This window comes from Flavobacterium crassostreae (genome assembly GCF_001831475.1).
Taxonomy (GTDB): domain Bacteria; phylum Bacteroidota; class Bacteroidia; order Flavobacteriales; family Flavobacteriaceae; genus Flavobacterium; species Flavobacterium crassostreae.
Window position 1 is genome coordinate 1,441,785 of sequence record NZ_CP017688.1, and the last position, 57,671, is coordinate 1,499,455.

The 57,671-nt window shown below is 37.5% G+C and carries 40 protein-coding genes, 2 tRNA genes and 3 rRNA genes (2 of these 45 cut by a window edge); 28 read left to right on the plus strand and 17 right to left on the minus strand.

Annotated elements, in window-relative coordinates:
• Positions 1–434 carry the 3' portion of a lipocalin family protein gene (locus tag LB076_RS06475; protein WP_070786733.1) on the plus strand. 7 nt of this gene lie to the left of the window's left edge, so only the last 434 of its 441 coding nucleotides appear in the window; its start codon lies off the left edge, out of view; the stop codon is at positions 432–434.
• A complete protein-coding gene (locus LB076_RS06480) occupies positions 415–711 on the plus strand; it encodes a DciA family protein (RefSeq protein WP_070786815.1) in 297 nt (98 codons plus the stop codon). The genes LB076_RS06475 and LB076_RS06480 overlap by 20 nt, the downstream gene beginning before the upstream one ends.
• Positions 712–833: 122 nt before the next feature.
• Here LB076_RS06480 and LB076_RS06485 read toward each other — a convergent pair whose 3' ends face one another.
• Positions 834–1,271: a DUF4268 domain-containing protein gene (locus LB076_RS06485; RefSeq protein ID WP_070786734.1), complete on the minus strand. Its 438-nt coding sequence runs from the start codon at positions 1,269–1,271 to the stop codon at positions 834–836.
• A gap of 93 nt (positions 1,272–1,364) precedes the next feature.
• On the opposite strand from LB076_RS06485, the gene LB076_RS06490 reads away from it, so the two are divergent.
• Complete coding sequence (locus LB076_RS06490) at positions 1,365–2,012, plus strand: NUDIX hydrolase (RefSeq protein WP_070786735.1); 648 nt, start codon at positions 1,365–1,367, stop codon at positions 2,010–2,012.
• 100 nt (positions 2,013–2,112) lie between these two features.
• Positions 2,113–2,922 (plus strand): lysophospholipid acyltransferase family protein, encoded by an 810-nt coding sequence (locus LB076_RS06495; RefSeq protein ID WP_070786736.1) that lies wholly within the window; start codon positions 2,113–2,115, stop codon positions 2,920–2,922.
• Positions 2,923–3,012: 90 nt separating this feature from the next.
• Here the strand turns inward: LB076_RS06495 and LB076_RS06500 are convergent, their stop codons facing one another.
• Positions 3,013–3,645 carry a hypothetical protein gene (locus tag LB076_RS06500; protein WP_070786737.1) on the minus strand — a complete coding sequence of 211 codons (633 nt, stop codon included), beginning with the start codon at positions 3,643–3,645 and terminating at the stop codon, positions 3,013–3,015.
• 5 nt (positions 3,646–3,650) lie between these two features.
• The gene (locus tag LB076_RS06505) at positions 3,651–4,145 is read right to left on the minus strand and encodes an RNA polymerase sigma factor (protein ID WP_070786738.1); all 495 of its coding nucleotides are present in this window, start codon (positions 4,143–4,145) and stop codon (positions 3,651–3,653) included.
• 276 nt (positions 4,146–4,421) lie between these two features.
• Between LB076_RS06505 and LB076_RS06510 the strand changes: the two genes are divergently transcribed.
• Positions 4,422–5,726 carry an NAD(P)/FAD-dependent oxidoreductase gene (locus tag LB076_RS06510; RefSeq protein WP_070786739.1) on the plus strand — a complete coding sequence of 435 codons (1,305 nt, stop codon included), beginning with the start codon at positions 4,422–4,424 and terminating at the stop codon, positions 5,724–5,726.
• 96 nt (positions 5,727–5,822) lie between these two features.
• On the opposite strand, the gene LB076_RS06515 is transcribed toward LB076_RS06510, so the two are convergent.
• A complete protein-coding gene (locus LB076_RS06515; protein WP_232505675.1) occupies positions 5,823–6,887 on the minus strand; it encodes a DUF3810 domain-containing protein in 1,065 nt (354 codons plus the stop codon).
• Between the two features lie 110 nt (positions 6,888–6,997).
• On the opposite strand from LB076_RS06515, the gene LB076_RS06520 reads away from it, so the two are divergent.
• Positions 6,998–8,470 carry an aminoacyl-histidine dipeptidase gene (locus tag LB076_RS06520; RefSeq protein WP_070786741.1) on the plus strand — a complete coding sequence of 491 codons (1,473 nt, stop codon included), beginning with the start codon at positions 6,998–7,000 and terminating at the stop codon, positions 8,468–8,470.
• A gap of 324 nt (positions 8,471–8,794) precedes the next feature.
• Here the strand turns inward: LB076_RS06520 and LB076_RS06525 are convergent, their stop codons facing one another.
• From LB076_RS06525 to LB076_RS06540, 4 genes are all read right to left on the minus strand, one after another.
• The gene (locus tag LB076_RS06525) at positions 8,795–9,559 is read right to left on the minus strand and encodes a carboxypeptidase-like regulatory domain-containing protein (RefSeq protein ID WP_070786742.1); all 765 of its coding nucleotides are present in this window, start codon (positions 9,557–9,559) and stop codon (positions 8,795–8,797) included.
• Positions 9,560–9,647: 88 nt separating this feature from the next.
• The gene (locus LB076_RS06530) at positions 9,648–11,573 is read right to left on the minus strand and encodes a DEAD/DEAH box helicase (protein WP_070786743.1); all 1,926 of its coding nucleotides are present in this window, start codon (positions 11,571–11,573) and stop codon (positions 9,648–9,650) included.
• Between the two features lie 204 nt (positions 11,574–11,777).
• Positions 11,778–12,356 carry a non-canonical purine NTP diphosphatase gene (locus tag LB076_RS06535; RefSeq protein WP_070786744.1) on the minus strand — a complete coding sequence of 193 codons (579 nt, stop codon included), beginning with the start codon at positions 12,354–12,356 and terminating at the stop codon, positions 11,778–11,780.
• 36 nt (positions 12,357–12,392) lie between these two features.
• On the minus strand, positions 12,393–13,238 hold the full coding sequence (locus LB076_RS06540) for an AraC family transcriptional regulator (RefSeq protein WP_070786745.1): 846 nt from the start codon (positions 13,236–13,238) through the stop codon (positions 12,393–12,395).
• Positions 13,239–13,793: 555 nt separating this feature from the next.
• Here LB076_RS06540 and LB076_RS06545 point away from each other — a divergent pair.
• From LB076_RS06545 to LB076_RS06585, 9 genes are all read left to right on the plus strand, one after another.
• Positions 13,794–15,380, plus strand: coding sequence for an aldehyde dehydrogenase (NADP(+)) (locus LB076_RS06545; protein ID WP_070786746.1), 1,587 nt, complete (start codon positions 13,794–13,796; stop codon positions 15,378–15,380).
• Positions 15,380–16,387, plus strand: a complete 1,008-nt coding sequence (locus LB076_RS06550; RefSeq protein ID WP_070786747.1) for a 4-hydroxyproline epimerase — start codon at positions 15,380–15,382, stop codon at positions 16,385–16,387. The genes LB076_RS06545 and LB076_RS06550 overlap by 1 nt, the downstream gene beginning before the upstream one ends.
• Positions 16,388–16,470: 83 nt before the next feature.
• On the plus strand, positions 16,471–17,706 hold the full coding sequence (locus tag LB076_RS06555) for an NAD(P)/FAD-dependent oxidoreductase (protein WP_070786748.1): 1,236 nt from the start codon (positions 16,471–16,473) through the stop codon (positions 17,704–17,706).
• 5 nt (positions 17,707–17,711) lie between these two features.
• Positions 17,712–19,007 carry an aminopeptidase P family protein gene (locus tag LB076_RS06560; protein WP_070786749.1) on the plus strand — a complete coding sequence of 432 codons (1,296 nt, stop codon included), beginning with the start codon at positions 17,712–17,714 and terminating at the stop codon, positions 19,005–19,007.
• A gap of 297 nt (positions 19,008–19,304) precedes the next feature.
• A complete protein-coding gene (locus tag LB076_RS06565; protein WP_070786750.1) occupies positions 19,305–22,979 on the plus strand; it encodes a PKD domain-containing protein in 3,675 nt (1,224 codons plus the stop codon).
• Between the two features lie 178 nt (positions 22,980–23,157).
• Entirely contained in the window at positions 23,158–25,320 is a 2,163-nt protein-coding gene (locus tag LB076_RS06570; protein WP_070786751.1) for a S9 family peptidase, read from the plus strand.
• A 239-nt stretch (positions 25,321–25,559) separates the two neighbouring features.
• The gene (locus LB076_RS06575) at positions 25,560–28,787 is read left to right on the plus strand and encodes a SusC/RagA family TonB-linked outer membrane protein (RefSeq protein WP_070786752.1); all 3,228 of its coding nucleotides are present in this window, start codon (positions 25,560–25,562) and stop codon (positions 28,785–28,787) included.
• An 11-nt stretch (positions 28,788–28,798) separates the two neighbouring features.
• Positions 28,799–30,256, plus strand: a complete 1,458-nt coding sequence (locus LB076_RS06580) for a SusD/RagB family nutrient-binding outer membrane lipoprotein (protein ID WP_070786753.1) — start codon at positions 28,799–28,801, stop codon at positions 30,254–30,256.
• Positions 30,257–30,925: 669 nt separating this feature from the next.
• Positions 30,926–34,348 (plus strand): M43 family zinc metalloprotease, encoded by a 3,423-nt coding sequence (locus LB076_RS06585; protein ID WP_070786754.1) that lies wholly within the window; start codon positions 30,926–30,928, stop codon positions 34,346–34,348.
• A 239-nt stretch (positions 34,349–34,587) separates the two neighbouring features.
• Here the strand turns inward: LB076_RS06585 and LB076_RS06590 are convergent, their stop codons facing one another.
• From LB076_RS06590 to lhpI, 3 genes are read right to left on the minus strand one after another with little or no spacing between them, the layout of a single operon-like run.
• Entirely contained in the window at positions 34,588–35,805 is a 1,218-nt protein-coding gene (locus LB076_RS06590; RefSeq protein WP_070786755.1) for a M24 family metallopeptidase, read from the minus strand.
• Between the two features lie 36 nt (positions 35,806–35,841).
• The gene (locus tag LB076_RS06595; RefSeq protein ID WP_070786756.1) at positions 35,842–36,906 is read right to left on the minus strand and encodes a proline racemase family protein; all 1,065 of its coding nucleotides are present in this window, start codon (positions 36,904–36,906) and stop codon (positions 35,842–35,844) included.
• Positions 36,907–36,909: 3 nt separating this feature from the next.
• Positions 36,910–37,878, minus strand: coding sequence for a bifunctional Delta(1)-pyrroline-2-carboxylate/Delta(1)-piperideine-2-carboxylate reductase (gene lhpI / locus LB076_RS06600; protein WP_070786757.1), 969 nt, complete (start codon positions 37,876–37,878; stop codon positions 36,910–36,912).
• A gap of 152 nt (positions 37,879–38,030) precedes the next feature.
• Here lhpI and LB076_RS06605 point away from each other — a divergent pair, with 152 nt between their 5' ends.
• The 6 genes from LB076_RS06605 to rrf all read left to right on the plus strand — a co-directional run bounded on the left by LB076_RS06605 (position 38,031) and on the right by rrf (position 45,330).
• Entirely contained in the window at positions 38,031–39,320 is a 1,290-nt protein-coding gene (locus LB076_RS06605) for a S28 family serine protease (protein ID WP_070786758.1), read from the plus strand.
• 882 nt (positions 39,321–40,202) lie between these two features.
• Positions 40,203–41,716 (plus strand): 16S ribosomal RNA (locus LB076_RS06610).
• 129 nt (positions 41,717–41,845) lie between these two features.
• Positions 41,846–41,919, plus strand: a tRNA-Ile gene (locus tag LB076_RS06615).
• 94 nt (positions 41,920–42,013) lie between these two features.
• A tRNA-Ala gene (locus LB076_RS06620) sits at positions 42,014–42,087 on the plus strand.
• 124 nt (positions 42,088–42,211) lie between these two features.
• A 23S ribosomal RNA gene (locus LB076_RS06625) occupies positions 42,212–45,094 on the plus strand.
• A gap of 126 nt (positions 45,095–45,220) precedes the next feature.
• Positions 45,221–45,330 (plus strand): 5S ribosomal RNA (gene rrf / locus LB076_RS06630).
• Together the 16S, 23S and 5S rRNA genes with 2 tRNA genes alongside form the textbook arrangement of a ribosomal RNA operon.
• Positions 45,331–45,432: 102 nt before the next feature.
• Here the strand turns inward: rrf and LB076_RS14170 are convergent.
• The 3 genes from LB076_RS14170 to LB076_RS06645 are packed head-to-tail and all read right to left on the minus strand — an operon-like array spanning position 45,433 to position 46,968.
• A complete protein-coding gene (locus LB076_RS14170; RefSeq protein ID WP_157776672.1) occupies positions 45,433–45,591 on the minus strand; it encodes a hypothetical protein in 159 nt (52 codons plus the stop codon).
• A 47-nt stretch (positions 45,592–45,638) separates the two neighbouring features.
• Complete coding sequence (locus LB076_RS06640) at positions 45,639–46,622, minus strand: ISAon1 family transposase (RefSeq protein ID WP_070786760.1); 984 nt, start codon at positions 46,620–46,622, stop codon at positions 45,639–45,641.
• Positions 46,606–46,968, minus strand: coding sequence for an ISAon1 family transposase N-terminal region protein (locus tag LB076_RS06645; RefSeq protein WP_070786662.1), 363 nt, complete (start codon positions 46,966–46,968; stop codon positions 46,606–46,608). Before LB076_RS06645 ends, LB076_RS06640 begins: the two co-directional genes overlap by 17 nt.
• Before the next feature lie 750 nt (positions 46,969–47,718).
• Here LB076_RS06645 and LB076_RS06650 point away from each other — a divergent pair.
• On the plus strand, positions 47,719–50,931 hold the full coding sequence (locus tag LB076_RS06650; protein ID WP_066336661.1) for a cytochrome c biogenesis protein: 3,213 nt from the start codon (positions 47,719–47,721) through the stop codon (positions 50,929–50,931).
• A 209-nt stretch (positions 50,932–51,140) separates the two neighbouring features.
• Here LB076_RS06650 and LB076_RS06655 read toward each other — a convergent pair whose 3' ends face one another.
• On the minus strand, positions 51,141–52,085 hold the full coding sequence (locus tag LB076_RS06655; RefSeq protein ID WP_066336659.1) for a tRNA dihydrouridine synthase: 945 nt from the start codon (positions 52,083–52,085) through the stop codon (positions 51,141–51,143).
• A gap of 243 nt (positions 52,086–52,328) precedes the next feature.
• Between LB076_RS06655 and LB076_RS06660 the strand changes: the two genes are divergently transcribed.
• The gene (locus tag LB076_RS06660) at positions 52,329–52,925 is read left to right on the plus strand and encodes a glutathione peroxidase (protein WP_066336657.1); all 597 of its coding nucleotides are present in this window, start codon (positions 52,329–52,331) and stop codon (positions 52,923–52,925) included.
• Positions 52,926–53,009: 84 nt separating this feature from the next.
• Here LB076_RS06660 and LB076_RS06665 read toward each other — a convergent pair whose 3' ends face one another.
• Positions 53,010–53,507, minus strand: coding sequence for a GNAT family N-acetyltransferase (locus LB076_RS06665; RefSeq protein ID WP_066336655.1), 498 nt, complete (start codon positions 53,505–53,507; stop codon positions 53,010–53,012).
• A gap of 140 nt (positions 53,508–53,647) precedes the next feature.
• Here LB076_RS06665 and menD point away from each other — a divergent pair, with 140 nt between their 5' ends.
• The 5 genes from menD (at position 53,648) to LB076_RS06685 (ending at position 56,878) form a co-directional block, all read left to right on the plus strand.
• A complete protein-coding gene (gene menD / locus LB076_RS06670; RefSeq protein ID WP_066336663.1) occupies positions 53,648–55,312 on the plus strand; it encodes a 2-succinyl-5-enolpyruvyl-6-hydroxy-3-cyclohexene-1-carboxylic-acid synthase in 1,665 nt (554 codons plus the stop codon).
• A gap of 211 nt (positions 55,313–55,523) precedes the next feature.
• Positions 55,524–55,868 carry a DUF2853 family protein gene (locus LB076_RS06675; protein WP_066336650.1) on the plus strand — a complete coding sequence of 115 codons (345 nt, stop codon included), beginning with the start codon at positions 55,524–55,526 and terminating at the stop codon, positions 55,866–55,868.
• A gap of 232 nt (positions 55,869–56,100) precedes the next feature.
• Positions 56,101–56,253: a hypothetical protein gene (locus LB076_RS13955; protein WP_099092425.1), complete on the plus strand. Its 153-nt coding sequence runs from the start codon at positions 56,101–56,103 to the stop codon at positions 56,251–56,253.
• Between the two features lie 10 nt (positions 56,254–56,263).
• The gene (locus LB076_RS06680) at positions 56,264–56,494 is read left to right on the plus strand and encodes a hypothetical protein (protein ID WP_066336649.1); all 231 of its coding nucleotides are present in this window, start codon (positions 56,264–56,266) and stop codon (positions 56,492–56,494) included.
• A 9-nt stretch (positions 56,495–56,503) separates the two neighbouring features.
• Positions 56,504–56,878: a YchJ family protein gene (locus tag LB076_RS06685; RefSeq protein ID WP_066336647.1), complete on the plus strand. Its 375-nt coding sequence runs from the start codon at positions 56,504–56,506 to the stop codon at positions 56,876–56,878.
• Positions 56,879–57,007: 129 nt separating this feature from the next.
• On the opposite strand, the gene LB076_RS06690 is transcribed toward LB076_RS06685, so the two are convergent.
• A protein-coding gene (locus LB076_RS06690; protein ID WP_066336644.1) for an ATP-binding cassette domain-containing protein crosses the window boundary here: on the minus strand, positions 57,008–57,671 show its 3' portion. Its footprint extends 572 nt past the window's final position; the window shows 664 of its 1,236 coding nt (coding positions 573–1,236); the start codon falls outside the window, past its right edge; its stop codon occupies positions 57,008–57,010.

Genomic DNA, 57,671 nt, shown 5'->3' on the forward strand with positions numbered 1-57,671 from the left:
ATAGTTTAAAAATAATGTTGCTCTGTGTTTTGTTTGCAGCTTGTCAGCAAAAGATACAACCGGAGGATCTTCATAAAATAAATGGATATTGGGAAATTGAAAAAGTTGTTTTTGAAACTGGAGAAGACAAGGGTTATCAAGGCAATACGAGCTATGATTATTTTAAAATCACCAAAAATAAAGGCATCCGAAAAAAGGTAATGCCGCAATTGGATGGCAGTTTTGTGGTGAACAACACCTTTGAAACCGTAGCCGTACGGTACCAAAAAAACAAGGTTTATTTGGATTATGCCACACAGTATGCCAAATGGACCGAAGAATTAGTGGCTCTTTCTGACACAGAATTAGTTTGCAAAAATGCAGACCAAAAAGAGTACCATTACAAAAAATCAGGACCAATAAACCTAACACAAAATGGCAAAGAGACTAAATAATCAAAGCACAGTAGGGGCAGTTTTGCAACAGATTATTAAAGTAAATAAACTGCAGCCAGGCATGGATCAAATAGATGTAAAAGAGGCGTGGAGCAACTTAATGGGCAATGGGGTAAATAGCTATACCCGAAATGTAGTTCTAAAAGGGACCACGTTGTATGTAGAGCTTACTTCGTCTGTTTTGAGAGAAGAATTAAGCCACGGAAAGGCCAAAATTGTAAAAATGATTAATGAGGAATTAAGAAGAGAAGTGGTCTTGTCGGTGGTTTTAAGGTAGTTTTTGCCTGAGATTGCAACCCCCAGAGCGTTGCATAAATAATCCAAACGCTCCCTAAATCTTTGCTGTTTGCGTAAGCTTTAGGGAGCGTTTTGTAGGTTGTTTAAAAAAAAACAATTATTTTAAAGCGTTGGGATGTTTTTTATTATGGCATCGTACTCAAGATAAAAGCGCTCTAGGGCATCCATTTTTTGGTTAAAAAAATCAAATATAGTATCCCAATATTTTCTATTGCTAACACTTACCTCTTGTTTTTCTACCCATATTCTACTGATTGTTTTGCCGCTTTCTAAGGTGTAGTTTTGTTCAAAAACTAAATCTGGGATGTGGTCATTCAGAATGCTTTTTAGGGCAACTAATTGGTCAAAATAGGCGGCACGCAGGGCGTCATTACGGGGTTCGATGTCAATGAGTACTTGGGCTTTTTTGTTATCTACATAAAACTTAAAAGAAAAATCTTTAATTTTAGTGTCATATAGCAGCCATTTTCTGGGATATTTCTCTGCGAATGCTACCCAGAATTCTCTTTTTAATTTTTGAGTTTCTTCTTTGCTGTACATTTTTTAATTTTAATTAGAGTTCAGAGGATGGGGTGCCATGGTTCCTCAAACGATATTTATAAGCGGTTATAATTGCAAAAATAGACTTTGCCTATGGATTTTCAATGTTTTTTAAAATATGTTCCAGATTTGGTTCAAGCCAGGCTTCCTGCTGCCACGGCACATGCTATCATGGCGCCAGCACTACGCCTTGAGCATGTGCAAGAGCACATACCCCATACGCAGCCCAAAAAAGCAGCGGTAATGCTGTTGCTTTATCCAAAGGAGCAAGTAACTCATTTGGTTTTAATTGTCCGAAATACCTATCCAGGAGTGCACTCAGCACAGGTGGCTTTTCCGGGAGGGAAATACGAGTTGGCAGACAAAATTCTGGCCAACACGGCTTTGAGAGAAACACAAGAAGAGGTGGGTGTGCCGCTCGAAAAGATGCAAATCCTACGGCCATTTACGCCCCTGTATATTCCGGCAAGTAATTTTATGGTGCATCCTTATTTGGGTATTTGTACAGAACAAATTGGTTTTGTTCCAGATCCTACAGAAGTAGCCTCCATATTAGAGTTGCCGTTGTCTGTTTTTATGAGTGATGCCCTCTTGACTCAAACCACCCGAGTCACCTCGTATGCCAATGAGGTGGTGGTTCCTGCTTTTGCCATTAAGGATCAGCTGGTTTGGGGTGCAACGGCAATGATGTGGAGCGAACTAAAAGAGGTTTTAAAATCTGTTTTGAACAAACCGCTTTAAACCAGCGGCTTTAAGCTTGTTTTATCCGTTTTTTGGGATTTGTCTTAACAATAAATTGCGTAAGTTTGTAGTTCAAACGAAGCAATTAACACCTAATTTTATGGGATTATTTCAAAGAAATCCTTTTGGCCACATTCTGTTTTTAAAACGTATTTTAATTAGAATTTTTGGTGCTGCCACACACAGACGCTATAGAGGTTTTAATGAATTGCAAATTGAAGGATCTGAAATTTTGCGCAATCTGCCAGATACCAACGTACTCTTTATATCCAACCACCAAACGTATTTTGCAGATGTAGTGGCTATGTTTCATGTTTTTAATGCCAGTTTAAAAGGCAGAGAAAACTCCATAAAAAACATTGGTTACTTGTGGCGCCCCAAGATGAATTTGTATTACGTTGCCGCAAAAGAAACCATGCAGGCAGGCATCCTAACTCGGATTATGGCCTATGCAGGAGCTATTTCGGTGGAGCGTACCTGGAGAGAAAAAGGAGTAGATGTTGCAACCAAAAAAGAAGTAAATCCCCAGGACACCCAGAGCATCAAAATAGCCCTGAATGACGGTTGGGTAATTACCTTTCCGCAAGGCACCACCAAATCTTTCAAACCAGTACGCAAAGGCACCGCACACATCATCAAAGAGCATAAACCAATTGTAGTGCCTATCGTTATAGACGGTTTCCGTCGGTCTTTTGACAAAAAAGGATTGCGCATCAAAAAGAAAGGAATCTTACAATCTTTTATCATCAAAGAACCCTTAGCAATAGATTATCAAAACGATAGCATTGACGCCATTGTCGAAAAAGTAGAATTTGCCATAGAGCAGCACCCATCCTTTTTAAAAGTAATTCCGAAAGAAGAGCTACAAGAGCAAGAAAAACTAAACAAACTCCGTAAGTGGAGTTATTAAACCCCATTATGGCTACCTTAGTTATACCACACAACCCCAGCAGCATATTTTCAACTGCTGGGGTTTTTGCTAAAAAAAAGAACAACACCACTACAAGTCTATCTTTTTTAATTCATGATAATTTTGGAGCAACCCCTTTAGCAAACTACCGTACAGAATTTTGTAAAACAGCCAGAAAAATCCCAAAAACACCGCCATTGTGCCTATAGCAACCCCAAGCATAAGCAGCAGAAAACCCCTGTTGTTGGCCATTTTGTAACTCAAACTAGCTACCTCCGAGTTATAAAAAACACCAATCCCAAAGCCTATAAGCAAACTAACAAGCACCCAAGCCAAATTGTAATAGACATAATACTGCACCGTTTTTCGGGTTTTTAAAATAGCGCCCAGCAACTCCTTGGTGGCTAGGGTGGTATTTATTTGCGTATAGTTGGTATACAATACATACACAAAAACCAAAATAACCCCATAATTAAAATACGTTAACGCTTCTAAAACAAGGGACCAATTGGATAGATTAACAGATTCAAAATACGTATCGGTATTAAAACCAAAACCCACCAAAGTCCAAAAAACAACCTCCAAAATACTGATAATCAAAATACGCCGCACAATAGAAGCAGATTTTTTATGCAGCATTTGGTAAATCTCCAATTCGGTAAGTTGCGCAAAAGAATCTTCGCGTTGCTTCCAATTTTTTTTCAATAAATCCAGCTCTTTCATATTCCCTACGGATTTAATACATTTTTTAATTTCCTCTTTATGCGGTTCATCTTCACCCTCGCATTTCCTTCATTAATGCCTAAAGTTGCAGCAATCTCTCGGTAATCTTTATCTTCTAGATACATAAATACCAAAGCCTTTTCAATATCATTGAGTTGGTACACCGCCTTATACAGCAGTTTTATTTGTTCCTCCTCCTCATAATTGTATTCTATTTCTTTCGTAAAATGGATCCTACTCTCATACGCAACCGTAGCAACAGTGCGTTTGTTTTTTCGGTACAAAGTAATTGCCGTATTCAAAGCCACCCGATAGGCCCAGGTAGAAAACTTGCTCTCCCCTCTAAACTTTGGGAAAGCCCTCCATAACTGGATGGTGATTTCTTGAAACAAATCCTGATGCGCATCTTGCCCATCGGTATACAATCTACATATTTTATGGATTATATTCTGATTGGCCTGAAGCTGTTGCACAAACAAATGTTCCTGATTTTTACTCATATATACATTAGTGGACTAAAACCCAAATTTGTTACAAAGTAGCGCACTTTTTTAAATTTGGAGCATAAAGTTCGGCTTTTTAAACCAAGAGTCGTCCCGCTGTACACTACAATCTCCCGCAAAAAAACGGGAGGATTTCCGTTGCCATCGGGGCTATTTTTGTAAGTTCGTAGTTCTAAAACCTAGACTCGCCCAAGATATTTTATATCCCATAGCCTTTGATTAAAACCAGAAGATTGTATATTTGAAAAAACAACCCAAGCCAAGAATAGCACCATGAACATACCCCATTCCCCACTCCCAAGAATTGTAATCCTAGGCGGTGGTTTTGCCGGAATTGCTTTGGCAAAACAACTCAAAAACCAACAAGTACAACTAGTACTTTTAGACAAGCACAACTACCACACTTTTCAGCCCTTATTATACCAAGTAGCCACCGGAGGTCTAGAGGCAGGCTCCATAGCATATCCCATACGCAAAGTAATTCAAGAATACGAAGACTGCTATTTCCGGCTAACCTCTGTTCAAGAAATAGACACTGCCAACAACAGAATAATTACCGAAATAGGAGACCTAAGCTATGATTATCTGGTGCTAGCCACCGGGTCCAAAACCAATTTTTTTGGGAACAAAGACATCGAAAGACACAGTATGGCCATGAAAACCATACCCCAATCGTTAAACATCCGAAGTCTCATCCTCGAAAATTTTGAACAAGCAGTACTCACACAAGACCAAGCCGAAAAAAACAGTCTCATCAACTTTGTGTTAGTAGGAGGAGGCCCAACAGGAGTAGAACTAGCAGGCGCATTAGCCGAGATGAAAAAAGCCATCCTACAGAAAGACTATCCAGATTTGGATATTGCCAAAATGGAAATCAACCTCATTCAAAGCGGAGACCGCATCTTGAACGGCATGAGCGAACAATCCTCACTAGCAGCAGAGAAATTTTTGGAAAGCCTAGGTGTGAAAATTTGGAAAAACCTTCGGGTCACCAATTACGATGGCCGCACCATTACTACAAACACCAACCAGATTTTTGAAACAGCCACCCTAATTTGGGCAGCAGGAGTAGAGGGAGCATTAGTTGCTGGTATAGATGCAGCATCCTTAGTGCAAAGAGCCGCCCGTATCCGAGTGAACTCCTACAATCAAGTAAAAGGATACAACAACCTATTTGCCATAGGGGATATTGCAGTAATGGAAAGCCCAGAATACCCACAAGGACACCCCATGATGGCCCAGCCAGCCATACAACAAGGAGAATTATTGGGGCAGAATTTAATCAAATTAATAGCCCAAAAACCCCTAAAACCATTTATATATCATGACAAAGGATCCATGGCAACCATAGGCCGTAACAAAGCAGTTGTAGATTTGCCAAATTACCATTTTAGTGGTGTATTTGCTTGGTTTGTTTGGATGTTTGTACATTTATTCTCGCTAATTGGTTTCAAGAACAAAGCAGTAGTTTTTTTAAACTGGGTGTACAACTACATTCGTTTTGATAGAGAAGGAAGGCTCATAATCCGTCCGTATAAAAAAAGAAGTTTTACCAGTTTTACTAGTGACGAAATATAATTAAAAACAAGGCACCAATGCCGCCATCAATCCTTGATTTGTACTCGTTGGTTGGTGGTAGTGTTTGGTCTGAGATAACGGCAGTTGTCTAGATGGTTAGCTAAGTGGTTTTGTTTTGTAATAATTGACCAGCAAACCCACAAACTTGCTATAACTATCGATTCCTTCCTTTTGTTGGTTAGCCTTTAAATACTGGTCATAAAAAACTTCAAATGCAGTCTGGATATAGCTCTGGTATTGCTTTTGGAACTGCTGGTTTTCTTCAAAATTTTTCAAAATCCCAGGAGTAATAGTTTTTAATAATGCGCTATGGGCTACAGGATCTTGTGCTCGGATTTGGCTCAAACAATATTTTAAAGCAAGCGTATAGCCAGAATATTTAAAATACAAGTCCTCATTTTGTATCGCAGCCATAAACCCAATAAAATTACATTCGCTCTCACTAGCATATCCTATTTGGTGCGCCATTTCATGGGTTACAGTAGCTGGTAATCCATATTTTGGAATCAAATAATTTAGCTGTGCCTCATTAGTAAATGGATTTAAATAACCGCTAAACCCCATATAGCTCAACGGCAGACTTACTAAGGATTTTTTGGTGCTCAATGTCAAGAACTCAAAACCAGTATAGACCACTGCTGCCTTTTGGTAGCCATTTAACGCCTTTGCAAAAGTTTGCTCCTCAGAATATGGGTAAACCACCTTTAGGTTTGGATTGCTGTTCAGCAACTTGTGGAGGTTATTGGTTTTTAAAATTATTTTGTTGGTAAAAACAAGCAATTCCGTAGGGGTATATTCTTTGTTGATATTCATTTTTTCAAACAAAGGCTCCCGATAATAATTTAAAGCCCACAAGGCATGAAACCAAAAGTAGCCCACGGACCAAAAACCAAGTATTTTTAAACCATTTTCTTGCCATCTAGTGTGCCATTGCTTGCGTTGTGTCCAAAACCAATAAAGTACAAAGCAAAACAGGCCAATATACAGGCAATCTCCCACCGAAAAACCCAATAGACCATAACACTTTCGCAAAAATAGCGCAACATGCGGGTAGATGCCAATGCTATAATATTGCTCCACAAATTTAGGATAGTACGAAAGCAGCTGCAAGGCTGCAATTTGTATTAGTAAAAAAACAGAAAAAAAGTATTTGGATTTCAAAGCTAACATTTAAGTGCTGTAAATATAATTACAATATCAATTAGTACCGAAAAAGAATTTAAACTTTGTAACTTTGAACTTTAAAAATGTTAAACTTCAAATAACAATAAATGAGTCAAGAGATAAGAAATTTAGAACCAAAAGTACTTTGGAACAAGTTTGCTGATTTGAATGCCGTGCCACGCCCTTCCAAAAAAGAAGACCGCGTTATTGCCTTCATGAAAAACTTTGGCGAAAGCCTTGGTTTAGAAACCTTTGAAGATGACATTCGGAATGTAATCATTCGTAAACCAGCCACTCCAGGCATGGAAAACCGCAAAGCAATTGTAATGCAAGGGCATTTGGATATGGTACACCAAAAAAATGGGGATACCGTTTTTGATTTTGATACCCAAGGGATAGCAATGTATGTAGATCAAGATTGGGTACGCGCCCAAGGGACTACATTAGGGGCGGATAATGGGCTAGGAGTTGCGGCTATTATGGCAGTTTTAGAAAGTACCACTATTGCGCATCCAGCTATTGAAGCCTTATTTACCATAGATGAAGAAACTGGAATGACTGGTGCTTTAAACCTAAAAGGAGGAATCCTTCAGGGAGAAATTTTATTGAACCTAGATACCGAAGAAGACGATGAAATTGATATTGGATGTGCAGGTGGTATTGATGTTACAGCAACTGCAGAATACAACCAAGAGCCAACTCCTGAGGGGTCTGTAGGGTATACAATAACCGTAAAAGGACTAAAAGGAGGGCACTCCGGAATGGATATCCACAAAGGACTCGGAAACGCCAACAAGATCATGAACCGCTTATTGTTTGATGGTTTTGATAATTTTGGTTTGCAAATTGCAGCAATAAAAGGAGGCAGTTTGCGCAACGCTATTCCTAGAGAAAGTGTAGCCACAGTAATTATAGCACAGGTGTATGACGAAGCTTTTGTTTTTGACATGCAACAAATTGTAAACGAAATCAAAGCCGAATTAAAAACTACAGAGCCTAATCTTGAAGTTGTTTTTGAAAAGTTAGACAGCACACCAGAGTTGGTAATGCCTTCTATTGCTCAATTTTATTTCGTTAGAGCCATGTATGCTGCGCATAACGGCGTGTATAGCATGAGCACGGATTTTGATAATTTAGTAGAAACTTCGAACAACATTGCTAAGGTAGTGCTAGGGGAAGGTAATTTGTCTGTAGAGTGTTTGACACGATCCTCTGTAGAGACTTCAAAATATGATTTAGCAAACAGCTTGCGTTCTGCTTTTGAATTGATGGGCTGTGAGGTAGCATTATCTGGAGCTTATCCAGGTTGGACTCCTAATTCAGAATCAGAAATAATGGATGTTTTGGCATCTATTTATGAAAAACAAATAGGAGAGAAGCCTAGAGTAGTGGCTTGTCACGCTGGTTTAGAGTGTGGAATTTTAGGAAGTAATTATCCGGATATGGATATGATTTCTTTTGGACCAACCATTCATGGTGCACATTCACCAGATGAAAGAGCGAGTATTTCGTCTTCTCAAAAATTTTGGAAGTTTTTAGTAGAAGTTTTAGCAAATATTCCGTTAAAACAACAAAAATAGAACAATTATTACCACTATAAAGAACCCTCGTTTAGCAATAAACGAGGGTTTGTTATTTAAAGGATTTAATCTCTTTTGGGAGCGTTTTTCTTTTCTCTTTTTTCTTCTTTCTTTTCTTTGGCTGTTTTAAGAGGTTCTTTCTTTGCCGTTTTTTTTGCGTCTTGACTTTTTGCCATGATAATTAAGGTTTGGTTACTTTTTTATGCGGGAGTAAATGTAGCTAATATTCTGTAGCTCTATCGATTTATTATTTTAAAAAGCGCTACAATACGTTGCTTTGGATATAAAATAAGATCGAATTTTAAAAATAAAGACAGTATTTTTTTATTTCTTAAGTATTTTATACTCTTCATAACAGCCGCTAATGGCGTCCATAATTTGCAAGTCATTTGCAGTTTGTATAAAAGATTCCGAATAATTACAGCGTTGTAGTATCTCGGCAATTTCTTTTTTGTCAATACCCAAAAGAACAGCAATGGTTTCTCTGTCAAATTTAGATTCTAGTAGGTTTCGTACTGTATCGTCTTTCTTCATTTCTTTGAGTTTTTTGAGCTCTTTAGGATTTTTGCCAAAAAAATTATAAAGCATATCTGCAGGGTTAAATATAGAGCCCAATACACGTCCGAAAGCATCTGGAGAGTAGCCTCCTGCTTCGTAGCCATGGGTTAACCCAGAAATACTGTATCTATAATTTTCGTTTATTGGTATGGTTTTGGAATCTACCTCTAGGTAGCCAGTCAGATTGAAGGGTCGGATTACAACCTCTTCTAAAGCAATGGCTTTTTCGGTAAGGTATATCTTAGCGATTTTATTTTTTATCCAGTCATTAGTAACCTTGACTCTCAAGGATTGGAAGCCTAATAAGGATAAATGGAGGGTATCCGTGGGTTGAATATCAATTTCAAAATAGCCCGAAACATCTGTTCTGGCTCCTCTTACTTTGTTGATATTTAGAACGTTTACGTTGGCTAAAGGAAGCTTGGTGTTGTCGTTATATATGTAGCCAGACACTTTTTCAGAAGAACTTACAATCTGGGCGTTACTAATTACCGATAAGGTTAAAAAAAAGAAAACTACAAAATATTTCATAAACTGATTTAAGACTTTAAAAGTAATAAATCAGGATTAAATATTTTGTAGTTTCTTAGTATTATTATAAGAAAATTAACAATAGATGTTAGTCTCTTCTTGGTCTTCTTGGTCTAGGTGAGTCCCCAAAACTTTCGGAACGTCTAGGAGATCTATCCGAAGCACCTTCTCCTCTTGGAGCAGAACTTCTTCCTCCAAAACCACCTTCTCTTGGTCCGGAGTTTCTATCGGATCTAAAACCGCCTTCTCTAGGTGCAGAATTTCTGTCGGATCTAAATCCACCTCCAGAACCTTCACGTCTTGGAGCAAAACTACCTTCTCTTCTTCCTCCAGAGCTTCTTCCGCCAAATCCACCACCAGAATTTCTTCCGTTGTGGTCGCGTCTTCCGCCACCGTCATTTTTAGAGATTTCTACATTGATACGACGGCCTTCTAGCTGTACGTTGTTCAATATTTCCATTACTTTATCAGTATGTTCTGGCTCTGTGTTAAAGAATGAAAAACCTTCTTTTACGTCTACTTTAAAAACGTCATCACGTCCTAAATCTAGGGTTTCTTTTAGATAATCCTTTAAAGACATCCAGTCAAAGTTATCTCTAGAACCAATGTTTACAAAGTATCTAGTAGCACCATCGCTGCTGTTGCCTCTTGAGGCGCCATCTCTGTCGTCGCGTTCGCGTCTTTCTCCCGATTGGCTCGAAATATCTCTGTTTTTTTTGTAGTATGCAATAAAACGGTTAAATTCTACAGATACCATTTTCTTGATTAACTCTTCTTTGGATAAATCCTCTAAAACGCTGTTAATAGCAGGCAAGTAGTTGTCAATTTCGTGGTCTATTTCTGTATCCTTGATTTTATTAGCTAAGTGTAATAATTGGATTTCGCAGATTTCAATTCCTGAAGGAATTGTTTTTTCTTCAAATTTTTGTTTGATAATTCTTTCAATTGAAGAAATCTTACGCAATTCACTTTTAGTAACAATTACGATAGAAGTTCCTAGTTTTCCAGCGCGTCCTGTACGTCCAGAACGGTGGTTGTAGGTTTCTATTTCGTCTGGAAGTTGGTAGTTTACTACGTGTGTAATATTATCTACATCAATACCACGAGCAGCTACATCTGTAGCAACAAGCATTTGTATTTGTCTTCCTCTAAAAGATTTCATAACGCCATCTCGTTGTGCTTGAGATAAATCTCCGTGCAATGCAGCAGCGCTATACCCATCTTCTACTAATTTTTCGGCAACAGCTTGTGTGTCTCTTTTGGTACGACAAAAAACTACCGAAAAGATATCCGGATTAGAGTCTGCTAAACGTTTTAAGGCTTCGTAACGATCCCGAGCGTTTACAAGATAAAATTCATGCGAAACGGTAGACGAACCAGAGTTTTTTGTTCCTACGGTTACTTCTACAGGGTCGGTCATGAATTGTTTTCCAATACGTGCTACTTCAGCAGGCATTGTTGCAGAGAATAACCAGGTGTTTTTTTCATCTGGTGTTGTAGATAGTATGTTAACAATGTCATCATAGAATCCCATGTTTAACATTTCATCCGCTTCATCCAAAATACAATAGTTAATTTGGGTAATGTTTACCAAACCTCTATTGATCATGTCTTGCATTCTTCCTGGAGTTGCTACAATAATTTGTGCTCCTCTCTTGATGTCTCTTGCTTGTTCTGTAATGCTAGCCCCGCCGTAAACTGCTACCACATTAATACCTTTCTCGTATTTAGAGTAGTTTTTAAGTTCGTTAGTAATCTGCAAACATAACTCACGCGTTGGAGATAAAATTAATGCCTGAGTGTTTCTGTTGTTGGCATCAATTTTTTGGATAACTGGAAAACCAAAAGCTGCCGTTTTCCCTGTCCCTGTTTGAGCCAACGCAACCATATCTGTATCTTTTTCCAATAATAGGGGAATCGCTTTCTCCTGTACTTCGCTCGGATTTTCAAATCCTAGATCTAAAATCGCTTTCAGTAACGATTCACTCAATCCTAATTGTTCAAATTTATTCATATGTATTTTTAAATAGGGTGCAAAATTACTCTAAATAATTGATATAAACTAATGCTATTTTAAGATTTAAATATTTAATAGTATTTGATAATCAGAAAGTTATGCTTCGGTAGTTTTGTGCCAGAAGCGTTGGTTTTAAAATTAGTCTCTTATTTTAGGTGTTTATTTTAAAATTTTGCAATAAAACAGATCTCTTCGCGGGGATTATTTTTGGTCTTTCAAAAAAGAAATTAATTTTTGTACTGCGATGCTGCGGTGGCTTATTTTATTTTTGACAGCAATGTCTAAACTTGCAAAGGTTTCAGAATATCCTTCTGGTTGAAAAATAGGGTCATACCCAAATCCATTATTGCCAGATTTTTCGGTTGTGATATTTCCTTTGGCAATGCCACTAAAGAGGGTTTGTGTGCCGTTAAGGTTTAAGGCAATTATGGTTTTAAATTGGGCTTTTCGGTTGTTTTGAGTAGCTAGGGCTAGCAGCAGTTTGTCCATGTTATCTTGGGTGTTTTTTTGTTCGCCGGCATATCTGGCAGAAAACACCCCTGGAGCACCGTTTAAGGCTTCTACTTCAAGGCCTGTATCGTCGGCAAAACAAGTATAGCCGTAATTTTGGGTCACATAATTAGCCTTTAGTATGGCGTTACCTTCTATGGTTGTTGCGGTTTCTGGAATTTCTTCGTTACAGCCAATATCTTTAAGGCTCAATAGCTGGATGTATTCTGGCAGTAACCATTGTATTTCGGCTATTTTGTTGGTATTATTAGATGCAAAAACAATTTTCATGGTAGTGATGGTGCGTGTTTAGAGACGGGTTGGGGGTTATAAATTAATTTTTTTGTATTGTAGTGGGGTGAGTTGTTTTAATTCTTTGAATTTTCGGTTAAAATTAGAAATATTGTTAAATCCACATAATTCGGCTACTTCTAATACAGATAATTCGGCATTGGTAGAGAGTAGTTTTGCGGCTCTTTCAATACGAACTTCTATTAAAAACTGAAAAAAAGATTTGTTGGTACGTACTTTAAAGTACCTGCAAAAGGCATTTTTGGTCATGCTGGCTATCGAGGCAATTTCGTCTAGGGTAATGTTTTTATGAAAATTGTTCATTACGTATTCAAAAACGTTTTGCATTCTCTTGCCTTCATTGTCGGTTATTTTTTTGTTGTACAAATAATTGGATAGCGGTTCGTTATCTGAAGTGGCAAGCCATTGGACGATTTCCAGAAATAAAATAAATCGGGTGTATTCATCTGATGTGGATAATTTTTTAAAATTTTTGACCACTCTTTTTGGAGTATTATGAATGATAAACCCGTTTTTACTGTCTTCCAAAAAAGGATGAATGGTTTTAAAAATAGGTAAATCAAAAAAATCTTTCCCAAAGGAGTTAAATGTAAAAAAAAGACTACGCATTATAGAAGTTTCATTTTCTTTAACATCGCTTCTAAAAACATGCGGTAAGTTGCTGCCAATCACTAAAACATCTCCTTCGTGGTATTCGGAGATAGTATCTGCTGCAAAAATAGATCCAGCTCCTTTTTCTATAAAGCTAATCTGGATTTCTTCGTGCTGGTGTAGCTTGTCGTAAAAACTTTTTTCAATATCTTCTTGATAAATCAGTGGATCTTCTCCAGATTTAGGAATTTTAAACGGAAAAATCTTCATGGTTGGTTAGGTTAGTTAGTATTAGATTTGTTGGGTTTTGGTATAAAAATGATGTTATATTCTTATATTTTTGTATCTTTGTCTTTATATTTGGTAATATAGTATTGCTTTATGGTAATTTTTTAAAGCAATACGTCGTGGTTTCTTAATAATTTTGGACTAATATAAAAAAATAATATTTATTACTGTTTTATGCCTAGGTGTAGTGCAAGCAGTTACAACTAAATTTACTGCGGATCAGAGTTGTACAAAAAAGAAAATTGGTAACACAAACGGTAAAAATGGAAGGTGTCTCTAACTTTTTTTAAAAATTAATGCGCCTTAAGTTCAAAAGATCCAATTTGCAGTGGTTGCAACAGTATTTGATACGGAAATTCATAGTATCATATCAGGGAGTTGAGAGAGAAAGCGTTTTGGTAATCTTTGCAAAAAGCAATGCATACAAAACCAACCTTGCCAGACGATAAAAATTTAGAATAGCGCAGGTGTCCGATTGGGTTTCTAACATTCTTTTTCGGATATTGCAAAAATAATAATAACTAAAAATAAACATACATGATTACAGGGAAAAATTATATAGGAAGCCAACTTAAGGCAAGTGGAAGCAAAACATTCAAAACGTTTAATCCACAGCTAAATAAGGAAAATCCTTGGGTTTTTACAGAAGCAACTCAAGACGAAATAGAAGAAACGGTTACTTTAGCCAATCAGGCGTTTGCTACTTATAAAAAATGTTCTGGCTCAGAAAAAGCTACTTTTTTAAATGCAATAGCAGATGAAATTTTAGCCTTAGGAGATGATTTGCTTACGCAATATTCTAGCGAGTCTGGTTTTCCAAGAGGAAGAGCAGAAGGGGAGCGTGGCAGAATGATTGGACAATTGCGTTCTTTTGCAGACATGCTTACCGAAGGAAGTTGGGTTAAAGCAACTATTGATACTGCAATTGCAGACAGACAACCGGCACCAAAAGAAGATTTAAGAAAAATATTTGCTCCCCTAGGGCCTGTTGTGGTTTTCGGATCAAGTAATTTTCCGTTTGCATTCTCTACAGCAGGAGGAGATACTGCTTCAGCTCTAGCGGCAGGTTGCCCAGTTATTGTAAAGAGCCACTCTATGCACATCGGTACCGGTGAGATGGTTGCTTCTGCAATTATTAAAGCGGCTCAAAAAACCAACATGCCAGAAGGTGTTTTTTCTAACCTTATTGGAGGTGGAACAACATTAGGAGCTAGTTTGGTGAAGCATCCTTTAGTGAAAGCAGTAGGATTTACCGGAAGTATCCGTGGTGGAAGAGCGTTATTTGATTTAGCGGCACAACGTCCGGAGCCTATTCCTGTTTTTGCAGAGATGGGTAGTGTAAATCCAGTGGTACTTTTGCCAAATGCTTTAACAGAAAACAGTGAAAAATGGGCCAATGCTTATGCTGGTTCTATTACACTAGGAGCAGGTCAATTTTGTACCAATCCAGGGTTGTTAATTGGTATTAAAGGAGCTGCATTAACCAAGTTTTCAGAAGAATTGGCAACTGCTATCGAAAAAATTGCGCCAAGTTGTATGTTGCACCCATCGATGCAATCTGGTTTTGAAGACGGAGCTCAAAAAATGAGTGCCCAACCAGGAGTTTCTAAAGTAGCACAATACCAAGGAGATGTTGCGCCTAACTACGGAGCACAAACGGTATTGACTGTAGATGGAAGAACATTTTTGGAAAACAAAACGTTGAGTCACGAAGTTTTTGGACCGTTTTCTATAATTGTACAATGTGAAAACCAAGCAGAATTGGTTGCCGTTATTGCGCAATTAGACGGGCAATTAACCGGAACTATTATTGGCGAAGCAAAGGAGTTAGAACAACACCAAGACGTAGTTGCTGCTATGCAAAATAGAGTAGGACGTTTGATTTTTAATGGTGTTCCAACCGGAGTAGAAGTGTGTCCATCCATGATACACGGAGGACCATACCCTGCATCATCAGACTCTAGATTTACTGCAGTAGGAATTGATGCTGTATACCGTTGGGTAAGACCATTTAGCTACCAAAACTGGCCAAATGAATTATTGCCATTAGAATTACAAAATGAAAACCCATTACAAATATTGCGTATGGTAAATAATAGTGCAACAAAATCTCCAATAAAATAATGCTTAGAAAAACTTTTTTTTGTGTAGATGCACACACTTGCGGAAACCCTGTAAGAGTAGTGGCTGGTGGTGGTCCTAATTTGGTAGGAGCTAATATGAGCGAAAAACGCCAGCATTTTTTGAAAGAATTTGACTGGATTAGAAAAGGATTGATGTTTGAACCACGCGGTCATGACATGATGAGTGGAAGCATCTTGTATCCGCCAAGCAATCCAGAGAATGATTTTGGGATTTTATTTATTGAAACCTCCGGTTGTTTGCCAATGTGCGGACACGGAACTATAGGGACCATTACAATTGCCATAGAGGAAGGACTAGTAAATCCAAAAATCCCTGGAAAAATTAAAATGGAAGCGCCTGCAGGATTGGTAAATATAGAATACCAACAAACCGGACGCAAAGTAGATTGGGTACGATTAGTAAATGTAAAATCCTATCTTGCTGCCGAAGGATTGACTATAGAATGTCCGGAATTAGGAGAGATTGTTTTTGACGTGGCCTATGGAGGAAACTACTACGCAATTGTAGATCCACAAACCAATTTTTCAGGAATTCAAGATTTTACGGCAAGTAAAATTATTCAATTCAGTCAAGAGGTACGCAAGTTGATCAACCAAAAATACCCGGATTATTTTATTCATCCTGAAAACGACACCATCCGAGATGTAACCCATATGTTATGGACAGGGACTCCTTTGGATCCAACATCATCAGGCCGAAATGCTGTTTTTTATGGAGACAAAGCAATCGATCGTTCGCCATGCGGAACAGGAACTTCGGCAAGAATTGCACAATTGCATGCCAAAGGGAAATTAAAAATGGGCGAAGATTTTATTCACGAAAGTTATATTGGTAGTAAATTTGTTGGTAGAGTGGTAGAGGAAACCAGTATTGGAGACATTCCAGCCATTGTTCCAAGCATCCAAGGATGGGCCAAAGTTTACGGATACAATAACATAATTATTGATGAAGACGATCCTTACGCACATGGTTTTCAAGTTATTTAAATAAAAAATAAAATAAAATAAAAAATAAATTTATTGGTGAGGCATCTGTCTTGCCAATAAATTTTTAATTAATTCAAAATCTAATGAAAAAAGTAGGTATTGTTGGGGGTGGAATCATTGGTTTGTGTACTGCTTATTATCTTGCAAAAGAAGGATATGAGGTTAGTGTATATGATGAGTCCAGTATGGATGATGGATGTTCATACGGAAATGCAGGAATGATTGTTCCATCGCACATAATTCCATTGGCACAGCCAGGAATGATTGCACAGGGTATGAAATGGATGTTTGATAGTCAAAGTCCTTTTTATGTAAAACCACGCTTAAGTACAGATTTAATAAAATGGGGTTTGCAGTTTTATAAACATGCAAATTTAAATCATGTGCAAAAAGCCATGCCCGCTTTGCGAGATTTGTCGTTATTGAGTAAGGAGTTGTATCAAGATTTTGCAAAAATAAATGATTCTTTTTTTTACGAAGAAAAAGGGCTTTTGATGCTTTACAAAACCGATAAGGTAGCCGAAGAAATGCATCACGAAGGTAAAGAAGCGGAGCGTTTGGGGCTTGAGGTAGATTTTCTTTCTAAGGCAGAAGTAGCTGTTTTAGAAACCGGAACCAAAACCAATGCCATAGGAGCAGTGCATTATAAAAGTGATGCCCATTTATACCCACAAAAATTTCTTCAATTTATAAAAGAAGAATTGGTTAGAATGCAAGTTAGTATTCACAAAAATACCTCCGTAAAAGATTTTACTTTTCAGGGAGATAAAATTGCAAAAATTGTTACAGACAAAGGAGACTTTTTGGCCGATGAAGTAGTGTTAGCTACTGGGGCATGGAGTCCTGTTCTTGCCAAGAAATTAGATATTTCGATCTCCATATTGCCCGGAAAAGGATATAGCTTTACCTTGAAGGATGAAAAACAAAAACCAGCTATTCCGGCTATTTTATGCGAAGGAAAAGTTGCGGTAACTCCAATGGACAAAGACATCCGTTTTGGAGGAACCATGGAAATCACCCATACCGGAGATACTAAGATTAATGCCAGTAGATTGCAAGGAATAATAACCAGCATCAATGATTTTTATCCAGATATGCACGTAAAAATGCCTAAGGTTGCAGATACTTGGTTTGGATTTAGACCATGTACTCCTTCTGGAATGCCAATAATTACAAGAGATAAAAAAATAAAAAACCTAACCATAGCAACTGGTCATGCAATGATGGGCTTAAGTTTGGCGCCAGCTACAGCTAAACTGGTTACGGAGATTATTTCAGGAAAATCCTTATCAGTAGATACTAAAATGTTTCAAATTTAAAATACATGAGATACGAGTCTATACCCAATTCTTTATTCATAAATAATAGACAACGATTTGCAGACAAAATGCAAAGCAACAGTTTAGCCATTCTTGCATCCAATGACACCATGCCAAACAATGCGGATGATGTTATGGCATTTGCGCAAAATAATGACTTGTTTTATCTATCCGGAATAGATCAAGATGAGACCATATTGGTTCTTTATCCAGACGCTTACAAACCCGAGAATCAAGCTATTTTATTTGTAAAAGAAGTTAATGAAAACACCTTGCTTTGGGATGGCGATTTTTTGACCAAAGAACAAGTGACTCTTATATCGGGTGTTAAAAACGTAAAGTGGACGCATGAATTTGAAAAAACAATACAGCTTTTTGCATTTGAAGCAGATACAATTTACCTAGGCCATAATGAGCATCTTAAAAGAGTAACCTCACAAATGGAAACCAGACAAGATAGAATGATAAAGTGGTGTAAACAAAAGTACCCATTACATCAGTACGATCGTGTTGCAAAAATAACCCGAGAGCTAAGACCAATTAAATCTACAGAAGAAGTAGAATGCATAAAAAAAGCAATCGCAATCAGTGTTAAAGGATTTGAACGCGTACTGCAAACCATGAAACCCAACCTTTACGAATATGAGCTAGAGGCAGAACTTGCTTATAATTATATCCAAAATGGTGCAACCAGACATGCCTTTAAGCCTATTGTAGCATCTGGAAAAAACGCCTGTGTGTTGCATTACAATACCAACCATACTGTATGTAAGGATAATGAAATGGTTTTGATTGATTTTGGAGTCTGTTATGGCAATTACAATTCGGATACCACCCGTTGCGTGCCTGTAAACGGTGTTTTCAGTCCACGTCAAAGAGCGGTTTACCAATCTGTGCTGTATTGCTTAAAGGAAGGTTCTAAATTGTTAAAACCAGGAGTTTTGCCTAAAGAATATGAGTTGCAAATGGCGCAACTTGTAGAAAAAGAATTAGTAAAATTAGGGTTAATCACTCCAGAAGAAATAGCAAATCAGGATCCAGATAACCCAGCGTATAAAAAATATTTTATGCACGGTACTGCACACTATTTAGGTTTGGATGTGCACGATGTTGGTTTGTATTCCAAGCCTTTTCAAAAAGGAATGGTATTGACCTGCGAGCCAGGAATATATATCCCAGAAGAAGGGATTGGATGCCGTTTGGAAGATGATTATTTAGTAACCGAGAACGGAAGTATTAATTTATCGGCCGCACTTCCAATTGAAATTGATGCTATTGAACAGCTAATGCAATTAGAATAAAATTATTTTTATCCCAAAAAAAGCAGAATAGAAAACCTCTATTCTGCTTTTTTTTACGTCTAATTTAGCTAAAAAAGTATTGTTGTGTTAAATAATTACAGAAATGCTTTAAATTGGTTAATATATTATTAGTAATGGGTAATATGAAGTAATAATCATGTGTTAATTTTTTGTTATTTTATCAAATTAGTAATTAATGTTAACTATTTAAATGAATTTTAAAAAAAATCAGTGTATTTTCTTTTGAATAAATTTATTTTTTGATGTTTTTTTAAAATAAACTAACCCCAAATTTTTATGAAAAAAAAATACTGCTTACTGATTGTTTTCTTAACAGTCTTTACTTTTAATCTTTCTGCCCAAAAAACTATTGGTTGCGGAACGAAACTTTCTGCTAAAGAGCAAGAGTCTTTTAGACGGGCTTTGCCTAAAATTGACGTTGCTAAAAAGGCAAAACTTGCTAACAAGACTGCTGCTACTACGTATGTAATACCAGTAGTATTTCATATTTTGAATGATGGTTCAAACATTCAAAAAACATTTACTAAGGCGCAAATGAAAAGTAGGATCGACGATGCGCTGGATGTGTGTAACAAAGATTTTAATGGTTTGTATCCAGGATACAATACTACAGACCCTCGATTTAATGCTGTAAAAAGCAAAATGGATATTCAGTTTGTTGCGGCAACAATTGATCCAGATGGTAATTTATTAGAAACACCAGGTATGAACTGGCATCCTGAAGCACATATAGTAGATGGATATGATTCCAGAATATATGACTATATGTATTACGGAAAAAAGGGTAAGTTTTATTTAGACATTGTTGTTGTTGATGAACCAAACCCAGGTCAAGGTGCTTTTGCATCTGGTCATGCTTTTTTGCCGGTTCAAGATGTGGTTCCTCACGTTACTTTTAATCATAGGTATATAGGTACAACTGGTGGGTCTGATGCCAGTTTTCAATTTGCAAAAGAAATGTCTCATGAGTTTGGTCATTATTTTGGTTTGCAGCATACTTTTCAAGATGATTGTGATCCTATTAATGATGGTATGGCAGATACCCCTCCAACAACATCTGGTTTTGGTTGTAATTTATCCGCAGTGAATACCTGTGGTGTAATCGCAAATTATGAAAACTTAATGGACTACAATGTAGATTGTCAGGCTATGTTTACTAAAGACCAAACCAACGCAATGACTTTTTGGTTAGATGATAGCTCTGTAGCTAAATATTCTAGACGTGCGCTATGGCAAACAAGTAACTTAGTTGCTGTAGGAGTTTTGGCTTCTAAGCCGGTTGCTAGTTTTAAAACAAGCACTACAGCTATTTGTGCAAACAAAACCGTAACATTTAAGGATGTTTCTACGGGTTTACCAGTATCTAGATCATGGACATTTGCAGGAGGTACTCCAGCTACTTCAACAGCTATCAACCCAACAGTTACTTATGCAACTGCAGGGAACTATGCTGTTACACTAACGGTTACTAATGCTGTTGGAAACGACACCAAAACCATAGCCGGTCATATAAAAGTAGGTCAAAAATCTAATGTAAATTTAGTGGAAACTTTCTCTGGAATTTTCCCACCTGATGGCTGGTTAATAACCAATCCAGATGCAGGAATTGAATGGGCTAAACGAAGCGATGTTGGTAATGGCGATACATCTTGTATGGTTATGAATAATAGCGATAATGCTGTAGCTGGTGAGTTAGATTACATACAATTGCCGTATTATAACTTGACCAATGGTGTTAATAGCCAGTTATTTTTTGATGTTGCCTACACTAAATTTGATGACGCAAGTCCAGATATTTTAGGCGTAGAAATTTCTACTAATTGTGGTTCTACTTGGACTTCTGTGTATTCTAAAACCCATACTCTTTTAGAAACAGCAAATGTTCCTACTGATATGTCTAACGCTTGGAAGCCAACAGTTGCTTCTAACTGGAGAAAAGAAGTAATTAATTTAGCACCGTATATTGGTAATCCAAACGTTACAATTCGTTTCAAAAACACTTCAGGATACGGAACACGTATATGGATTGATAACGTAAATGTTGCAATCGTACAGAGCGCTACACCAGTATCAGATTTTTCTGCAAGTGTAACAAAAACAAATTGCGCAAGTATTGTAGTGCCTTTTAAAGATGGTACCACAGGAAATCCAACAAGTTGGTCTTGGTCATTTCCAGGGGGAACACCAGCTACGTCAACTAGTCAAAATCCATCTGTAACCTATAATGCCCAAGGTGCTTATGCAGTCTCTTTGACTACTAGCAATGGTGCTGGAACAGGTACTACATCCGTTAAATCTAATTTTGTAGTGGTGGCTACTCCTGTAGGGACGTCATTTACAGAAGGATTTGAAGGAGTTTTCCCTCCAGCAGGTTGGGAAATAACCAACATCAAAAGTAATTTAACTTGGGAGAAAAGTACCGCTGCCGGGAACAATTCTTCTTCATGTATGATTATGAACAATGCAGATAACGCTACTGGAGATGTGGACGAAATTATGTTACGGCCATTAAATATGTCAGTAGGAGTTACGGATTTTTCATTTGATGTAGCCTACGCTAAATTTGATAAAGATAGTCCGGATGTTTTGGATGTTTTGGCTTCAAAAGATTGTGGTTTAACTTGGACAAAGGTATATTCAAAAACACACACTGTTCTTGAAACCGCAGTAAGTACAAAACCAAATGACTGGATTCCTGCTACAGCATCGGATTGGAGAACAGAAAGAATTTCATTATCCAGCTTTAAAGGGAGTGCTAATGTTTTAATTAAATTAGTAAATACCTCAGGATATGGTTCAAGAGTTTGGATTGATAATTTAAAACTTACTTTTGATAGCAAAGAAAAACCGCTTTCGGATTTTGTAATTACCAGCGAATTAGTATGTAGTGGTTTGCCAGTTAAATTTTCGGACACTTCTTTCGGGGAACCAACCTCATGGGCTTGGTCATTTCCAGGAGGAACGCCAGCTACGTCTACAAGTAAAACCCCTTCTGTAGTGTATCCTAATGCAGGAAGCTACAATGTTACTTTGGTGGCTACAAACAATTATGGTACTGGGACAACCATGACCAAAACAAACGCGGTAGTTATAAAAGGTAAAAGTGCTTTACCATTTCAAGAAAACTTCAGTGGTGTATTTCCTATAACAGACTGGCAAATCGCTAATTTGGATGGGGATGTTATTACCTGGGAAAAAAGCACTCTAACCGGAAAAGGAGATTCTAATTGTTTGGTTATTAATAATGCAGATGCTCCAACGGATTTAATTGATGAATTGATATTAAAGCCATTAGATTTGACTACAGCGGCAACTCCTTATTTTCATTTTGACTTAGGGTATACGCAATACTTAAATGCTTTTGATGTAACACCAGTACCAGCTCCAGACAAAATAGACATACTTGTTTCTTCTGACTGTGGTGTAACCTGGACTAATGTTTACTCCAAAAATCAATTACAGCTACAAACTGCAAACCCAATAATTCAAGATGACAAAGCTACAGCAGATGTTAATGAAACAAATACTTGGGTACCAACTAAAGACTCTGATTGGAGAAAAGAAACCGTAGATCTTAGTGTAGTTAAAAATCAGTCTAATGTATTGCTTAAGATTAAAAATACGTCAGGATATGGAACTAGAATTTGGTTTGATAACTTTAATGTAACCAATAGTCCAGTACTTGCGGTAAAAGAAAACCAAATAGAAGGTCTTGCGGTATATCCAAATCCTTCTAAAGGAATGTTCACTTTACAGTTGCCAGCAACTCAGGATACATATTCTATTGTGGTATATAATTTGTTAGGTCAAGTGGTATTGGAAGACAGTATCACCGGAAATGATGCAAGTAAAGCAACCATTAATTTAACAGGTAAAACAAACGGAGTATATATAGTGAAAATTGAATCTTCGGATAAAAAAGTTTCTATACATAAATTAGTTAAAAACTAAAATAATTAGTTATAATCTAAATCATAAAAGCTGGGCTCTAAAGAGTCCAGCTTTTTTTGGTTTAAACCATTGTTTGGCACGTTTATTTTAAATATCTTGCAACCTTTATTTAGGTGCGTTGAGTGTGTTTTAATTGATAATACGTATTTAAAGTAATTTTAATTTTTAAGTTTAAATAATGAAAAAACAATTTTTCTTACTTTTTTTAATTTTTTCCAATGCATTTTCACAACAACAGATAGATGTCAATGCATTAAATTGGTTGCCCAACTCCCATTCTTTTTGGATGAATAATTCAGAGAAGGATATCGTTGTTTATAATGCAGATAATGTAGCAGAGGGTACGATAGTTTTAACACAAGAAAGTTTAAAAAAATCTGGTTTTGAATATGCAGTAGAAGATTTGGTATGGAACGATGCTAAAACCAAAGTTCTGGTATATACTAATTCTAAAAAAGTTTGGAGAGCAAATACTAAAGGAGACTACTGGTTTTTTGATTTAACAACCAGAAAAGGAAAACAATTAGGAAAAGGATTGAAAGACGCATCGCTAATGTTTGCTAAGTTTTCAAGTGATGGTCAACATGTAGCCTATGTTTCGAATCATAATATTTATCTTGAAAATTTAATCACCGGAAAAATAACGTCGTTAACCACCGATGGAACGGATACCATAATTAATGGTACTTTTGACTGGGTTTATGAAGAAGAGCTAGCAGCCAGAGACGGCTTTAGATGGAGTCCTGATGGTAAGAGTATTGCTTTTTGGCGTACCGATGCTTCTAAAACAAAGTTTCATTTAATGATTAATAATACAGATGCGCTGTATCCGTTTACTATACCGGTGGAGTACCCTAAGGCTGGCGAAAAACCATCTTCTGTAAAAATTGGCGTGGTAGACATTGCTTCTTTAAAGACAAATTGGTTGGCTATACCTGGAGAACCGGATAATAATTATTTAGTTAGGATGCAATGGACTGCAAGGCAACAAATAATGGTGGTGCAGTTAAATAGACACCAAAATGAGGTCGTGTTATATAATTGTAATTCAGTAACCGGAAGCGCCAACAGTATATATAAAGAAACATCTTCCACTTGGATCGACGTTTTTGATACTTCATCAGGAGCTTATGATGGTTTCCCTTGTCATTTTGTAGACAACGGGAAGTCTTTTTTATGGAATTCGGACAAAGACGGTTGGATGCATATTTATAAAATAAGTAGTGATGGCAAGAAAAAAGAACTTTTGACTACCGGAAATTTTGATGCTTATTTTAAAGCCTATGATGGACAATCCAAATCCATCTACTATATAGCTAGTCCAACAGATGCAACGCAGCGTTATTTGTACCAAACCAATTTAAATTCTAAAAAAACAAAGCGTGTAACTCCAGAAGTATTTGAGGGCACCAATAGTTATGAGTTTTCAACAGACGGCATTTATGCCAAACATACCAATGCTAATATTACTAGAGATTACAATACGCGCTTAGTCAAACTACAAGGCCACCAAAAAATATTGCCAGCATCTGAAGATGTGTTTCTTTTGCCAAAGCGTAACTATTCTTTAGAGAAGTTTAAAATAGTTACCACAGACGGAATTGCAATGGATGGCGTAATGGCAAAGCCATTGGATTTTGATCCTTCCAAAAAATATCCAGTTTGTTTTTATGTCTATGGAGAGCCTATGGCTTCAGTGGCGGATGATGCGCCGTATTTTAATTCATTGATTGCTAGTATAATACCAGATGGTTATATTGGTATAGCTATGGATAATAGGGGAGCTCCTGTATTAAAAGGCACAGAGTGGCGAAAATGTATTTACAAAAACATAGGTATAATTAATACCCGAGACCAGGCAATGGCTGCTAAAGAAATTTTGAAATGGCGCTTTATAGATTCAGAAAGAGTTGCTGTTCATGGTTGGAGTGGAGGAGGAGCTGTTACCTTAAATCTAATGTTTCAATATCCGGAAATATACAAAACAGGAGTTGCGGTAGCAGCTGTAGTGGATCAACATTTTTATGATAACATTTATACCGAAAGATACATGGGCTTGCCTAGTGAAAATGAATTAAATTACAAACAAGCTTCGCCGGTTACTCATGCCAAAAACTTAAAAGGCAACCTGCTATATATACATGGTACTGGTGATGATAATGTGCATTATAAAAATGCAGAAGTTTTGATAAATGAGTTGATAAAAAACGATAAAATGTTTGATCTTATGGTGTATCCAAATCGGGCGCACAGTATTTATGAAGGAGAAGGAACTAGAAAGCATTTGCGAAATACTTTTGTAAAATTTATTAAAAAGAACGCTCCTCCGGGAGCCAAATAAATAACAACTTTAAAAAAAGAGGATTTTCTATTAGGGAATCCTCTTTTTTTTGCTCTATAGGATATTAAGTCCATATTAGGAATTAATTATTTCTTTAAAAGTTGGAAAGATAATATAGTATCTAAAACGCATTAAAAACAGCTCTATCGGATAATATAATGAATTTTTAAGGTAATATATTATCATAAAATTAACTTAAAAAGTTACATATTTGTAATTACTAATTATAAAACCATTTTATGAAATTTAAGATTAATCTTAGGAAAATTGCAGTACTATTTTTTGTACTAGTAGCGCAACTTACGTTTGCTCAAGAGCGGGTTGTGTCAGGAATTGTTTCAGATGATACAGGGATGCCTTTACCAGGTGTTAGTGTGTTAATCAAAGGAACGCAAACAGGAACCCAGTCCGATTTTGACGGAAAGTACTCTATTAAAGCAAAGCCAAGTTCTGTACTTGTTTTTACTTACATAGGTATGGAGTCTAAAGAACTTGCTGCAACAAGCAGTAAATTGAATGTTAAATTAGCTTCAGGTTCTTTACAATTGAAAGAAATTGTAGTAACCGCTTTGGGTGTTAAAAGAGAGAAAAAAACTCTAGGATACGCATCACAAGAAGTTAAAGGTGAAGATTTAATGAAAGTGAATACAGGTAACGTTTCTAACAACATCTCTGGTAAAGTTGCTGGTGTTGAAGTTAGAAGAAATAATAATATTGGTGGTTCTACCAATGTTGTTATCCGTGGTACTACTTCTTTAACAGGAAATAACCAAGCTTTATGGGTTGTAGATGGTATTGTATTGAATAACGATAATACAAATACAAAGGATCAACAGGCAGGTGGAAATACTGGTGGGTATGACTATGGTAATGCAGCGTCGGATATCAATCCAGATGATATTGAGTCTATGAACGTTCTAAAAGGAGCTGCGGCAACTGCGTTATATGGTTCAAGAGCTTCTAATGGGGTAATTATTGTTACACTTAAAAAAGGAAGTAAATCAAAAGGTGGTTTAGGTGTTAGCTTTAGCACAGGTGTAAATATCGGAGTTGTAGATAAAGAAACTTTGCCAGAATACCAATCTATGTATGGTGGTGGTTATGGTCCTTTTTATGGAAATGTAGATTTAGGATCTGGATCTCATCCTTATGTAGCTACTGATGACGCTTCTTGGGGGCCAAAATATGATTCTTCATTATTGGTTTATAAATGGAACTCGTTCTATCCAGAATTGCCTACTTATGGTAAAGCTACTCCATGGGTTGCTCCAAAAAACAATCCAAACAGTTTTTATCAAAATAGCTTAACCTATACTAATAGTATTTCGATATCTGGGGCAAATGACCAAGGAGATTTTAGGTTTGCCTACAGTAACTACAACCAAACACAAGGTGTTTTGATTAATAGCGATAACAGAAAAGATAACTTTAATTTTACTGGAAGTTATAACCTATCACCAAAAACAAAAATCTCTGCATCTTCAAACTACATGAAGTCTAATGCTAAAGGGATGAATGAAACTGGTTACGGTGCTGGTGGAAATAACTACTTAAGTAGTGTGAGACAATGGTATTCTTCAAGTGTTGATTTTCAAGATCTAGAAGATGCGTACAACATTACAGGTCAAAATACTACTTGGAGTGTTAATGGGCCAAATGATTTGAGAATTGCTTTCCATGATAACCCATATTTTCAAAGACATAACAACTACAATACCTTGACAAGAGACCGTTTCTTTGGTAATGTTGTTTTAAATACTGAGGTTACTAACTGGTTTAGTGTTATGGGTAGAGGTGCTGTAGATTTTTACCACCAATTACAAGAGGAGCGCATTGCTGTTGGATCTAAAAGAACGGCTAATCTTGGTGGACAATATTCAAGATACGACAAAACTTTTAGAGAGTTCAACTTAGACTTGATGATGAATTTTAAAACTGGTATCACAGAAGGAATTAGTTTTAACGGTATGTTAGGAGCAAATGCCAGACGTTCTGTAAATAGTAATATTTATGCACTTACTAATGGTGGTTTAGTTGTACCTGGAATTTATGCTTTAAGTAATTCGAAAGATTTGATCACGAGCCCTTCAGAAGGTTTAGAAACTATTGGTTCTAATAGTGTTTATGGTACGGCTGGATTTAATTTATACGATACGTATTTTGTTGAAGGTACTTATAGAGTCGATCAAGATTCTACATTACCAACCCAAAACAATACCTTTACATATCCTTCTATCACAGGAACCTATATTTTTAGTAACCATTTAAAAAACAATTGGTTGTCTTTTGGTAAAGTTCGTTTGAACTATGCAGAAACAGGTAATGGTACTTCTTTTGCTACTACAAAAGCAATTTATCCTAAAAACGATAACTTTGGGCCTGGTGGAATCCGTTTTTCTACACAAAACCAAAAAAGCAATGAAGAGTTAAAGAGTGAATTAACTAAAGGAGTAGAGGCTGGTATTGAGCTTAAATTCTTTAGAAACAGATTAGGTTTGGACTTCTCTTACTACAAAACAAATACAACCAATCAAATTTTGTCTATTGAGACTCCTTCGCAAACTGGATATACTTCAGCTTATGTTAATGCAGGGGATGTTCAGAATAAAGGATACGAGTTATCTTTAACTGCAATACCGGTTAAAACAGAAAATTTTTCTTGGCAAACAACAGTTAACTGGTCTACTAACCAAAATGAAGTTATTTCATTAGGAGGAGCAGATCAAATTTCATTAGGATCTTCTCAAGGAATTGGCTATGTTGCGCAAGTTGGTAAACCTGTAGGTCAATTAATTGGAACTGGTTTTACATATAAAGATGGTCAAAAAGTAATTACTCCTTTTGATCCTGATGCTGTTACAGGTGGTAGATATGTGACATCTAATGGGGTAACTATTGGAGATGTTAACCCAGATTGGATTGGTGGTTTGAATAACGTGTTTACATACAAAAACCTAGGTTTTAATTTCTTAATTGATGTTAAAAAAGGTGGTGATGTATATTCTTTAGACCAACAATACGGACATACTGCTGGTATTTATCAAAGTACAGTAACTAACAACCACAATGGGGTTCCACAACGTGAAACTATTGCAAATGGTGGAGGTATCTTGTTAGATGGTGTTCAAGCAGACGGTACTAAAAATACGGTTGTAGGTACGCTAGATAGTTATAACGGTTATGATTTTTATAACTCTATGCCACAACAACAATACGTGTACGATGCTTCTTATGTGAAGTTGCGTGAGGTAGGTTTGAGCTATAAATTGCCAAAAAGATTCTTAGATAACATGTTTATTAATAATGTGGTTTTTGCTGTAAATGCAAGTAATCTTTGGATCATTAGCAAAAATTTACCGTATGCAGATCCTGAGGCAGGAATGTCTTCTGGTAACATACAAGGCTTTCAAACTGGGGTTTTACCAACTTCAAAAGAGTATAATTTCACATTGAAAGTTCAATTCTAAAAAAAAATAATATGAGAATTATAAAAACAATATTTTTTGCAGGAGCTATTTTACTTTCTATAGCTTCATGTGATAACTTGGACAACATGAACCAAGATACAAAAGCATATACAACTGCTTTACCAAGTGCTTTAATGACTAGCTCGCAAGTGAATTATGCTTATTTTTTGACTAACGCAAGTGTTAACTCTAATAACTTTAGAGCTTATGTACAGCAATGGACTCCGCCTAATTATCGTAACGAGGCTAATTATGACCAAGCTAGTAGAAATTTAGGGAATAATTATTCTATTACCTTATATAGAGATGTTTTGCAAGATTTAGTAAATGCTAAAAAGCAAATCAGTGATTCCAATGCATTGGGTCCAATCCAACAAGCAGAAAAGAATAATAAATTGGCTGTTCTAGAGGTACAAATCATTATGGCTTACCAGACTTTGGTAGACATTTTTGGTAATGTCGCGTATACAGAAGCTTTAGATATAAAAGCATTTCCTTACCCTAAGTACGATGATGCAAAAACAATCTATTTAGATCTTGCTTCTCGTTTAGATGCTGCAATTGCTAGTATTGATACTGCTAATGGTAGTTTTGGTACTGCAGATTTAATTTATCAAGGTAACATGGCCAAATGGAAAACGTTGGCTAATAGTGTTAAACTAAAAATGGGATTGCATCTTGCAGATGTGGAACCTGCTAAAGCTAAAGCGATGGTAGAGTCTGCGTTTCTTTCTGGAATAATGACTAGTGAGGCACAAACAGCTTTGTTTAAGTATTTTTCTTCTAACATTGACATGAATCCTTTATATGACAGTTTGGTTAATGAATCTCAAATTGTTATGGCAGAACCTTTTGTTAATGAATTAAACGCTAAGGCGGATCCAAGACGGGATCATTTCTTTGACCCAGCTTCTAAAATTGCTGGTCAATACAAAGGAGCTCCGTATGCAGAACAAGCAGTTTATGGTAATTTTTCACACGCTGGTACTAAATTGCAATCTAAAACCAATCCTGGTGTAATATTTGACTATACAGAAACGTGTTTCTTATTAGCAGATGCAGCAAACAGAGGTTTTAGTGTTGGTGGTACAGCAGCTGATTACTACAAAAAAGGTATCGAAGCAAGTATGAAATACTGGGGAGTTGCTGATGCGGATATTGCTACTTATTTAGCAAGACCAGATGTTGCGTTTGCTACGGCAGCCGGAACAGACAAGCAAAAAATTGCGTACCAACTTTGGATTGCGTATTACAACCGTGGTTTTGAAGCTTGGACAGAGTACAGAAGATTGGATTACCCAGTCTTGACGGCACCTACTAGTGCAGTAGCTGCTTCAGGAGGTAAAATTCCGGTTAGAGTTATCTATTCTCTTTTTGATAAAACGTTGAATAAAGCAAATTACGAAGCTGCATCAACAGCTATTGGTGGTGATAACATGACCACAAAAATTTTCTGGGATAAATTTTAATTAATTTCCTAAATTTTTATAACCGCCTCAGTAATGAGGCGGTTTTTTTTTGTTTAAAATTGTGACTGTTTTTTTAGGCTGTTTTATTTTAAATAACGTTTATTTTATTTACTCTTATGTTTTTGAGCGCATTCTTAATGAATGCCTTTTTTTTGTACATAGCTGTTGCTAAATGTTTTGTTTTGTATTTTAGTATACTTTAAATACCAAATTGGTGTTTTTATAGGTGTAAATATAGATTTAGTTTTAGTTTTATTCTGTTCTTGCGCTATTTGTGATCCAAAGTATATTATTCATTAGATTATTCTTCAATCGTGTTGTGGATGGTGTTTTACTACTCAATTTTGTATACGGCTTTTGGGCCAAGTTTTATTTTCTACACAGATAATTAATTATTTAACAGATAGATTTTTTTTTCGTTGGCATTTTAAATTTTAGACAACATAAAACGGTTTTATGCTTTTATTCAGCTCTAGTAAGGGCTATTTAATTTGTTTTAAAGCTACTTTTTCTGACAATTACGCACCTATAGGCTCTTTCTTTTTTACTTTATATTTTTTTAGAGTTAATTATGTGTCAATAATATATTGTTATTGATTAAAATAGTATCATAAATACCTGTTATTTTATGTTATCTTTGTGTATATTAATTGTAATCCAAAAAATACCATGAAACTAAAACTACTATTGTTTTTTCTAATGTTCAGTTTATTGAAGGTTAGTGCTCAGGGTTTGCCTTGTAGGACGACTGAGGAAAATGCTAAAGTGTATCGAGATAATCCGAGTTCACTTAAGGAAAAGAAAGATTTTGATATCTTTAGTAAAAAGTTTGCTTTAGAGCAAAAAAACAAATCGTCTAAATTGCAAGCTGCTACATATACTGTTCCAGTTGTTTTTCATATTTATGGCGAAACGCAAAGTGGTAAATCGGTGACATACCAGAAAATTGTAAATCACCTCGCTCAAGTTAATGATGATTTTAACGGAAGGAATGCGGATTATCAAACTGTCGAACCTTTTTTTCAAGCAAGAAGGAGTACCTTAAACATTGAGTTTAAACTTGCGAAAATTGATCCTAGTGGAGGTTGTACGGATGGTGTTGTTTTTCATCCTGCAAAAAATGGTTACGGTAACGGAGGTGGGTATGACGCTCAAATTGCTGCTGACGCATGGGATAATAAAAAATATATAAATGTTTATATTCAAAATGATTTATATAATGATGGTTCATTGACTAATTCAGGTGTTGCTTGGTATCCAGACACGTATATGACAAATAATAATACTGCGCGTATTGTTTTTAATGGTGCTTATTTATATGATAACTCTTATAGTAAAGAGTTTTCCGCTACTTTGACTCATGAGTTTGGACATTTTTTTAATTTGATCCATACGTTTGATGGTGGTTGTGCTGGAACGGATGAAGTGGCTGATACCCCTAAAGAAGATGGTAATCACACATTAGCTTGTACTCCAGGTACAAATTGTGATGGTGATAAGGTGAATTTTGAAAATTATATGGGTTACAATGGAGCTCAAGGTTGTTATAAAATGTATACTCAAGGTCAAGTTACGCGTATGCTTGCTGCTTTGCAACATCCTGCACGTATTACGCTTTGGCAATCTCAGAATTTGATTGACACTGGTGTAAATTCAAGTGGTAGTGCTTTAGTAGCATCTACAGTTTCGTTCAAAGAAGCAGTAGTTAATGATGGTTCTTTTGATTCATCTTCTATAGTAACATTAAATGGAACTAAAAAGTTTGCCGTTTCTTCAGGAGCTATGATTGCAGGTACGCATTTCACACATACTTTTCCTGCTGGAGTTACCCCAGTTTTAACGGTTAATTCTAACAGCCAAGTTACTGTTACTATCACTGGTAAAGCAACTAATCACGCTTTGGCTAATAACGCTTCAGGAGGTATCACTTTCTTACCTGCAGCTTTTGTTGGTGGAGCAACAGGTTTGTCTTGTTCTTCTGTATTTTATAGTTTTAAATATGCGGACCCTTACGGTATCTTTTTTGTAGACATGCCAGATGTGGTTATTTCTTCTACTTTAGATTGGAAATTTTTTGAAATAGCTAAAGGAGATGATGCAGCTTTTGGAGGTTGGAGATTTGCAGCTAATGCATTAAAAATCGAAACCTATTCTAAGCAATTAGTATGCGAAACGGGTACTAAAAATATATCTTTATTAGCTCCAAACACAGCGGTTGGTTCTACTAGTAATTTTACCTCTCCTGGTGCTTATCCTAATCAATTGGATTTAAGAAAAGCAGATTATACTGTTTGGGATGGTAAAACAGGTTATGTAGGTTTCAATTATTTAATTGATGGTGCAACTTGTTATGGTTGGTTTAAAGTTAGTGTTAATGCTAACGGTGATGGGTACACTATATCTGAATATGCTTATAATACACAGCCTGGTTCACCAATATATACTGGTATGACTGCTAAAGTAGCTGTTGTAGTATCTGCTGATAACTTATATGAATCGGAAACTAATGACGGTTCTGTAACTGCAACGAGTTCTATTTCTTTATCTACAAATAATGGAACTTTTACAAAAAGTAGTGGTACTTTAGTATCTGGTACCGATTATACCATTACAGGTGTTCCTTCTGGTTTAACAGCGGTTTTGACACTTCAGAGTAATTCAAAAGTGGTGCTTACTTTTACTGGTAAAGCAACTTCGCATGTGCCAGCTAATGACGCTGCAGTACTTATTACCTTCAAGGATGCTGCAATCACTGGTGGTATAGCAGTTTTAGACAACCCAGCCAAAACAATTAATGTAAAGTTTGAAGCTCCTTATGGTATTTACTATGTGAACAACCCGGATTATAGCGCTTCTGCCGCAACGCCATGGCAATATTTCAACCTTGGTATCGGTGATGATACAGAGTATGGTGCATGGCAATTTGCTGCTGCAGCTTTAAAAATCGAGACTTATGATAAGCGTTTGGTAACTCAAGCTGGAACTAGAAATATTACTTTAATTCCTTCCGGAACTTCTATAGGTTCTTTCAGTAATTTTGTTGCTCCAGGAGCCTATCCAGATCAATTAGATTTAAGAACAGCAACGTATACTGCTTGGGATAATCAAACTGGATATGTAGGTTTTGAATACACAAGTAGAGGGCGTATTTGTTATGGTTGGATGCATGTTAAAGTAGAAGCAGGTGGGGTTGGTTTCACTGTTTTAGATTTTGCATATAATACTAAACCAAACGATCCTATAACAACAGGTACGCAAACTGTAGTTACAGTTCTTGCTCCTACCAATTTAGTTGCTGTTGGAAATAAAACAGCCTTAAGTGCAAATCTTACCTGGGTAAATAATGCCACAGACGCTACAAATGTAATTGTTGAAAGAGCTGGAGCAGATAATATTTTTGCAGAAATTGCTGCCTTAGCAAGTACTGCAACGTCTTATACTAATACAGGTTTGGTAAAAGATATTACTTATAAATACAGAGTTAGAGCTAAAAAAGGAACGGATTTCTCGGACTATTCAAATGTTGTAACTGTATTGCTTACTGATAATCCAGTTGCTACATTAACTAAACCGGTTATTAGCGATGGTGGTACTTATGATTCTGGTTTTTATGCTTACTGGGGAAATCTTGTAGTTGGTGCAACATTATATGATGTAGAATACAAAAACCCTTCTGGAGTATGGACTTCTGTTGGAACTACAGATTCGTATACATTATGGGTACCAAAAGTTGGAACACAAGTAATCTATGAGTTTAGAGTTAGAGCTAAAAACGCTACAGAGTTTAGTGAATGGAGTAATGCAATTGCGAATTTGACGGATGGAACGGTTGTGTTATCTACAGCAAATTATAATTTGGAAGGTAAAACATTTACAATGTTTCCAAACCCAGCTTCAGATGTTGTACAGTTCAGTTTTAATAACTTAGATACTAATAAAATTACGTTAACAATTTATAATGTTAATGGAGTTGTAGTTGGAACGGTTAAAAACGTTACTACGTATTCTGTAAGCCACCTTGCAAAAGGAATGTATCTTGTAGTAGCTACTGATGGTAATTTTGTAGAAACAAAAAAAATATTAGTAAAATAGTTTTAATATAATTTTAGCTAATACTCGTTGTTAGTGACAAAATTTTAAAAACACTTGCAAATTTTGCAAGTGTTTTTTTTTTGGTATAAATCAAGACGTTTCTGATGGTAGACTTTTGGCTTTGATTGGCATTTTAATTGCAAATAAAACACGGGTGTTGAAGCATAAAAAAGCAGGGTAGTAAAAATTAATTTACTACCCTGCTTTTTTATTCATATTTTATATAGGTAATGCTTTTTCTAAGTTGTAATTCCAAATGGATTATCAATACTTTCCATAGGGGTAGTAAACCACTTTGGGCCATTTTTGGTCATATAAAAATGATCTTCATGGCGTATACCAAATTCACCCGGAACACATATCATAGGTTCGTTACTTACTACCATACCCTCCAATAATTGGGTTTGATTACCTCTAACTAAGTACGGATATTCATGGATGTCTAATCCAGTTCCGTGACCTACACGATGTGGTAAACCCGGAATTTTATAATCTCCACTTAGACCGGCTTCGGCCAATACTTTTCTTGCGGCATCATCCACAGAACCACAAGTGGCGTTGATTTGTGCAGCTTCAAAAGCAGCTCTTTGTGTTGCTTTTTCTAGATTCCAGATTTTTCTGTGTGCCTCTGTAGGAGTTCCGTAAACGTATGTTCTTGTAATGTCTGATAAATAGCCTTCTAAACGACAGCCAGTATCCACTAAAACAATATCATTTTCTTTTAGGTTTTGTGGTGTCGTTACGCCGTGCGGGTATTGAGAGTCGTCACCAAATAAAACTATACAAAAATAAGACCCCGAAGCTACACCTGCTTTAATGTGTGCTTTATGTATAAAATCTACTACGGTATTTACTTCCATGCCAGGGTACAAAATTTTAGCTACCGCTCTTTGAACCACCATGGTGATTTCTTTTGCTTGTTGAATAATGGCAATTTCATTAGCGGATTTTTGCATTCTACACCCAGCTGTTATTGGTTGGGCATTGGTGAAATCATAAGCTGGGTTTGCTTTAGTTGTCCCGTCTACCAAGAAATAAGCTGCGGATTCGTCTAGTGCTATTGTTCCGCTTGTTATTTGTTTGTTTTTTAATATAGTTCCCAATAAGGCATAAGGACTTTCGTGTTCTTCCCAGCAGTTCAAATTACCGGGCATTTGCATGAATTTTTTAAAGGTGCCATCTTCAAATTGAGGTACAATGTACTCGATGCTTTCATCTTCAAAAAGCAACGCTCCCACCATTCTTTCCGAAGGATTCCATTTGGTACCCGTAAAATAGTATAAATTGGTACCGGCATTAATATACATTGCCTTACAGTTTTGTTCCTTCATCAAAACCACTGCTTTTTGGATGCGTAACTGGTATTCTTCTATAGCAATAGGTTGCACATTAGTGGTCATGTCTTCGATTTTAGCTAATTCAATAGCTGCGGTAGAACCGCCTACTCCAATTGTCATTTGTTATTTTTTTAAATTATGGTATATTTTTAATTTTTATCGCAAAATAAAGCCATCTTTCATAGGATCCAACGGGTCGATAATAAAAGTGTTTTTGCCAGTAACATAAGCAGTACCTTCTACTTGAGGTATTACAGCCTGAAATGGACCAAAATCTTTTTCTGAGATTAGGGAACAATTAAAGGTGCTTCCGGTGATGCTTTCAATTGTGATACTTTGATTTTCTGAAATAGTATTACGGGCTTTCTCTATAGCAATCCTACCGGATACTCCAGATCCTGTTGGAGATCGGTCTACTTCTCCTTCGGCAAATACACACACATTTCTACTATGGTTTTTAGCATCTTGTGGGCTATCAATAAAAATGGTGCCGTACAAAAAGCTTAAATCGTCTTCAAAGGGATGTATTATTTGATTGTCTTGATTATGGACTGCTTCTTTGATGGCAATACCAGCTTGAATAATTGCGCGGTAATCTTTGTCTGTTAGATTTAAATTTAAGTTGTTTTTTTTAAGGTCCACATAAGCATAAAATGCACCGCCATAGGCTAGGTCATAGGTTATTTCGCCAAAACCAGGAACAGTTACTACTCTGTCTAGACCAACTACAAAACTGGGTACACAGTGAAAACGAACTCCTGTAATTTCGTTTTCTTTAATGGTTACAAAGGAATGTATTCTGCCACAAGGAGCATCAATTTTTAACTCATTTTCGCCTTCTTTCAAAATAATCCAATTCATTTTTGCCGCCAAGGTACTGATTGCTATAATAGCATGTCCGCACATGGTGCTGTATCCTTCATTATGCATGAATAAAATTCCAAAATCAGCTTGATCATCGTTTGGTGGTACCAATATACAGCCATACATATCTGCATGACCTCTGGGTTCAAACATTAAGGAAGTTCTAAGATAATCATAGTTTTCTTTAATGTCTCTTCGGTATTCTAAAACAGAATTTCCTTTCAATTCTGGAAAACCATCCACAATAATTCGTAAGGGTTCTCCTCCAGTATGCATGTCTATCGTTTTTATAGCTAAACAATTCTCTGGGATGACAAAATCACTATTCTTTAAAATAGTATGGTAGGTTGTATTCATTATTTATTGCTTGTTTGAGGTGCTATATTCGTGGTAAAAATAGGAGGCTGCTACTAAATCTTCCAGTGCGTGTCCTACGGATTTAAAATACGTAATTTCGTTATCGGAACTTCTTCCTTTTTTTGCATCGGAACACAATTCAAATAAATCGGCCTTAATATCTTCTTTTGTAATTATATTGTTTTGGAGAGGTATGAGTATATCGCCACTTTCTTTCAAGCCACCTTGATACGTGTCAATAAATACCGAGGATTTAGTTATGGCATCATCATCCGCCTCACGCATGTCTTTTTTATAAGCACCTACTAAGTCTAAATGCTGGCCTTCTTGCAACCATTTTCCTTCAATTAATGGAGTAGCAGATAAGGTAGCGCAAGATATAATGTCTACTTTTTTACTATATTCTTCAATAGAGCTTACGGCTTCACAGCTAAAAGGAAAATCTTTTAGCTCCTCACAAACGGCTTTTGCTTTTTCTAAATTTCTTCCCCATACATACACCGTAGTAATTGGTCTAACACTAGCATGTGCCTGAATTAAATTACAAGCCAATGCTCCGGTACCAACCATCAACAAGCTACTGGCATTTTCTCTAGACAAATAACTACTTGCCAATGCAGATGTAGATGCAGTTCTTTTTGCGGTTAATGATTTGGCATCTAAAATAGCTTTAATACCTCCTTTTTGTGCATCCATGTAAATATATACCCCTTGGATGGCAGGTAAATCGTGCTTGCCGTTATTAGGGCTCACCGTTACAATTTTTACACCTAAATCGTTTCCAGGATTAAAAGCAGGCATTAATAAAAGGGTAGAATCCATGCCTTCTTCAGGGTTCGGAAAATCATGATGGTGGCGCATTGGAACTTCAATTTGACTAGCACGAAAACCTTGTCTTAAAGATTCAATTAGACTTTCAAAATTACAATTTTCCTCCACAAAGGCATCAGAAATAAATGGGATTTTTTTCATTTCAATTAGTTTTTTACTAAAATTAAAACTTTATTTTTGAATTGTGTTATTTTACCTATAACTAGATAAAATAACACAATTCAATGGTAATATAGTATTGGTTTAGGTTTTCTATAGATAGTAATTTTAAGATTTAAATTAAACTTTACAAAATGACAAAATTCCATTACCTTATTTTATCCCTTTTTATCGCTTTAAGCACCTTAACAGTTGGTGCTCAAGAACGTATAAAAACAGCCTCTTTTTTAGAGCAAAAATTAGCCAGCTTGTTTCCTAAGGCTGTTATAACACCTATAGATAACCTGGAAGGATATACGGAGTCTTACCAATTGATATTAGAGGAGCCCTTGGATCACCAACATCCCGAAAAAGGCAGCTTTCAGCATTATATGTATTTATCCCATGCGGATTTTTCTAAACCTATGGTAATAGAGACCCATGGTTATAACACTTCCAATATAAAAAGCGAAGTAAGCACCTTATTGCAAGCCAATCAAGTAGCTGTTGAGTATCGCTTTTATGGAAAATCACGCCCAAACCCAATTCCTTGGGAATATTTGACCAATGACCAAGCCATAGCAGATTACCACAATATAGTTACAAAATTAAAAGAATTGTATACTGGAAAATGGATCTCAACCGGAATTAGCAAAGGAGGCGAAACAGCTTTGATTTACAAAACTAAATTTCCAAATGATGTAGACGTGGCCATGCCATATGTTGCTCCTATTATTAATACTACAGAAGACCCTAGAACCATCACACATATCAACACCGTAGGAACGGCCGCTTGTAGACAAAAAGTAACGGCATTTCAAAGAGCAATCCTAGAAAACAGAACCGAAGTAATGAATGTTTTTTCGCAATACGCAACAACTCATAAAATGCAATATACCGAAGTTTCTATGACAGAAGCATTAGAATATGCAGCATTAGAATTTTCTTTTTCATTTTGGCAATGGGGAGGCAAGTGTGATCAAATACCAGCCTCAGACGCATCTGCACAAGAGCTATTTGACTACCTTAATAAAGTAGTTGGACTCCGCACCTATAACGATGAGATGTATTACAATTTCTTACCCTCATATTACCAACATCTAAAAGAGTTGGGATATTATGGTTTTGATCTAACACCACTATCCGATTTATTGACAATAGTAAAAAGTAGTTCTAACGATCGGTTTGCACCAAAAGAGACTACAATAAAATTCAATCCGAGATACATTAAAAAAGTACGTAAGTATTTAGAAAAAAAAGGAGACCACATTCTATACATCTATGGAGGATACGATACTTGGTATGCCTGCGCACCAAATCCAAAAGCAAAAGTAGATGCCTTAAAAATGGTTCTTCCCCAAGGAAGTCATAGCACTCGAGTAAAAGACTTTCCTAAAAAAGAACAAACACTAATCCAGAATACACTAGAAAGATGGCTGAAATAGTATAAAGCATCTATTCCTACTATAATCTAAAAGGCAGCACCCAGAATTTTTGGATGCTGCCTTTTTTTACAAAACAAACCCTAGCTATATACAAAAGGAGCTAAGGAGCTATTTCCTGCTATCCGCTACAATCTGCCTCGCCGAACCCCGTCTCGGCAGGATTTCCACTACTATCAGGGCTAGGAGCGAGGCGTTCCAAAACCAATCTCATTCCAAAGTCAAGCCTACCTATATATAAAGACAACAGATACACATGCAAAAAACAACCACCAAACCCCTAAAACCGGCAGAATAACCGCAAAGAAGATAGCAAAGACCTATAAAAGCAACAAAAGAAGCATTTGTATAGAATTAAAAACAAAGCAGTTAGCGATTCTTATTAAGAAAAGGTGAATAAAAGGTAAAAAAAGTATTGTTTAACCGAAAAAAGGCGGTAGTTTTGCACCCGCAATAAGAAACAAGTTCTTTAAAACACTGGCAAGCACACGAAATCAAGGCGAAAATTTATTTTTCAAAAAAGAGTTCAAAAGCTTGTGAGAATTAAAGCAAAAGTTTACATTTGCACCCCGCAAACAAGCGACGTTATTTGACATACTGCTAAGAGAAATAGAGAAAAAGTTAAAAAATTATTTTTTAAAAAAACCTCAAAATTTTCTTGCCAGTTACCAAAACAAGTTGTAGTTTTGCACCCGCTTCGAGAGTCACGAAAATTGACCGACGAAACGAGAAACAAGATAAGACACGTTCCTAGACATATTGAATTGACAGCCGTTTTAAGAGAGATCTTAAGACAAAGAATAAGAGTAATAGAAATGCAAGAATAAAAAAGAACCAATAGATCTTCAGTCAAAAATAAATAGCTTAGAGATAAGCAAACAATATACGATGAAGAGTTTGATCCTGGCTCAGGATGAACGCTAGCGGCAGGCTTAACACATGCAAGTCGAGGGGTATAGTTCTTCGGAACTAGAGACCGGCGCACGGGTGCGTAACGCGTATGCAATCTACCTTTCACAGAGGGATAGCCCAGAGAAATTTGGATTAATACCTCATAGTATAGCAGTCTCGCATGAGACCACTATTAAAGATTTATCGGTGAAAGATGAGCATGCGTCCCATTAGCTAGTTGGTATGGTAACGGCATACCAAGGCTACGATGGGTAGGGGTCCTGAGAGGGAGATCCCCCACACTGGTACTGAGACACGGACCAGACTCCTACGGGAGGCAGCAGTGAGGAATATTGGACAATGGGCGCAAGCCTGATCCAGCCATGCCGCGTGCAGGATGACGGTCCTATGGATTGTAAACTGCTTTTATACAGGAAGAAACCCTGGTTCGAGAACCAGCTTGACGGTACTGTAAGAATAAGGATCGGCTAACTCCGTGCCAGCAGCCGCGGTAATACGGAGGATCCAAGCGTTATCCGGAATCATTGGGTTTAAAGGGTCCGTAGGCGGTCAGATAAGTCAGTGGTGAAAGCCCATCGCTCAACGGTGGAACGGCCATTGATACTGTCTGACTTGAATTATTAGGAAGTAACTAGAATATGTAGTGTAGCGGTGAAATGCTTAGAGATTACATGGAATACCAATTGCGAAGGCAGGTTACTACTAATTGATTGACGCTGATGGACGAAAGCGTGGGTAGCGAACAGGATTAGATACCCTGGTAGTCCACGCCGTAAACGATGGATACTAGCTGTTGGGCGCAAGTTCAGTGGCTAAGCGAAAGTGATAAGTATCCCACCTGGGGAGTACGAACGCAAGTTTGAAACTCAAAGGAATTGACGGGGGCCCGCACAAGCGGTGGAGCATGTGGTTTAATTCGATGATACGCGAGGAACCTTACCAAGGCTTAAATGTAGATTGACCGGTTTGGAAACAGACCTTTCGCAAGACAATTTACAAGGTGCTGCATGGTTGTCGTCAGCTCGTGCCGTGAGGTGTCAGGTTAAGTCCTATAACGAGCGCAACCCCTGTTGTTAGTTGCCATCGAGTCAAGTCGGGAACTCTAACAAGACTGCCAGTGTAAACTGTGAGGAAGGTGGGGATGACGTCAAATCATCACGGCCCTTACGCCTTGGGCTACACACGTGCTACAATGGACGGTACAGAGAGCAGCCACTATGCAAATAGGAGCGAATCTACAAAACCGTTCTCAGTTCGGATCGGAGTCTGCAACTCGACTCCGTGAAGCTGGAATCGCTAGTAATCGGATATCAGCCATGATCCGGTGAATACGTTCCCGGGCCTTGTACACACCGCCCGTCAAGCCATGGAAGCTGGGGGTGCCTGAAGTCGGTGACCGCAAGGAGCTGCCTAGGGTAAAACTGGTAACTAGGGCTAAGTCGTAACAAGGTAGCCGTACCGGAAGGTGCGGCTGGAACACCTCCTTTCTAGAGCCTTAGTGTTAGCGCAAGCACGCTAGGGAAAGAGACGAAAAGAGAAGTTGGTCATTATGCTTAAAGTTTTATTACTCTTGCTGTTAATTTAAAAAAAAGAACAAATAATTTAAGAATGAAGAGTGTCTCGTAGCTCAGCTGGTTAGAGTACTACACTGATAATGTAGGGGTCGACAGTTCGAGTCTGTCCGAGACAACAATTTAGGATTAGTTATATATAAGGAAATTTTAGAAGTATGAGTATGAATACCTTAATTCAAAATTCAACATTCATAATTTAAGATTAGAAATGGGGGATTAGCTCAGCTGGCTAGAGCGCCTGCCTTGCACGCAGGAGGTCAACGGTTCGACTCCGTTATTCTCCACAATTCCGAAAGGAAAAAAGTTCATTGACATATTGAGATAAGAAAATATTACAAGTAGAAAGCGTTTTTTACTATTAGTAGTAAAAGACAAAAAAAACGGTCTTAATTAATTTTAAGATTGGTACAATAAGCAAAATAAGGGCGTATGGGGGATGCCTTGGCTCTCAGAGGCGATGAAGGGCGTGATAAGCTGCGAAAAGTTACGGGGACGAGCACACATCGATTGATCCGTAAATACCCGAATGGGGCAACCCACTATGTTGAAGACATAGTACACCTACGGGTGGGCAAACCCGCTGAACTGAAACATCTAAGTAGGCGGAGGAGAAGAAAACAAAAGTGATTCCGTAAGTAGTGGCGAGCGAACGCGGATTAGCCCAAACCAAAGTTGTTACGGCAATTTTGGGGTTGTAGGACCACGATATTCCATGTAAAACGAACTAGAATCTACTGGAAAGTAGAACCAAAGAGGGTGATAGTCCTGTATAGGTAAGTGCTATAATGGATAGTGGTATCCTGAGTAGGGCGGGACACGAGAAATCCTGTCTGAATTTGGCGGGACCATCCGCTAAGGCTAAATACTCCTGAGAGACCGATAGTGAACCAGTACCGTGAGGGAAAGGTGAAAAGAACCGTGAATAACGGAGTGAAATAGATCCTGAAACCATACGCTTACAAGCGGTCGGAGCCCTTTCGTGGGGTGACGGCGTGCCTTTTGCATAATGAGCCTACGAGTTAACGTTGCTGGCAAGGATAAGTGGTTAAGCCACGGATCCGTAGCGAAAGCGAGTCTGAATAGGGCGCTTTAGTCAGTAGTGTTAGACGCGAAACCGTGTGATCTACCCATGGACAGGTTGAAGCTTTGTTAACCCAAAGTGGAGGACCGAACCCGTTGACGTTGAAAAGTCTTGGGATGATCTGTGGGTAGGGGTGAAAGGCCAATCAAACTCGGAAATAGCTCGTACTCCCCGAAATGCATTTAGGTGCAGCGTTATGTATAAGTTATATAGAGGTAGAGCTACTGATTGGATGCGGGGGCTTCACCGCCTACCAATTCCTGACAAACTCCGAATGCTATATAATGTTTCATAACAGTGAGGGCTTGGGTGCTAAGGTCCAAGTCCGAGAGGGAAAGAACCCAGACCATCAGCTAAGGTCCCCAAATATATACTAAGTTGAAAGAACGCGGTTTGTCTGCCTAGACAGCTAGGATGTTGGCTTGGAAGCAGCCATTCATTTAAAGAGTGCGTAACAGCTCACTAGTCGAGCGGACGAGCATGGATAATAATCGGGCATAAGTATATTACCGAAGCTATGGATTTACGATAATACGTAAGTGGTAGGGGAGCATTCTAATGGGGTTGAAGGTGATTCGTAAGGGTTGCTGGACTAATTAGAAAAGAAAATGTAGGCATAAGTAACGATAATGCGGGCGAGAAACCCGCACACCGAAAGACTAAGGTTTCCACAGCTATGCTAATCAGCTGTGGGTTAGTCGGGACCTAAGGCGAACCCGAAAGGGACAGTCGATGGACAACGGGTTAATATTCCCGTACTAGTTTTAACTGTGATGGGGTGACGGAGTAATGAAAGTGTCGCGAACTGACGGAATAGTTCGTTGAAGTACGTACCTATAGGCTGCGCAGGCAAATCCACGCGGCTTGGGGAAATACGATAGTACTCGGCGTCTTCGGACAAAGAGATAGTACACCTAAGCGCTTCCAAGAAAAACCTCTAAACTTCAGGTTAATAGTACCCGTACCGCAAACCGACACAGGTAGTCGAGATGAGAATTCTAAGGTGCTCGAGAGATTCATGGCTAAGGAATTAGGCAAAATAGACCCGTAACTTCGGGAGAAGGGTCGCCAGCAGCAATGCTGGCCGCAGTGAAGAGGTCCAGGCGACTGTTTATCAAAAACACAGGGCTCTGCAAAATCGTAAGATGAAGTATAGGGCCTGACACCTGCCCGGTGCTGGAAGGTTAAGAGGAGATGTTATCTTCGGAGAAGCATTGAATTGAAGCCCCAGTAAACGGCGGCCGTAACTATAACGGTCCTAAGGTAGCGAAATTCCTTGTCGGGTAAGTTCCGACCTGCACGAATGGTGTAACGATCTGGACACTGTCTCAGCCATGAGCTCGGTGAAATTGTAGTAGCGGTGAAGATGCCGCTTACCCGCAGTGGGACGAAAAGACCCTGTGCACCTTTACTATAGCTTAGTATTGACCTTGGACAAATGATGTGTAGGATAGGTTGGAGACTATGAAGTGGCGTCGCTAGGCGTTGTGGAGTCATTGTTGAAATACAACCCTTTGTTTGTCTGAGGCCTAACCCCGCATTGCGGGGGACATTGCTTGGTGGGTAGTTTGACTGGGGTGGTCGCCTCCAAAAGAGTAACGGAGGCTTCTAAAGGTTCCCTCAGTACGCTTGGTAACCGTGCGTAGAGTGCAATGGCATAAGGGAGCTTGACTGAGAGACATACAGGTCGATCAGGTACGAAAGTAGAGCATAGTGATCCGGTGGTTCCGCATGGAAGGGCCATCGCTCAAAGGATAAAAGGTACGCCGGGGATAACAGGCTGATCTCCCCCAAGAGCTCATATCGACGGGGGGGTTTGGCACCTCGATGTCGGCTCGTCACATCCTGGGGCTGGAGAAGGTCCCAAGGGTTGGGCTGTTCGCCCATTAAAGTGGCACGCGAGCTGGGTTCAGAACGTCGTGAGACAGTTCGGTCTCTATCTACTGTGGGCGCAAGAAATTTGAGTGGATCTGATTCTAGTACGAGAGGACCGAATTGGACAAACCTCTAGTGTATCTGTTGTCACGCCAGTGGCATGGCAGAGTAGCTACGTTTGGAAGGGATAAGCGCTGAAAGCATATAAGCGCGAAACCCACCACAAGATGAGATTTCTTTTAAGGATCGTGGGAGATGACCACGTTGATAGGCTATAGATGTAAAGGCAGTAATGTCATAGTCGAGTAGTACTAATAATCCGTAAGCTTATGTACACCCTTTCCAGCCTCGTAAGAGGCTGGGGAAACTTTCTAATTATATTTTTTTCTTTATCTCAGTATGTTACGATATTCTGTAATGTTTATTAGCACCATGCTAATTTACCCATTGCAAAGCGACCTTAAGGTGGTTATTGCGGCGGGGCTCACCTCTTCCCATCCCGAACAGAGAAGTTAAGCCCGCCTGCGCAGATGGTACTGCAGTTATGTGGGAGAGTATGTCGTCGCCTTTCTTTATGGAACCCCAACTTGTAAAAGTTGGGGTTCTTTTTTTTTATAGGCACCAGGTGTCGGCTAAAAAGCCTCGATCTGTCGCCTTTCTTTTTAAAAAACCCTTATCCTAATCGGATAAGGGTTTTTTGTTTTATATCTAAAACCGATTGTAACTCGCTGTAAAGCCACATAAAGTAAATGTTTTCCTTTACAGATTTGGCTATTTTTAGAGAAGGATAAGTGTTGTTCAAATAGCCATATAATACTAATATGATTAGCATTTTAGGATGGTAAGGGATCAATCCTAAAACCTGTGGAGCAGCAAAAATTAGGCATAAATATTAGTTAGCCTAAAAAGAAAGAATTCTACATTTCTAACACCTCTAAACTGAGATCTAAAAGCTTTTATTTTGGCGTTAAAGGATTCTGCTGATGCATTAGTACTTCTATTATCAAAATAGTTCAATATGCTTTGATAATGATTGATTATGGTTCGAGATATTGTATTGAAAGACTTAAATCCAGATTGATTTACTTTTTCATGCCATTTAGCTAGTCTGGCAAAACCAATGATTTTATCGGTTGTGTTTTCAAAAATGTTCCGTAATCCTTGAGATAGATTGTAAGCTTCTTTTATGTCGGGATATAATTCAAACAACAATAATGCTCGTTGTAATTGATTCGCCGTCCATTTTGATTTATTCTTGTATAAGAAATACCTACTTCTAGCAAGTAACTGCTTAATAGTATCTCCATTAGTCAATACTTCAGGCTCAAACCTTTTCTTGTTTTTCTTCGCTTTTTCTATTGCCTGATTTTCTTGGTCTATAGCTTGCCAACGGTATTTAATTCTTATTTCCTGTAAAGCTTCTGTAGCCAATTTTTGAACGTGGAACCGGTCGATGACGCGAGTTGCATTAGGAAAGGATTTCTTGGCAATGAGCCCCATATTTCCTGCCATATCAAGGGTTATCTCGGTGACTAGATTTCGTTGTTTAAGAGGGATTCTTTCAATGATAGCGATTACCGTTTCCGCTTTAGTTCCAGCAATCATGGCCACTATAGTTCCTTTCTTTCCCTTTCCAGCTTTGTTGGTCAAAATAGTATAGAGTTCGCCATTGGACAAGGAGGTTTCGTCTATTGATAATCGTTTTCCAATGTTTTCAGGAAAAATAAGCCATTCTTTTGCGTGTAGTTTTTGATTCCATATTTTGAAATCACTTAAGAAATCTTTGTATTGATGTTGTAGGTTTTTACCGCTAACGCCATAGAAAGAGGCGATAGCATTGCAATCATTAGGCTTGGAATCTATGGATCTCTTTTAAAAAAGACGCAAACTCCTGTGTCACCCGAGTTCCGTCTGCTACTAAATTCCAATCTCTAAAAACTACTTTTCCAGTATCTTCGTTTAGCCATCTTCTTCGAGTGATATGAAGATATACCTGATGCCCACGAATAGGGAAATCCTGAACTGTTATTTCATCAAAGAACCCTTTTGAGCTCAATTTTGATTGTCGATGTTCTTTAGGAATTGAATTAATCTCCTTTAAGTAAAGATGAAGTATCTCTTCCTCTTTTTTATAGGAAGTCAGTTCAAAGTATTCAACTATGATTTCAGGAAGTAACAACTTGAGAAGGTCGACAAAAGAATCTTGCATTTGTATCTGATTTGGAAATACAAATATCTCTATTTTTATATTTCCCCACAACATTTAGACTTGATCCATGGTAAGCCGAAATGTCTCCTTCTTTATATTGAGAAATAATATCGGGAATATTTAATTTTTTAACAACAAAATCTATTAGTCTTGTAGAATGATTCTCTGGAATTAAAATATTTAAATCTAACGGAAAAAGGGCTTGTTGATGAACAGAAGGAGTCGTAAAAACGGCTTGTTTTGTCAGTGCTTTTAATGCTTATAAATACAAACTCAATTCTTTTTTGAGTCTGGATAGTGTTTTGGGTGTCATTATTAAATAATTAGTTCTATGTTTTTTTGGGATTTCTTAAAATAGCTGTGGGTTTCTGTGGAGTATTCTTAGGTATCTTTGATGGTGTGAATTTTTGAGAAGGTCTATTTCTCGCTGTATTTGTATTAGGTTAATTTAGATAAAAATAGCGTACTATTGGTTTTGATACGCAGTCTTAATTGCAGGGAGTTGTTTTGCGTGAGGGGTAGGAGCTAGCTACCAAAGTAGCGCGTAGAACCCGACAACTGCTCTAGAAAAGGGCCTCTAACACGCCTTGATGGCAGCCCTTTTTTAGAGTAGTTGGCACGCCCAAAAATAAAATATTAGGCGTGTGAAAAGGGACTTATTTTGGATTTAATTAACAATTATAGCGGGATAAAAACAACATTTTTAATGTACTTTTGTGACACTTTTATAAAAACGTAATTCTTTTACAGATGAATAAAAAACTATTCTCCTTTTTGTTTTCAACCCGATTAATGGCGCTACTTTTTATCACTTTTGCAATTGCGATGGGAGTGGGGACATTTGTGGAAAGCAAATACAATACGGATACGGCTCGGATTTGGATCTATAATGCGTGGTGGTTTGAGGTGATTATGGTGTTTTTTATGATTAATTTTGTGGGAAATATTAAGCGCTACCAATTGCTCAAAAAAGAAAAATGGGCAACTTTGTTATTGCATTTGGCTTTTGTTTTTATTCTTTTGGGTGCTTTTGTAACGCGGTATATTAGTTATGAAGGAATGATGCCCATACGTGAAGGTGCGACCGAAAACCAATTTTATTCGGATAAAACATTTTTGACCGTTTATGTTGATGGAGAGTATAAAGGCGAAATGAAACGCAGGGTTTTTGAAAAACCATTGTTGTTATCGCCTGTTACTAATAATAATTTTTCTATATCGGGGCAGTTTGCCGATACGCCTTTTGAGGTGGTGTACCAAGATTTTGTTATGGGTGCCAAAGAATATGTAAAACCAGATCCTAAAGGAACACTCTACTTAAAGTTAGTCGAAGCTGGGGATGGAGGCCGTGAAGAGCATTTTTTGAAATCAGGAGAGGTTCAAAACATTCATAACGTGTTGTTTGCTTTAAATTTTCCGACCGAAGGAGCAATTAATATCAATACAACTGGGGCCGAATATACTATTCAAACCCCATTTGAAGGAAATTTTATGCGCATGGCCGACAAGCTTCAGGGTAGTGTTGCCAAAGATGTGGTACAACCCTTAATGATGCGCTCGTTATATAGTATTGGCGAAAAGCGTTTTGTGTTTCCGGATCTTGCCACCAAAGGACATATTGCTTACGAATCTAACCAGGATTTTAAAGCCAAAAACCATGAAGATGCTTTGGTTATAAAAGTAAAAGCCGATGGACAAGAAAAAGAGGTTACCATTGTGGGATCTAAAGGAAAAATAGGTCAGGCCAAAACGGTTAAAATTGGCGCTATGGACTATAGTTTCTTTTACGGAAGTAAGGCTTATGTGTTGCCTTTTAAGGTTAAATTAAATGATTTTATTGCACAGAAATATCCAGGAACCGAAAAAAGTTATTCTTCGTTTGAGAGTAAAGTAACCGTACTAGATAGTACCGAAACCTTTGATGCCAGAATTTTTATGAATCATGTTTTAGACCACAAAGGCTATCGTTTTTTTCAATCCTCATTTGATCCAGACGAAAAAGGAACTGTTTTGTCTGTAAACCACGACTTTTGGGGCACCAATATTACATATTTTGGTTATTTCTTGTTGTACATTGCCATGATGGCAATTATGTTTACTAAACACTCTCGTTTTGCAGATTTAAAACGAAAATTGGCATTAGTCAAAATCAAAAAATCCAAACTAGTTACCATTTTTGTTTTGCTAATCAGCATGAGTGGTTTTTCGCAAGCGCACAATCATGTACATGATGCAAACGGAAACCACGCCGATCATGCCCCAAACCAAGAGCAAGCACATGCGGATAACCACACTGCTCGGGTAGCTCCCACCGAAAAACAATTGGATTCGTTATTAAATAAATTTAAGATCAAAGAGGCGCATGCTGCTAAATTTGGACGCTTGATTATTCAGGATGCTGGCGGAAGAATGAAGCCTATCAATACTTTTTCGTCCGAACTCTTGCGTAAAGTAAGCCATTCTAATGCTTACAAAGGCATGAATCCAGACCAAGTATTTTTGTCTATGTCTCAATATGCCCAATTATGGATTGAGATTCCTTTAATACATTTACGAAGCGGTAATGATAGTCTGCGCAAGTTGGTTGGCGTAGATATCAAAGCCAAAACAGCTCCATTTATTGCTTTCTTTGACGAAAAAGGAAACTACAAATTGGCACCCTATTTAGATGCTGCCTACAAAGCAGCTAATCCGAATCAATTTGAAAAAGATTTTATCGAGACTGACAAACGAGTAAATTTGATGGAATCTGCCTTGAGCGGAAGGATACTAAAGATTTTTCCGATTCCTAATAACCCTAATAACAAATGGGTTTCGGCATTAGAGCTTGGCGAAGCAGGTTTAAAAGGCATGGATTCTACGTATACCAAAAGGGTATTACCACTGTATTTTGGATCCCTAAATCAAGCATCAAAATCTGGAGATTATAAAAATGCCGACGATTTAGTAGAGAGTTTAAACGGATTTCAGAAGAAATTTGGAGCCAAAGTACGCCCTAGCGAAGACAAAATTTCGGCCGAAATAATGTACAATAAATACGATTTACTTCAAAAACTGCCTTTTGCCTATTTATTTGCATCCATTTTAATGTTAGCCTTTACCATACTTCAAATTTTTAAAGAAACCAAGCTAATGCGCATTTTGGTAAATAGCATGCATGTTGTAATTGCCGTTTTATTTATTTTGCACACCGTAACATTAGCTGCTCGTTGGTATATTTCGGGTCATGCACCATGGAGTAATGCCTACGAAGCTATTGTATACGTAGCTTGGTCCACCATGTTCTTTGGATTAGCATTTGACATCAAATCAAAGTTAACCGTTGCTTCGGCAGCATTTGTTACCTCCATGATCTTGTCTGCGGCATACATGAACTGGATTGATCCCGAAATAGCTAACTTACAACCAGTGCTCAACTCGTATTGGTTGATGATACACGTAGCAGTAATTGTAGCCAGCTACGGACCAACAGCTCTAGGGATGATATTGGGTTTTGTATCCTTACTGCTTATCTTTTTTACCAACGATAAGAACAAGGCCAAAATGGATTTAAACATTCAAGAAATCACCTACATTAACGAAATGGCATTAACCATTGGATTAATCATGCTAACCATCGGAAACTTTTTGGGCGGACAATGGGCCAACGAAAGTTGGGGACGCTACTGGGGTTGGGACCCAAAAGAAACCTGGGCCCTAATCAGCATTATGATTTACGCCTTTGTTATTCATGCCCGATTTGTACCAGCATTAAGAGGAAAATGGGTTTTCAACCTGATGAGTATGTTTGCCTTTGTATCCATATTATTCACCTACTATGGCGTAAACTTCCACCTAGTAGGCTTACACTCCTACGCAAGTGGCGAAGCCCATTCCTTAAATTGGATATGGTACTCCCTAGGAGCAATCAGTTTGATTGGCGCAATTACCTATCCAAAATACCGAAAATATTATAAAAAATAAGTAGCCTATGTTGCTACAAACCAAAAAGGTTCAACCCATTAAAGTTGAACCTTTTTTTATACACTAAACCTTCCTTGGGCGTGCCCCTACAGTTGTTCCGGCTACCGCCTCACAACCTCGGGTCGGGCTATTGTTGCAATCTTTTTTAGAATTCTATTGCATTCCATCCCAAAAAAGGATTTCCACGGCTATCCCTCACGCAACACAAGCTATCCCGCCTTAATGATCTCTGCAACAGCAGCCTCATAATTACGAATACTATTGGCTTTCTTTATTTTTTTATGCACCTTGTGCGAATTTTCAAAAATAACCGAAAAATACTCCCACAAATGGTGCATTTTTAAAAGTATGTGCGTAGTTCCAGACAAAGACTCACTATAACCTGCATACAACGTTTGATGAAATTCACGAAACAACTCCATTTTATTTTTGGGATATTCTGTAGTATTATTTTTAATCATACTCGGCAAAAAAGGATCTCCAATCAAACCCCGACCAATCATCCAATGAGCAATAGTCGGAAAACGCGCTTGCATTTCCTGAAACTTGGCCACAGAGGTAATATCCCCATTATAATATAGCTTCACCTTGCTTTGCTCTACACAAGTTTGAAAAGCATCCAAATCCACCCCACCTTTATACAATTGTTTTCCTATGCGAGCATGAATAGCCACATTTTTGACGGCATATTTTTCTAAAATAGGCAACACATCCAAAATTTCATCAGGACTATCATAGCCCAAACGCATTTTCATCGAAACCACAATATCGGATTCGTTTTGCACTTGATGCAAAATCTGTTCAATTTTCTGCGTATTGCTAATCAATCCAGAACCCATGCCACATTTGGTAACCATCGGGTAGGGACAACCTAAATTCCAGTTCAATTCTGTATAACCTAATTCCTGAACATATTTAGATACAAACAAAAACTCCTCGGCATCATTGGTGATAATTTGCGGAATAACTTCTAATTCAGAATTGTTCTCCGGCAATAAATCCCGTTGGTACGAAGATTTTATGACCATTTTTCCGTTCAAGCGGATGTATGGCGCATAAAACGTATCGATACCGCCAAAGATTTTGTTTTGTGCATTTCTAAATCGAAAATCTGTAAAGCCTTGTAATGGCGAGGAAAGTAAGGTATAACTCATATAAAATATAAAGGTACAAATATAGCATACTTTATGCGGTTATACTTTGGTTTGATGGGGTTTTATTAGTAGGATGGAGTACTGGCTCTAAATCAGCGAACCTTTGGCGTCCATCACGGCCCTACCTCAGTGATTGTTTTTAAAATAGTAATTAGTACTTTTTGCGCTTTTTTTTTAATAAATTTGTAAGACTCCAAAAACTACCACCAAAATAGTGGAGGCTACTTTTAAAAAATACAAACCATGAAAAAAACACTAGTAATAGCAGGTATTGTAGCTCTAATTATAGGCACTATACTTTATGCACAAAACACCGAACCATCCAAACAGTCCAAAACTCAAAATACCCATACCATGATAAAACCCACCATATACCAATTTAAGGTTACCGATATTGCAGGCAATACGTTTGATTTTGCCAGCCTTAAAGGCAAAAAAATACTCATTGTTAACACCGCCTCAGAGTGCGGATTAACCCCACAATACGAAGATCTAGAAACATTATACACTACCTACAAAAGCCAGGATTTGGTGGTTGTTGGATTTCCGTCCAATAATTTTGGAGGCCAAGAACCAGGCACCAACAAAGAGATTGCTAGCTTTTGTCAAAAAAACTACGGTGTTAGTTTTCCTATGATGAACAAAGTATCCGTAAAAGGCGATGATATGTGTGCTATTTACCAGTTTTTGACCCAAAAAGATAAAAATGGTTTGCAAGACTCTGACGTAGAATGGAATTTTCAGAAATATTTAATCAACAAAAACGGAGAGCTCGAAAAAGTACTTTCGCCAAGAACCTTACCTACAGATCCTGCCATACTAAATTGGATAAAAGCATAAAATACCGCTTTGCATACAAATAAGTATAAAAGAGAGGGTTTTACTTTCTTGTCTAGGCAAGACTAAAGTAAAACCCTCTCTTTATTATTTCAGAATAAGCTGCATAAACACACTATCGAGCCACCGATTGAATTTGTAGCCTGTTTCTTTAAGGATACCAACGGTTTTAAAACCATATTTTTCGTGAAAAACAATGCTGCTTTGATTCTCGGCATCAATAACAGCAATCATGGTGTGTAATCCTTGTTTTTTTGCTACTACAATAAGTGCCTCAAGGAGTTGTTTTCCGAGGCCTTTGCCATGAAATTCATTGGCAACATACACCGAATGTTCTACCGTAAATTTATAAGCTTCTTTAAAACGAAACTCACTATACATACCAAAACCCACTACCTTGCCAGCAAATTCAGCCACAATTACCGGAAAGTTGTTGTTTATTTTGTCTTCTAAAAGGGCTTTTTGTTGCGCATAGGTTCGGGGTTCATAATCGTAGAGAGCCGTAGAGTGAAGAATGTGGTAGTTAAGAATAGCCACTATTGCTTGGGTATCTTGGGTCTTGTAGTTTCTTAAAAGCATTTCCATGGAGTAACTATTTGTTTCCAAAAATAACAAAATTCAGTTAAAATAAAGCCAAAAGCCTGCACAAGTTTGTAACTTTGCTAGGGTTGCATTTTTCTGCAACTTGGCACTTTAAAACCCCACACTTTAACCTAAATAACGGAATGATTTACCCAAAAATACCTTTAGCACAAAGCGTCATCGAAATTTGTTTGGCTAAAGGGGTCACCACCATAGTACTCTCGCCAGGATCCAGAAACGCACCATTAATATTGGGATTTACTACCAATCCAAATTTTGATTGTTATAGCATTGCAGACGAAAGATGCGCTGCGTTTTTTGCCTTAGGTATTGCCCAACAAACCAACTCTGTCGTGGCAGTGGTGTGCAGTTCTGGATCCGCCTTATTGAATTATTATCCTGCTTTTTCAGAAGCGTTTTATAGCCAAATTCCTTTATTGGTTATTTCTGCAGATAGACCCCAAAGCAAGATTGATATTGGTGATGGCCAAACCATCAGGCAAGAAAATGTATTTGCAAACCACTCCTTGTATAATGCTAATTTATCTCAAGAGGCTTCTGTAGAGAATGACATGCACATCAACAAAGCCATTGATGCCGCTAGTTACAAAAAAGGCCCTGTACATATTAATGTACCTTTTGAAGAGCCTTTGTACCAAACCGTTACAGCGCTTTCTGTAACGCCAGTGATTACTGCTACTGCCAAAACGACTCCTGTGATTCCGGCTAAGGAGTTGGCAGGGTTTGCTACCATTTGGAACAATTCTGCCAAAAAGATGGTTTTGGTGGGAGTGCATCCGCCCAATACCATAGACGCGGCTGTACTAGCATATCTGGCTAAAGATCCCTCTGTGATCGTAATGACGGAGACTACCTCCAATTTGCACCATTCTAGTTTTGTAGAGGCCATTGATAGTGTGATTACCCCATTTACTACCCAAGATTTTGAAGATTTTAAACCAGATATTTTGCTGACTTTTGGTGGTATGGTGGTTTCTAAACGCATCAAAGCTTTTTTGCGAAGCTACCAACCCGAACACCACTGGCACTTGGATCCATTACGAGCTTACGATACCTTTGGAGTTCTAACCAAGCATTTTGAGTGTAGTCCAAATGCTTTTTTTGCTCTTTTTTTGCCCTTGGTTGCTACCAATGCCAAGAGCAGTTATCATGCTAAAATGGCTGCTGTAGTAGCCTTGCGCAAACAAAAAACAGCCGCTTATTTGGCTACGATTCCGTTTTCGGACTTTAAGGTTTTTGAAATAGTGATTGCCTCTTTGCCAGTTGGATGTCAATTGCAGATTAGCAACAGTTCTCCTATTAGGTATGCACAATTGCTTGCCATAGATCCTTCTATTGAGGTGTTTTGCAACCGAGGCACTAGTGGTATTGACGGCAGTACTTCTACGGCAATTGGAGCGGCTGTGGCACAGAATAAACCAACGGTGTTTATTACTGGAGATATAGGCTTTTTGTATGATAGCAATGCTTTATGGAATATGTATATTCCGAAAAATTTCAAAATTATTTTGATCAATAATGGCGGCGGAGGCATTTTTAGAATTCTGCCTGGACACGAAGAAACCCCTGTTTTTAATACTTTTTTTGAAACAACACACCAATTAACAGCAGTACATTTGGCAAAAATGTATGGTTTAAACTACCAATTGGTACAAGATCAGGCAGAATTGGAGAGTAGTTTGCCTGATTTTTTTGCTTTGCAAGATGCTCCAGCAATTTTAGAAATACGCACTCCGACCTTACAAAATGATTTGGTATTGCTGCAGTTTTTTAAAGAACTAACCTAAGGCGGCAAGCAGACGAGGCTGGGATAATGGATCTGAGGAACCAAAAAGGAGCCTTAAAAACACGATGCTGTGAACTTTAGGAGTTTTTTATCGGATATTTTAACTCTTGGTCTGTATTTAGAATAAATTATCAAAAAATGGTAGGCACTTTTGAATAATTGTTTAAATTTGAGAATATATAATACTAACCTTAATTATTAAATTTATTCTTATGAGCAAGAGAGACGAATTAATTGTAAAATACGCAGCAGATTTAAAAGATAAATGTGGTGTAACTCCAGATATGGATTTGTTAACCAAAGTAACTATTGGTTGTGGTCCATCTATTTACAATACGGATTCTTCCACGGTGGCAGGTAGCCAACAATCAGAATTAGATACGGTTAAAAATAATTTTTTGATTAAAAAATTAGGTTTAAATGACGGTCCAGAATTAGATGCGGCTATAGATGCAGTGATGGAAAAATATGGCCGTTCTAACAAAACCAAACATAGAGCTGTGGTGTATTATTTATTAGCAGTTCATTTTAAAAAAGAAGCTATTTATAATAAATAGTCTCTTTTTTAAAGAATAGTAAAGCGCCATTGGCGCTTTTTTTGTGTTTGTTTTTAAAATAAAGAACTAAAAAGGCGTGCTTGTTTTTACAGAATAATAGGGCTTTTGCGGTTTTATTGTGTTGCTAGTATAAAATTACCGAACTTTGCACTCCCGAAACCTATTGTAACTATAATATTGGAGTGGTTAGAGACAGTGTTTGGGATATTCAAACCATAAATTTAAATTAGATATGAGCAGAAATAATGATCGAAACATAAAAAAACATAACGATAAATTGCACAAAGCGCAAGATAAAGCCAAGCAATCCAAGTTGCTTAGAGCCGAAAAGTTGAAACAAATAACCAAGTTGTTTAATCAAACAAAAACTACTACAGACAACTAAATCGTAACTTATGGAAGAGAATACGTATGCCTTATTGAAACAAAATGTTCAGGAAATAATTGATTTTATTGCTGCTAAAAACGCTATAGATGCCAAAAATAAACTGGTTGTAGTGAGCGAGCAACTGGATGATTTATTGGATTTTTCGGAGGATGATGCAGATTTAATAGAAATTAGTAAATACCAGGTTTTATTGAACCAATTGCAACAAAAAATAGTTGCGCTAAATGGTCATCTATAATTTTTGGCTATGGTAAATTGTTATTGTGGTGCCTTAGAACGTTTTGAGAACTGTTGTAAACCCTATATTTTGGGTGATTTAAAGGCGCCTACTGCTGTGGCTTTAATGCGTTCTAGGTATACTGCTTTTGCGACTCATAATGCAGATTATTTGATGGCTACCACGCATTTTTCTACCAGAAAACACCACAATAGAGCCGATATTTTGGATTGGGCTACCAGTAATCAGTGGATTAAGTTGTTGGTTTTGAGTGCTACTGCCAATACGGTTCATTTTAAAGCGTTTTATTTGGATAGTGAGGGTAACTCCCAGTTACATCAAGAGCATTCTATTTTTAAATTAGAGGATGGAAATTGGTTTTATGTGGATGGGGATTTGTATTGATTTGTGGTTTTTGGATTTGTAAAGAGGGTTTTGCGTGAGTGATTGCAGCGGAAATCCCATGCTTTTTTGGCATGGATTGGGAGCGTAAAGCACGACCCTTGTGGTCACGCCCAAAATGTATAGGCGCTTTTAAGGGTGTATTGCGCCTGTGGTACCTTTGTTGTTTGGGGTTAATTGGTAAATGGTTTTGGGGTGTATGTTGGGTTCTTTGCGGTGCGAAACATACAGTATGCTTAGGTTTGTGTGTTGGGATAGGTGGTTTATTAACTGTGCCACGAGGCTTACGTTGGTGTCATCTAGTCCTTCTAGTGGCTCGTCTAAAATCAATAAGGGTGGGTGTTTTATTACTGCTCGCACTATTAGAGCAAGTCTTTGTTGGCCTATGGATAGGGTTTTAAAGGCGGTGTTTTTGTGGGCACTCAGGCCTAGGAGTTCTAGCCATTGTTGTACTATGTTTAGTTGTAAATCGCTGGCTTGGCTGTACAGACCTATGGAGTCAAAAAAGCCAGATAACACCATTTGCTCTAGGGTGTTGTTGGTTTGGAATACTTCTATCATAGCCGTAGAAAAATAGCCAATGTTTTTTTTGATGTCCCATATAGTTTCTCCGCTTCCTTTTTGAAATCCAAAAAGATGTAAGTCCTGGCCGTAGCCTTTGGTGTTTTCGCCTGTGATTAAGGATAGTAAGGTGCTTTTGCCGGAACCATTTGGACCTAGTAAATGCCAGAATTCGCCCTTTTTGATGGTCCAGTTTATTTGGTTCAAAATTGGTTTTTGATGGTAATGGACACAT

Excerpts from the sequence above, each read along its gene's own strand:
- LB076_RS06480 (WP_070786815.1), top strand. The coding sequence starts at position 415 with ATGGCAAAGAGACTAAATAATCAAAGCACAGTAGGGGCAGTTTTGCAA.
- LB076_RS06485 (WP_070786734.1), bottom strand. The coding sequence starts at position 1,271 with ATGTACAGCAAAGAAGAAACTCAAAAATTAAAAAGAGAATTCTGGGTA.
- LB076_RS06490 (WP_070786735.1), top strand. The coding sequence starts at position 1,365 with ATGGATTTTCAATGTTTTTTAAAATATGTTCCAGATTTGGTTCAAGCC.
- LB076_RS06495 (WP_070786736.1), top strand. The coding sequence starts at position 2,113 with ATGGGATTATTTCAAAGAAATCCTTTTGGCCACATTCTGTTTTTAAAA.
- LB076_RS06500 (WP_070786737.1), bottom strand. The coding sequence starts at position 3,645 with ATGAAAGAGCTGGATTTATTGAAAAAAAATTGGAAGCAACGCGAAGAT.
- LB076_RS06505 (WP_070786738.1), bottom strand. The coding sequence starts at position 4,145 with ATGAGTAAAAATCAGGAACATTTGTTTGTGCAACAGCTTCAGGCCAAT.
- LB076_RS06510 (WP_070786739.1), top strand. The coding sequence starts at position 4,422 with ATGAACATACCCCATTCCCCACTCCCAAGAATTGTAATCCTAGGCGGT.
- LB076_RS06520 (WP_070786741.1), top strand. The coding sequence starts at position 6,998 with ATGAGTCAAGAGATAAGAAATTTAGAACCAAAAGTACTTTGGAACAAG.
- LB076_RS06525 (WP_070786742.1), bottom strand. The coding sequence starts at position 9,559 with ATGAAATATTTTGTAGTTTTCTTTTTTTTAACCTTATCGGTAATTAGT.
- LB076_RS06530 (WP_070786743.1), bottom strand. The coding sequence starts at position 11,573 with ATGAATAAATTTGAACAATTAGGATTGAGTGAATCGTTACTGAAAGCG.
- LB076_RS06535 (WP_070786744.1), bottom strand. The coding sequence starts at position 12,356 with ATGAAAATTGTTTTTGCATCTAATAATACCAACAAAATAGCCGAAATA.
- LB076_RS06540 (WP_070786745.1), bottom strand. The coding sequence starts at position 13,238 with ATGAAGATTTTTCCGTTTAAAATTCCTAAATCTGGAGAAGATCCACTG.
- LB076_RS06545 (WP_070786746.1), top strand. The coding sequence starts at position 13,794 with ATGATTACAGGGAAAAATTATATAGGAAGCCAACTTAAGGCAAGTGGA.
- LB076_RS06550 (WP_070786747.1), top strand. The coding sequence starts at position 15,380 with ATGCTTAGAAAAACTTTTTTTTGTGTAGATGCACACACTTGCGGAAAC.
- LB076_RS06555 (WP_070786748.1), top strand. The coding sequence starts at position 16,471 with ATGAAAAAAGTAGGTATTGTTGGGGGTGGAATCATTGGTTTGTGTACT.
- LB076_RS06560 (WP_070786749.1), top strand. The coding sequence starts at position 17,712 with ATGAGATACGAGTCTATACCCAATTCTTTATTCATAAATAATAGACAA.
- LB076_RS06565 (WP_070786750.1), top strand. The coding sequence starts at position 19,305 with ATGAAAAAAAAATACTGCTTACTGATTGTTTTCTTAACAGTCTTTACT.
- LB076_RS06570 (WP_070786751.1), top strand. The coding sequence starts at position 23,158 with ATGAAAAAACAATTTTTCTTACTTTTTTTAATTTTTTCCAATGCATTT.
- LB076_RS06575 (WP_070786752.1), top strand. The coding sequence starts at position 25,560 with ATGAAATTTAAGATTAATCTTAGGAAAATTGCAGTACTATTTTTTGTA.
- LB076_RS06580 (WP_070786753.1), top strand. The coding sequence starts at position 28,799 with ATGAGAATTATAAAAACAATATTTTTTGCAGGAGCTATTTTACTTTCT.
- LB076_RS06585 (WP_070786754.1), top strand. The coding sequence starts at position 30,926 with ATGAAACTAAAACTACTATTGTTTTTTCTAATGTTCAGTTTATTGAAG.
- LB076_RS06590 (WP_070786755.1), bottom strand. The coding sequence starts at position 35,805 with ATGACAATTGGAGTAGGCGGTTCTACCGCAGCTATTGAATTAGCTAAA.
- LB076_RS06595 (WP_070786756.1), bottom strand. The coding sequence starts at position 36,906 with ATGAATACAACCTACCATACTATTTTAAAGAATAGTGATTTTGTCATC.
- lhpI (WP_070786757.1), bottom strand. The coding sequence starts at position 37,878 with ATGAAAAAAATCCCATTTATTTCTGATGCCTTTGTGGAGGAAAATTGT.
- LB076_RS06605 (WP_070786758.1), top strand. The coding sequence starts at position 38,031 with ATGACAAAATTCCATTACCTTATTTTATCCCTTTTTATCGCTTTAAGC.
- LB076_RS14170 (WP_157776672.1), bottom strand. The coding sequence starts at position 45,591 with ATGCTAATCATATTAGTATTATATGGCTATTTGAACAACACTTATCCT.
- LB076_RS06645 (WP_070786662.1), bottom strand. The coding sequence starts at position 46,968 with ATGCAAGATTCTTTTGTCGACCTTCTCAAGTTGTTACTTCCTGAAATC.
- LB076_RS06650 (WP_066336661.1), top strand. The coding sequence starts at position 47,719 with ATGAATAAAAAACTATTCTCCTTTTTGTTTTCAACCCGATTAATGGCG.
- LB076_RS06655 (WP_066336659.1), bottom strand. The coding sequence starts at position 52,085 with ATGAGTTATACCTTACTTTCCTCGCCATTACAAGGCTTTACAGATTTT.
- LB076_RS06660 (WP_066336657.1), top strand. The coding sequence starts at position 52,329 with ATGAAAAAAACACTAGTAATAGCAGGTATTGTAGCTCTAATTATAGGC.
- LB076_RS06665 (WP_066336655.1), bottom strand. The coding sequence starts at position 53,507 with ATGGAAATGCTTTTAAGAAACTACAAGACCCAAGATACCCAAGCAATA.
- menD (WP_066336663.1), top strand. The coding sequence starts at position 53,648 with ATGATTTACCCAAAAATACCTTTAGCACAAAGCGTCATCGAAATTTGT.
- LB076_RS06675 (WP_066336650.1), top strand. The coding sequence starts at position 55,524 with ATGAGCAAGAGAGACGAATTAATTGTAAAATACGCAGCAGATTTAAAA.
- LB076_RS13955 (WP_099092425.1), top strand. The coding sequence starts at position 56,101 with ATGAGCAGAAATAATGATCGAAACATAAAAAAACATAACGATAAATTG.
- LB076_RS06680 (WP_066336649.1), top strand. The coding sequence starts at position 56,264 with ATGGAAGAGAATACGTATGCCTTATTGAAACAAAATGTTCAGGAAATA.
- LB076_RS06685 (WP_066336647.1), top strand. The coding sequence starts at position 56,504 with ATGGTAAATTGTTATTGTGGTGCCTTAGAACGTTTTGAGAACTGTTGT.